The organism is Acinetobacter sp. GW821-FHT01E09 (genome assembly GCF_059422385.1).
Genome location: NZ_JBWKWU010000001.1, coordinates 461,371 through 519,041 on the forward strand (window position 1 = coordinate 461,371; position 57,671 = coordinate 519,041).

The window sequence follows — 57,671 nt, forward strand, 5'->3', positions numbered from 1 at the left end:
TATTCAGAACACATGCCTCAAAAAATCTGAATCGCTTGGGTATAACGATGACTTTTATCCAATGGAGTTAAATTTTTTTAATGATTATTTATGTAATTATTTTTTAATAAAAAATTCTTTTGAACGATAAATTACTTTTTTTAACCCTAGATCAATGATCTGCTTTTCATCCATCGTTTTTATTCAATTCAAGTGGTACTCAAGCTGATGTATAGGTCGATATTGAATATCGAACAAACTAGAGGCCTGAGATAATTTTTTCCTTAATTTGTTCGTGATTATTCTGGCCTCTATATTTTCAACATATTAGATGGTCTTTATTTGAAATTTTAAGGTGATTTCGCAAATGATTTTGATCTCTTTGCGATGGAGTAACTACGCTATTCAGTCCTTTTTAGCCTTACTTTAAAAAAACTAAAGGCTTGATACTGAATATAAAAATTTAAGCCGATCCTAACATTGGTTATAACTTTTTTATTTATGGAATGGATTCCTTATGTCTATCACAACTATGGAAAGTAGTACGATTCAGGCAATTCCTGAAAATCAACGTCACGGTAACGCACGCGATCTATTTACGATCTGGTTTGGCTCAAACATTATGTTGTTGACTATGTTTACGGGCTCATTGGCAGTTACAGTTTTTAATCTGAGTTTCTTTTCTGCCTTAATGGCATTGGTTTTAGGCAATCTTGTTGGTGCGATTTTTGTCGCACTGCATTCTGCGCAAGGTCCACAACTTGCAGTGCCGCAAATGATTCAGACACGCGGGCAATTTGGTTTCTATGGGGCTTTGCTTGTTGTTGGCGTTGTGGTGATTATGTATTTGGGCTTTTATGCATCCAATCTGGTGGTTGGTGGCGAAGCACTACATACAATTTATCAGCCGATTTCCAAGGTACAAGGCATTACGATTATTGCGATTGGGAGTCTGATTGCAGTTATTTTTGGTTATAAACTCATTCATAAATACACCCAAATCCTTGCGGTACTTTCAGGTTTAATGCTGCTTGCTGCTTTTATTCGTGTATTTAGTTCGCAATACTTCCCCCAAGATTTCTTTCAGCTGGGAACGTTTTCAAGCATTGGCTTTATGGGAACCTTATCCATTGCTGCATTATGGCAGTTGGCTTATGCCCCGTATGTATCAGATTATTCACGCTATTTACCTAAAGCGACTGGGGCAAAAACTGCATTTTGGGCAAGCTATTGGGGCTGTTCACTCGGCTCACTGATTTCAATGATTTTGGGCTTAACCGTTGCTCGTGCCTATAGTGGTGACTTTATTCAAGGCTTAATTCATTTAACTGGTTCAGGTCTATTCAGTACCGCTTTGATTATCGTCTTTTCTCTCGGGATTGCTGCCACAAACTCGATGAATTTGTACTGTGGTACTTTATCGAGCATCACTATTCTACAAACGATTTTTCACCGGTGGTCACCGCGAGTACTTGCCAGAACCATAGTGGCATTAAGCTTATTTAGTGTGGCGATGTTCTTATCTGTTTCAAGTTCGGAAAGCTTTGTCGAGAGTTATGTCAATTTTATTCTCTTGCTCATGTGTGTACTGATTCCATGGACAGCCATCAACCTCATCGATTATTACTTTATCCATCATACTGAATATGATGTGCCATCTTTCTTTAAACCTGATGGTGGGATTTATGGTTACTTCAATTGGCCTGCATTAATCTGTTATGTGATTGGGATTTTGATTCAGATTCCATTTTTATCTACGCCGCTGTATGTTGGTCCGCTTGCCAAATTACTGGGCGAGGTGGATATCTCATGGGCAGTTGGTTTACTGGTGGTTAGCCCATTGTATTATGTTGTGGCGATGTTATATAAACGCACATTACCTGAAATAGACAATCAACAATTACAGCAACATAGCTATGATTATGTCATTGTTGGCGCGGGTTCGGCGGGGAGTGTGATTGCCAATCGACTAAGTGAAGACCCAAATACCCGTGTCTGTTTGATTGAAGCAGGCGCTGCTGATAATTCGCCACGCATTCAGATTCCAGCAGGAACGATCACGTTATATAAGAGTAAAAAATACAGCTGGAATTTCTTTTCTACCCCACAGAAACGTTTGAATAATCGTCAAATCCATGCCCCACGTGGCAAAATGGTCGGTGGTTCAAGTTCAATGAACAGTATGATTTATATTCGCGGAAATGCCTCTGATTATGACAATTGGGAGGCGAAAGGTTGTGTTGGATGGGGCTGGAAAGAGGTTTTACCCTTCTTTAAACGCTCTGAAAAAAATGTCATTCAGCAAGACTTAGCTTTTCATGGTGTTGATGGCGAGTTGTTTGTTGATCATCCGAAAGATCCTAACCCATTATCTAAACTCTTTATCCAAGCTGCTACTTTGCTCAATCTAAAAGAGAATCAAGATTTTAATGGTGCATCAAGCGAAGGTGTGGGGATATATGATGTGACTCAACGTGATGGTCAGCGTCTATCCAGCTTTAAAGCATTCGTTCAGCCAATATTGACACGTTCAAACCTTACAGTGGTGACTGAATGCGAGGTTGAGCGTATTCATCATAGTGAGGGGCAAGTACACTCGATTCATGTGCAACGACAAGGACAAAATTTTGATATCAGGATCAATAAAGAGTTAATCCTCTCAGCTGGTGCTTTTGTTTCGCCATTATTATTGATGAAATCTGGTATTGGTCCGAAATCCGAGTTGGAACAGGCGGGAATAGAATGTAAAGTTGATTTACCTGGGGTAGGTAAAAACTTGCAAGAGCATATTGATGGCTTGGTAACCGTCAGAACAAATAGTTCAAAAACACTGGGTTTTTCTGTTGGAGCTTTAGCATCTATATTGCCCGCACCATTCCAGTATGCGCTCAAAAGAAAAGGCTGGTTGACCACCAACTATGTAGAAGCAGGGGGCTTTGCAAAAACACCACTGGCAACAGATTTACCAGATGTGCAATTCCACTTTGTTCCGGGGTATCGTAGTCATCGTGGTCGTCTGTTTGAATGGGGACATGGCTATGCAATCCACACCTGTGTTTTAAGACCAAAGAGCATTGGTGAAATACGTATTAATGCTCAAAAGCAGATCGAGATTGATTATAACTTCCTTGAAAAAGAACAAGATATGCAAGTGCTGATCGAAGGAATTAAACTGGCACAGCGTATTTTAAAACAAGATGTATTTAAAGCGTTCAATGGTCAAGAAATCTTACCCGGACCTGATGTTAAAACCGATGCAGATTATCAAGCTTATGTTCGTGAATATGCTGCAACCGTATTTCATCCTGTGGGGACATGTAAGATGGGGATTGATGCAATGAGCGTAGTCGATCCAAAGCTTAAAGTCGTCGGTTTTAATAATTTGCGCATCGCTGATGCATCAATTATGCCTGATCTTGTGTCAGGCAATACCAATGCACCATGTATTATGATTGGTGAACGTGCTGCAGATTTTATCCTTCAACAGCAATAAGCCACTGGTTAAATTTCTGTGGATTGTTTTAATCGAGTGGTCATACGCATAATTAAACCGTGCTCAAACTTGGTTATTGGGCGCGGTTTTTTGTTGTTTGGGAGGGGGAATCTATGACTCGTCAAGCAGGGGAGTATTATCTTGCTAGCGATGATTTGATATTTGCTCGTTCAATAAGAAGAAGAAAAGCTTTTTTAGCTATTCGGTTTGGTCGTGTCATCTGATTGTGATTGTTGGCTTGGTTGTTTTAAGCTAAAACCGTTGACTAAGATCTCAGTCGATATTTGAGTATTGATGCTTCGTCATCATTGAAGGATAAAACAATCCGTTTGATTAGAATGTGCAGCTATCAGAAAAATAATTCAACTGAACTTATTTAAAGGGGGGAAATGACTTAAAAATCTGGTGGGTTGTGTGGGGTTCGAACCCACGACCAATAGATTAAGAGTCTACTGCTCTACCAACTGAGCTAACAACCCTGAACTTGTTTAAAACATGATTAAACCAGAACAAAAGATGAAGCAAAATTTTGAGAATGGCGAAGCATCTAATAAAGATGTTTGGTCTTGGTCGGAACGTTTGCAGGTTTCGTTTCTATTGTAGTACTTTAACTGTACAGAAAGAAGCCCTAAGAAAGAATGGTGGGTCGTCCGCGATTCGAACGCGGGACCAACGGATTAAAAGTCCGCTGCTCTACCAGCTGAGCTAACGACCCTGAGCGAGATGTGTAAAGCGCGTTGCTTTACCCGATATCAGTGAAAATCGAGAATTTTCTATCGGTATCTATTTACAGGTTGAAACATGAAGATGGTGGGTCGTCCGCGATTCGAACGCGGGACCAACGGATTAAAAGTCCGCTGCTCTACCAGCTGAGCTAACGACCCTGAGCAAGGATGTGTAAAGCGCTGCTTTACTCGATATTTGTGAAAATTGAGAATTTTCTATCGCTATCCATTTACAGGTCAAAACAATTAAGTGGTGGGTCGTCCGCGATTCGAACGCGGGACCAACGGATTAAAAGTCCGCTGCTCTACCAGCTGAGCTAACGACCCTGAACCTTCATCCAAGCTAGGCTTGAATGTGTAGTGCAAGAAAACTAAAAAGTTTTTAAACACCACTTTGTTTTGATGGAGCGTATTTTAGCAAGATATTGATAGAGCGCAAGTAAAAATTAAGAAAGTTTGCAACGTTCGGTTATAAATAACACAAAATGGACTAAAAAAGCCCTGAAATCAGGGCTTTTAGCTTTAGAAGCGGTATTTATAAGCTTCAATATTGGCAAAAACTTCCGCAGTGACATCACAATAGGCATTGGCACTTGGCAGTAAAACCAATAAACGATCAGAGGTTTTTTCAGGATTAAAGGCTTGTTCCTTTAATTTATTTTTCTGATATTTAAATGTACCCGTCGTTTCTACAATTTGTTGGATACGTAAAAATACCGGAACAGCATAGGCTGGCAAGTTCTTTTTAAACTCGGCTGCAAGCTGGCTTAGATCTTGTTCAGTCAGTTCTTCCCCATCATGTAAAGTAATGGCAGCCATACCTGCTCGACCATTGGTATTTGGAATTTCAACGCCGTAAACCACAGCTTCTGTGATTTTAGGGTATTCACTACAAATATTTTCAACTTCGGTGGTTGAAACATTTTCACCTTTCCAGCGGAAAGTATCGCCAAGGCGATCGACAAATTGCGCGTGTCGGAAACCAATATCACGAACCAAGTCACCAGTAATAAAGTAAGAATCGCCCTTTTTAAAGACATCTTTCATGATCACTGACTTGTTCTTTTCCGGGTCTGTATAGCCATCAAAAGGGGAGCGCTTGGTGATTTTACCAATCAATAAGCCCACTTCACCTTTTTTGACCTTTTGACATGCACCATGACTGTCACGGATTGCTTCATTTTTTTCTTTATCGAACTGGACGATGGCATAAGGTGTAGGTGAGAAGCCAACAGTATTGTTAAAATTAAAAACATTACTGAAACCTACATTTCCTTCACTCGAGGCGTAAAGTTCTAAAATTTCTTCGATACCAAAGCGTTCTTTAAACTTGCCCCAAATATTTGGGCGCATACCATTACCGATCATTTTGGTGACACGGTGCGTATGATCAAGTTCTGAAGCAGGTGCATCCATAAGGTAGCGGCAAAGTTCACCGACATAACCAATGGCTGATGCATTAAACTTTTTGACATCAGACCAGAATGCAGAGGTAGAGAATTTACGACGGATTGCCAAGGCTGAACCACCTGCAATAGCACCACACCAGCACACCACCATACCTGTTGCATGGTAAAGCGGTAAAGTGCAGTACATCACATCATCTTCACCTAAGTTTAAGACATGACCATATGTTCCATATGCCAAGGTCCAACGACTGTTGGTAAAGACCACAGCTTTAGGTAAACCGGTTGTGCCAGAGGTATAGATATAAAACAAGCCATCTTTCCCTTTGACACTTTGTGTGGTCGAAGGATTGAATTTTGGAAATTGTTGAATTTTTTCAGCAAGATTGATAAAGCCTTGAGGTGCTGTACCCGGGTCTTGCGTTGTATTTTGATCTGCAAACCAATGGATGCGGTCTTGAGCAATGTTTAAGTCTTGACGAATCTCATCTACCGCAGCACGGCATTCTTCACCGACGATTACCGCAACAGGATTGACCAAATTGATACTATGCGTCAGGACTTTACCTGTCTGTGAGGTATTGACTAAAGCTGTTGTTACGCCAATTTTTGCCAGTGCAATCACGGTCGCAATCAACTCAGGACGATTTTCGATCATCACGGTGATCGCATCGCCTTTTTTTATGCCAATAGAAAGATAAAAGTGTGTAATTTGATTGGCCCAGTTATTCAGTTCTTTATAACTATAGCGTTGATCTTCAAATAATAACGCATCACCATAAGGATTGCGTTTTACAGCACGTTCAAAAGCAAGACCTAGCCCAGCAGGCGTATTGGGTGTTCTGATATAAGCTTGTTTAAGTCCAGTCAGGATATTGGGAAGCTTATTGATGAGCTGTGGTAAGCGCTCTGCGACATCAGTAAATCCGATGAGATCGGCCTGTGTTGTTTGACTCATATCAATCCTATTTATTTTTCGTAATCCAATACAATTTTTAGAGTGTCATTGACTCACATTACATTTGTCTTTTTAATCGTATAAGACTAGTGCAATCAACCTAATCTGACAAATGTCCTGATAATCTCTTCAAAATAGCAAAAAAACCTAGCCATCGAAATGACTAGGTTCTCTTTAATCGCTACATTTTAAGCAAATTTTTAAAAATTACTCATCCGCTGGCGGTGTTGCTTTTTTTGGCGGGCGGCCACGAGGGCGACGAGGGCGGGCAGGTTTTTCATCTGTTGCCACATTGTCTGCCTTTTGTGCATCTTCATCTACGCCAGCTTCAGCAGTCGTATCTAAAGCAAGCGATTGTTGTGGCTTTTTCGCCTTTTCAGTTGCAACAACTGCTTTTTCAACTGGCTTAGCAGGGGCTGCTTTAACCACTTGAGCTTCCGCAGGCGCTGTTTCAACTGTCGTTTCTACAGGCGTTTCAGCTTGCACTTCTTCTGCTTGAGTAACCACAGGTGCTGCTTCAACTGGACTTGCTTGGGTCTCAGTTTTCACTTCTTCTGGTTGTTGCTCAAGTTCAGCTTGATGCTCTTGCTTTGCTTGTACAGCCGCTTGTTTTGCTAAACGACGACGTTCACGAGGATCATTCGCTACACGGCGATCATTCTCAGGCTTCGGTGGCGTTAAGTCTAAAACATCAGCAGGTTGTGCTTCTGGTGCTGCTTTAGAGATAGCTACATCGCGTGTTACAGGCTGCTTGCTTTGTACATCGGTCTTTTCTATCACAGTTAAGGTCGCTGAATATTCTTCAGTAAACTTAACCAAAGCACGATTGAATGTTGGAATTAATCCAAACTGTTCAATCAATACTGCACAGTCATCACCATAGACATGACGAATCAAAGTTCCCACTGTGTACTGATTTAATGTCGGTACCTGAGATGGTGTGATTTTAGGTGTTGCCGCTTTTGCTTGAGCAGCATCACGTTGTTGACGGCGTTTTTGGCGCGGGTCATTGCTGGCACGTTGCACAGGCTGTTCTGCTTGAACCTCTGCTGCTGCAGGTGCTTTTGCTTCAGTCGTTACAGCCTGACTTTCTACAGCTGGTGCAGTAGCTGGTTGAGCATCTACAGTGCGAGGTGCTTTAGCAACAGTTTCAGCTTTTTCATTGCGATCATGACGCTTCGGCTTGTTGCTTGCTGGCGCAGCAACTTGTTGCGGGTTTAATGCGACAATTTCACTTTGAGCTTGATCAAGGTTAACCACTAAAGCTGTTTCAAGTGCTGCATGCTTCGGGGTGTCAATGAGTTCAACCTTAGGTTGTTTCTCTTGAGGTTGATTATGCTCTACAGGCGCATTGTTGTTTGGCGCTTGTTGTTGCTCATCATTAAACACGCTGCTATCGCGATGACGATTTGGGCGGTTTGGACGTTGCTGATGGTTACGATCACGACGTGGAACAGCTTGTTCAGCATGGTTCGTGTCAGCATTTTGATCATGCTGTTGACGTGGCTGCTTTTGCTGACGACGTTGATCACGTTGTTCCTGACGCTGTTCTTGGCGTTGCTCTTGACGAGGCACCTGAACCACTTCTTCAATCACCTGATGTTGATCAGTGTTTTGTTCACGTGACTCTTTGTGCTTGTTGCGATTTTTATTTTTATTGTTGTTGTTACGCGGAGCTCGTTCTTCTTTCTCGCCCTGTTTTTCATATTCACGCGGTTCTTGTTTTTGAACAGGTGCATGTGAAAGATAAGCATTGGTTTCAGCAACAACTTGAGCTTCAATTGCAGCTGGCGCGCTATTGCTATTCACTTGGCCAAATTGACCACGGCTTACAGCACCACCGTTAATCATTTGTTCAATGGCCGCAGCTGCATTGTTTGCAGTACGTGATTGGTCAACAGTTGCTGCTTGTTTTTGTACAAACAGATTTTCTAACCAAGCACATGGGCTAGAAGCTGGTTGAGCAACTTGTGCTTGAACCGCTTGCTGAGCTTTTTGAGCTTGAGCAGGTTGTTGTTGCTTTCTGTTTTGCTTATTGTTTTGTGCTTGAGCTGGCGCAGCATTGTGTTGCGTTTGCTCTTCTTCTAAATGCCACTCAGATGACTCATAGCCCAATTCTTTTTCGCTTGAACGGGTAGCTTCAGTACGTTCATAGCTAGTTGGCGCAAAACCTTCTGGGTTATATGAGATTTCGTAATGTGGTGTTTCTAAATGTGGATGTGGCAGTACAGTAACACGCACATTTGACGTTTGTTCTAAGTAAACCAAACTGTGACGCTTTTCATTCAATAAGAATGCTGCAATTTCAACAGGCACTTCAACTTGAACTTCACCTTGACGTTCACGTAATGCAATCTCTTCAACTTTACGCATAATTGAAAGAGAAAGAGAACGTAGATCACGTACCATACCTGTGCCATGACAGCGAGGGCATACATAACCTGTAGCTTCTTCAAGAGATGGGCGTAAGCGTTGACGGCTCATTTCCATTAAACCAAAACGTGACAATTGACCAAACTGGATACGGGCACGATCACTTTGCGTCGCTTCACGAAGTTTAGCTTCAACCATACGTTGGTTGCGTTCTTTGGTCATATCAATAAAGTCGATCACCACCAAACCACCAATATCACGTAAACGTAATTGGCGAGCAATTTCTTCAGCTGCTTCTAAGTTGGTGCTAAGCGCAGTTTCTTCTACATCATGTCCGCGCGTTGACTTCGCTGAGTTGATGTCGATTGAAACCAGCGCTTCAGTTTGGTCGATTACAATTGAACCGCCTGAAGGAAGTTTAACTTCACGTTCATAAGCTGTTTGAATTTGACTTTCAATACCAAAATGCGCGAATAACGGCTCATTTAACGTATAGGTTTTTAGCTTATCCAATTGATTTGGCATTACCGCTTTAACAAAGTTATAGGCTTCGTTATAGGCTTGCTCTGAGTCAATTAAAATTTCTGCAACATCATCACGTAAATAGTCACGGATAGCACGCGTCACCACACCAGCTTCTTGATGAACAAGCATTGGTGATGGACCAGAGTTTGCTGTACCTTGGATTTGTGCCCATAGGTCTAACAAATGTTGAAGATCAAGTTGCAGTTCTTCTTGTGAACGGCCAATCCCTGCTGTACGAACGATTACGCTCATACCACGAGGGGTATTTAATGACGCCAACATTTCTTTGAGTTCTTCACGAACTGAACCTGAAATTTGACGGCTAATACCACCACCTTTTGGGTTGTTCGGCATCAAGACTAAATAGCGACCAGCAAGGGAAATATAAGTTGAAAGTGCAGCGCCTTTGTTGCCACGCTCTTCTTTTTCAACTTGAACCAAAAGTTCAGTGCCTTCAGTGATGAGTTCACGAATATTTGATGTTTGGCGAGGGTCTGCCTTGTAGTAAGTATTGGCAATTTCGCGCATCGACAAGAAACCTTGACGACCCGCACCATACTCTACAAATACAGCTTCTAAAGAAGGCTCTACGCGAGTGACATGGCCTTTATAGATATTGGCTTTCTTTTGTTCACGTGTACGGTTTTCTAAATCGAAATCGTAAAGACGGTGACCAGTGATGAGTGCAACGCGAACTTCTTCAGCATGTGTTGCATTAATCAACATACGTTTCATGGGTGTAACACCTAATAGTGATTCACACCAACAACTCGCTATCTTTTTTAAGTGAAGCGAACATCTAAAATATTGGATCAATGCTCAAATCACGGATACATCCAATATGATCTGAGTAATTTACCCACTTGTTTTGAGCAAGGTTGGGTTTGATGCCTGTATTGATGCTGCAATACTTCTTTAATCTTTGCACGATTAAAGTTTTGAGCTCTTCACTGGCACTTAAGTGGTGCATTGGATGACTGATTTGATTCGTCTTTCACTATCACATTGCTCGAAGAGCATCTCAACTTTTGTGAGAGCGTCTTGATACGGAATTATCATCGTACCTTTACAAATTGTGCAGTTCCAATGCCTCAAACACTTATGTCCTGAATAACACTCTACAGCGACTTGCCTGATGTGTATCAGTTTATGTTTAAAAACCAACGTCTGGGTTGGCGACATATATTTTTAAACAAACTGATTTCTGTACTTTAAGTACAATTAAACGCAACAGTTTGTCTTTTTGCCGATATAATAAAGCCTTCGGCGTCGGCATATTCTTTTGGGACCTTTCCGCATCTGTCGTGAATTTTATCGTTTGTGTCACGCTTTCATTTTTAAAAAAGGGTGGCACTAAATTTCACTTACGGTGGTATCCGTGCGCTGACTATAGCAAACCTTGAATCATCTGCCTATGGGCTATATGCTTATTTTGTATGAAAAGCATAGTCTAAATGATCAGTTTTTAATCAAATTTTAGTTTTTTATTGGATCACCTAACTGTATGAATTCTACGCAACAATGGCAAAATGTAACTTGGTTTGAAGTAGACGAGCATCAAGAAGGCCAGCGCATCGATAATTTCTTATTTACTCGCCTGAAAGGTGTGCCGAAAAGTCGTATTTATCGTTTAATTCGTGAAGGTCAAGTGCGCGTCAATAAAAAGCGTATAAAAGCAGAAACTAAGCTAGCGATTGGCGATCAAATCCGTGTTGCACCTATTCGCTTTGAGCAAAAAGACGAAACTGATGCACCTGTATCCGATAAGGTTGCACAAAGCTTACTCAGCCGTGTGGTGTATGAGGACGAAGGTTTATTGGTGGTCAACAAGCCGTCTGGAATTGCCGTACATGGTGGAAGCGGTGTGGCATATGGCTTAATTGAAGGTTTACGCGCGGCAACAGGTAAAAAATATTTGGAATTGATTCATCGTATTGACCGCGATACTTCGGGTCTAGTGATGGTGAGTAAAAAACGCAGCACATTGAAGACGCTACAAGATATGTTGCGTGAGCATAAAATTAAAAAAACCTATGCTGCGATTGTTAAAGGTCAAGTGAGTTTAGATCAACAGTTGATTAATCAACCTTTATTGCGCTATGAACTGTCCAATGGTGAACGTCGTGTACGTGTCTCAGAAGAAGGTAAAGAATCTAAGACACAATGGAAAGTTGCCGAGCGCTTTATGCATGCGACACTGGTCTATGCTTCTCCACTGTCAGGCCGTACCCATCAAATTCGTGTGCATGGTTTAAGTATTGGTCATCCTTTAGTGGGTGACGATAAGTATGGTCATGAAACAGAGTATCGTGGACCAAAAGCTCGTCGATTGAGCCTACATGCAATGCGCCTTGAAATTCCTGGTTATCCTGTGATCGAAGCGCCTTTACCTGAAGATATGCAAAGCTTGGTTGCGCAGTTAAGAGCACAAAAGAAAGATTGATTCGATCTCGCTGCTCACTTTATCTTTTACACACAGGGAACTTGTTTTATGAAAAGTTCCCTTTGTGTTTAAAAATGCGTTAGCTTGTCATGTAAAGGGCATAAGATCTAAACATTAGTCATGCGTAAATTGAGCAAATATTGGAAATAATTCATGCAAAAACCTGTAGAACTTATCATTTTTGATTGGGATGGCACTTTATTTGATTCAGTTGGGCAAATTGTGGCGAGTTTATTGGTTGCTGCAAAAACCTTTGACCAACCGTTAACAGCTGATGCTGCGAAAAGTATTATTGGTTTGGGTTTACCTGAAGTTGCTCAAGTGTTATTTCCACAAGTTCCCGAGTTACACACTGAAATTTTGAAATGCTATGGCGATCATTATGTTGAGCATTCCAAAGATGATTTGTGGTTCGCTGGTGTCTCTGAAATGTTGCATGATTTAAAAAATCACAATATCAAATTGGCAGTCGCAACAGGGAAAAGCCGTCGTGGTTTAGATCGTGTTTTGGCTCAAACCCAGAGTCAGGATTTATTTGAGATCACCCGTGCAGCGAGCGAAACCAAATCCAAGCCAGATCCATTGATGTTGGCTGAAATTTTAGATTACACTGGAATTTCGGCGGAGCAAGCCATTATGGTGGGCGATACATCTTATGACTTAGAAATGGCACAGAACATTGCCATGCCACGTGTTGGGGTGAGTTATGGGGTGCATGCGATTGATGTATTACAGCGTTTTAATCCGCTGACGATCGCGGATAACGTCGATCATTTACATCAGTTTTTAACTCAACAGCTTGAGGCTAGTGAAGTTGCTTAGATGCTGTTTTTACGCTGTTTGCAGATTGCCCTCAGCGTAAACTTAGATAAAACCAAAGAGATATAATAAGAAAATTGACCATGAGCCGTTCTATTCGATTACTCACTTTATTACAACTTTTACGTGAACAGCGTTATCCCATTACCGCGCAATGCTTAGCAGAACATTTGGAGATTAGTGTCCGAAGTGTTTATCGGGATATTGAAAGTTTACGTGACCAAGGTGTCAATATTGAGGGCAGTGCGGGCTTAGGATTTCAGCTGAAAGAAAACTTTTTACTGCCTCCGATGAGTTTGGATGAAACGGAAGTCGAAGCGGTGTTCTTGGCATTGCATTGGTTAAGGTCAGTGCCAGATCCAGCATTGAAAAATGCTGCACATTCAGTTTTGGCCAAACTCAATGCGGTATTGCCCAAGAATAAACAAGAACTGATTGATGAAACCATGCTTCGGTCTATCAACCATTGGCTTGTGGTTGACGAAAAAATTGTAGAACAAGTACGTCTGGCAATTCGTTATCAGGTCAAGATTGAAGTGCATTATTTCGATGAGAAAAATAATATCTCTAGCCGGATGCTTTGGCCTTTTGTATTAGGATATTTCAATGACAAAATGTTGTTGGCTGCATGGTGTGAATTACGTGAAGATTTTCGAAATTTTCGTTTAGATCGGATTCAAAAATTAAATGTGACTGAAACCATTTACCCAGAGTTTAAGCGCCATCTTTTTCAGGCATGGTGGCAAAAAGAGCTACAAAAAAAATCAATGATGAAAGCTCCTGACAAAAACTGACACAGCCGCCCTTTATATTCAATACACCACTATAAAGGAATGGAAAAATGGGCTTAAAACTATATACCAATGCGCAATCTAGAGGTTTGGTTGTTGAATGGCTACTGATTGAACTAGGTGCTGAATTTGAAAAAATTGAGTTGGCTTATCACACTGAAATGAAGTCAGAATCTTATCTAAAGATTAACCCATTTGGCAAAGTGCCCACCTTAGTCGATGGCGATGTGGTGATTTACGAAATGCCAGCAATTTGCGCATATTTGGCGGATAAATTTTTTGATCAAGGGCTTGCACCAGCGTTGGATGATCCAAAGCGTGGCTTGTATTTTCGTTGGTTATTCTTTGCTGCTGGCCCGTGGGATGCAGCCAACACAGATCGTGCATTAAAGGTTGAGATTACCAACGAGCAAAAAATGCATATTGGCTATGGAAACTTTCAGGACACCTATACCGCTTTAATTCAGGGCTTGGAGCAGGCTCAACCTTATCTATGTGGTGAGCAATTTACGGTAGCCGATGTGTTTGTTGGTTCCATGCTATTTTGGCAATTAAAGATGGCAGAGATTGAAAGCCATCCTGCAATTGAAAAATATCTTAATTCAATCAAAAGTCGAAAAAACTTAAGAAATAATCAAGCACTTTTTAGAGACTAAAGCATCAACACAAGGCAAACTTAGCATGATCTCGTGCTAGGTTTGCATTGCAATTTTTTAGTCGCATTCAAGCGCAGAAAAATTATAAAACTTTGGATATTGGCTTTTTTTGGACATTGGCTTTTAATGTTAAGCTTCTATTTTTACTTCAGTTAAATAAAACCTGCGGCAACATTAATACAGATCGCCAAAATTGTGGTGTTAAATCCATACGCCAAAAGGATATGTAGAATATTTAAAACCCGCATCGAGCGAGAAGTAATCGATACATCTGCTGTTTGCGCAGAAGTACCAATGACATAACTAAAATACAAAAACTCAGGATAAGTTGGTTTCGGCGTTTTTGGAAAGTCCAATCCACCATCCTGATGATTCTCTACTGCCAAATAAAAGTCATGTGCATAGTGAATAGCAAAAATGGTATGCATAAATAACCATGCAAAAATGATGGTAAAAATTGCTAAGGCGATATGTCCTGCTTTAACCCCAGTCACATCGGGCAAATGTGCCAATTCAATAATAATGGCAATAAAACACATGATGAGTGAGAACACTACCAACAGCAAAATGATCCATTTGCTGGCATACTGTTGCTGAGCACGCTTTAAAATATGCGCTTGATTGGTTGCCCAGAGCATTTTCATGGTCAGGATCAGATAAATCAGGATGGCAATATTCCAACTAAATAGCAAATTGGTTGACCATTGCCAATCTGTACCCAGAGACATCCCCGTATATACAATTGCAGTGAGTAGAAAACTAATAAAGAAGTATGGGCGAGACTGAATACCTGATCGAAATTGGTGAAATGCACGTCCTAGCATGATGGACACCGCCTGAGTTAAATATTGAGATGTATTTGTACAAAGAAAATGGAGATCAGTTTTATCGGTTTAAGCTGTCATATTTAAAAAAATAATGCTGCGGTCAATTTTTTGGTGCAGTGACCTTATTCTTGCTCTAAACGATTGATATCCAGATAAAACACCTTAGTTAATAATTCAATAAATTTTTGTATTGCAATAGAGTCAGCACTTTTCCGATAGCTTACATACAAGTCTAGATAGGGAAGCTCAATCTCTAAAGGTCGAATGACGGTGTTATTGTTGATCAATGGCGCAATATAACTTGGCAAAATTGTACAGCCTAAGCCCGCTCCAACTGAGTTAATATTCAATGAAATATTGTCAGCTTTTTGGACGATATTCAATTCAATATGATTGTGTTTGGCAAACTCTAAAATGGTGTTGTGCAAAGTCGTGGATTGTTCTTCAGCAGGAATAATAAAATCGATCCCATTGAGCGCTTTAACAGGGATACGTTCATACTTGGCTAAAGGGTGATCTTTGGGTAAAACAAAAATTAACGGTTCACGGAGCACAAATTTACTTTCGATTTCATCATTATGAAAATTGTGCCTGCTAAAGCTGATATCTAGCTCACCCTTTTTTAATGCGCGCATTTGTTCAAGGTTATTTAAGCTCAATAATTCAATTTTTAGCTCAGGATTTTGTACCCTTAAATTCGGTAAGATATAAGGGAAAATCTTTATTTCAGCCACGGGTACAAACCCAATCCTTAACAATAGCTGTCTGGCTTTGGAGACCTGTCTTGCCATAGCAACAGCCTTATCGGCTTGTGCTAAAGTTAAGCGTGCTTGCTCCAGAAAAACAGCACCTTCTTCAGTAAGTTCAACTTTACGCTTGGTCCGATTTAACAGCCGAACACCGACATCTTCTTCAAGATCTTTGATCTGCTGGCTGAGTGAGGGTTGTGCTGTATAAAGTCTCAATGCTGCTTTGCTAAAGTTGAGTTCTTCAGCCACAGTAATGAAGTATCTCAGATGTCGTAATTCCATATAACGCGTCCAAAGAATAATCCAAAAAATGTCTTACTAATATTTTCAAAGAGTATAATCTATAAACAACTGTCAGGTGAAGATGATTATAGTATTTAGAAAATAAATGAACTTTTCAAAAGCATTGTTATTTTAATATAGAAAATAACATGGCGAATAATTGATAAAATATCTTAATTAAAACAAAAAATATTTCTCTAAACCCCAGCCAAAAGTAATGATCTGTACAAAGTTAAATCAATTTATCTATGCCCCTTACTTGTCATAAGCGTGCTTGCAGGAATGAAAGAATTGATATCAAGGCTTGGATTAATCTACATAGAGGATGTATCTCGTCATCAATCTATAGTGATCCAAATTTATATGAAGGAACACTTGAAAAGTGTTTGATTGCACTGGTTTAAGTTGTTGCAATCTGTCTGATAGACATGATCATGCTGATGATTGCTAAAACCGACTTGGAAATAGGGGGGAGTCGGTTTTATATGCATGGATTCTAAAGTTGATGAGGGTGTTTATGATATCACTTTATCTCAAAATGCTTAGACGGATGGCTGCTTTAGTTTCAAATGCAAAATTGGGAATGGATTACCTTCAGCATCAAGTTCCGAACGCGCAATTTGCTGGAAGTTATGTTTTTTATAAAACTCCAGAGCACGAATATTTTGTTCGTTGACATCTACCTCATGGGCACCTAATGCCAAAGCTTTTTGAATGAGCATGGAACCGATGCCTTGATCAAAGAATTTAGGGTCAATAAATAACATTTCAATCTTTTGATAAGCCAGTCCCATAAACCCAGCGATTTGACCTTCACGTTCCACATGAAACAATCGTACATGATCAAAATAATGATGCTGAATGATGAGCGTTTTAATTTGTAAGATATGTTGTTCGTTTAAAAAGTCATGAGTCGCACGTACAGAAGCTTCCCAAATTTTTAATAATTGTGGATGAGACTGCGACGGAGTATCTAGAATATTGGTTAAATTGGGTTCCATAAAAGATTCACTCAATTGTGAAAAGCAACAAAAAATAAAGAAAAATCACAGATAGTTTCGCTAATATGAAGCAGGACAGATATAAAAATCAAATAGATGTATTTGATGATAAAAAGCAGGACAATAAATGTCAGATTCCAACAAAATTGTTGTATATGCAGCACTTTTGGGCAATTTAGCCATTGCTCTAGTTAAGTTTGTTGCCGCTTATATTACAAATAGTTCGGCAATGCTCAGTGAGGCGGTCCATTCAGTTGTAGACACTTTAAATGAAATCTTATTGTTGTATGGTTTAAAAAAATCACAGCAGCCTGCAAATTATCATCATCCCTTTGGTTATGGGCGAGAGTTATACTTTTGGGCCTTTATTGTCGCATTGTTGGTTTTTGCTTTAGGTGCTGTGGTTTCAATTTATCAGGGTATTCAACATATTCGTCATCCAGAAGTTATACAATCTCCATTGGTCAACTATGTGGTACTCGGATTTGCACTGCTTTGTGAGGGAACTTCATGGTTTATTGCGTTGAAAACATTTAAAAAGACCAAAGGTCAAATGGGCTATTTTGAAGCATTTCGTCGCAGTAAAGATCCGACAACCTTTACTGTTTTATTTGAAGACTCAGCAGCTTTAATTGGCTTAATCATTGCATTGCTGGGAATATTTTGTGCTCAGCAGTTTAATTTACCCGTTTTAGATGGTGTGGCTTCGGTACTGATTGGTGTTGTCTTAGCCATCTCAGCCCTGCTTTTGGCAAGGGAAACCAAAGGCTTGTTGATGGGGGAAACAGCAGATCCAAAACTGCGTCATAATGTATTGAAAATTGCTCAGGAAGATCCCGCCGTGTATTCAGCAAATGGCGTACTGACTGAACAAATGGGTGCACATCAGGTGATTGCTTCTTTAAGCTTAGAATTTAAAGATAGTTTAACTTCAGATGATATCGAAGCCTGTGTGAACAGAATTGAAGCAAAGATTAAAAGTATTCATCCCGAAATCGTGGCATTATTCGTGAAGCCACAAACACAGCAAGTATGGCTTGAAAGAATGAAAGGGCGTTTAGAGTAATCATGTCGAAACAAGAGCCAATGGTCCGTCTTGAAGATACAACGGTACAAGACAACACAATGCAAAATAAGACTGTTCCATCTCAGCAAGTTCAACAATTGCATTATCGAATTGATACTGAAAATTGTCTGTCACACACATGGTATAAACCTGTATTTAGTGTGATTGGTTCAAATCAACACAATGGTGAACGGTTCTTTAATGAAGTACGTAGACCACAAGGTCGTAGCCGTTGGGATTTGATGAAATGGCTGGGCACCCGAAAATCATATACTTGGAATGTGGATACTCAAAAAGAATCATCAGAATTTTATGCAGCAAAACGCGTATTACCTCAGAATCGACCAGATGCTGATGAGCATGATTGGCAAATCTGGTTTGTGAGCCATGCGACTGTACTGGTTCAAATTGGTCCCTATAACTTTTTAACTGATCCTGTTTGGGCCGACTATGTCAGTCCAAAACATGGGCGTGGACCAAAACGTGTGATTCCTGCTGGAATTGCTTTAGAGCAATTGCCAGAGATTCATGCAGTTTTACTCAGTCATAATCACTATGACCATATGGATTTAGCCTCTTTAAGATGGTTACACAATAAGTTTGCCATGCCAATCTATACAGGTTTGGGCAATGCCTGTTACTTACCTAAAGAGTTCCATGTGATTGAGATGGACTGGTGGCAATCTGCATTATTTAAAAACTTAAAAATTATTTATACCCCAGCACAGCATGGTTCGGGTCGTGGTTTACGTGATCAGAATATTGCATTGTGGGGTGGTTTTTCTGTGGTATCGCAACATGGTCATTTCTTCTTTGCTGGTGATACGGGATATTCACCGCATTTTAAAGAAATTCAAAAACGGTTAGGTTCACCGCGAATTGCGTTATTGCCAATCGGTGCGTATGAACCAAGAGCGTTAATGAAATATATGCATATGAATCCACAAGATGCTTTTCAGGCGCATTTAGATTTACAAGCCAAGCGTTCTTTGGCAATTCATTACCGTACTTTCCAATTGACGGATGAAGCACGGGAACAGCCTGAGCAGGATTTACAAAAGGCCATGAAGAATTCATCAAAAATGGTTAATCCATTCTACTGTATTCGTGAAGGCCGTAAATTGGTGGTGTAGTAGGCCCTTATTGAGCCATAAAAATTGAGAGAACTAAAAATGATAAAAATATTATCCAGTACTTTGTTGTTTTGTTTGGTGATGAGCTCAGTCGCTGCAAAATCTATAGACCTAACTCAAGCGGCTAAGGCGGATTGTGTTTCAGACGAGCCATGTGTTGTTGTAGATCAATATGCAACAGCCAAAGATTTTGAACATGAGGATTATACGAAAAGTATTAAGCCTTTAAATGAAAAATATGATTTGGAAACGGGTGATGAATGGAAATTAATTTATCAAAATTCAAATACTCAATTTTTTGAAAGTATCACCACAATATCTGATGGTAATCAACTTATTCAAGCTTGGGTTAAAAGTGCTAACCCAAAAAAACAGTTCATGATTAATTATTATCAAGTATTGTGTAAGGATCAGACATTTACACGGCTAGAACAGTTTAAAAGTCAGGACGATAAAAACTATAAACTGGTTAAAAAGGTCGAGCATTATCGTCAAACACAACCTTTTAGTCAGGCAGGTGAAATACTTCCAGTTTTGCAAAAGCTGTGTCAGGATTAGGAGGTATTTACCAAACTAAAAAATAGTGTTGATTCCTGATTGAAAAATCAAGGGAGATGAATAATGAAAATAATCCAAACTTTATTGATGCTACTGGCATTATCCAGTACAGCTTTTGCTGAGACTCAAAATATACAAATTAATCAGAGCAAGTTTGAGTTGAAAACAGTGATGAATCAAGATGATGTTGATTTATTACGTAAAGATATTGAATTATATCGAAATAATAAAAAGTTGCTCACGCATACAATATATTCAACCAGTGGTGACTGTAGTATTACCCAAATAGAATTGGGCGATTATGAGGTCAAAGATAACAATATTATTTTTTATAGCTATTGGGCTTCGGGTGATCGGCAGGGACTTTGGACCTATCCTTATGGTGTGCGCAAACAAACCTATACTGTGGATGCAAAGGGTAAAGTGAAATTAGTCAGTGCTGTAGTGTATGTTGAAGATATTTTGGGTGATCCGCTTAGCACAAACCCAGATGAGGAATACCTTCAATTTTTGCATACCGCTCCCAAAACCAAACAACAACAACGTGCACTGTATGAATATATTCAAACCATGCAAAGTGATTATAAAGGTCGATTTGTGCATGGGCAGGAACGGGCGCGCTTAATTCAAGAAGTGAAAAGCAAACTCGCTAAGCAAATTGCCACTGAAACCAAAGGATGGAAAGAGGAGTTTGGTACAAATGTGCGAATGTAAGTTTATTCGGCTTTTTGAGCATTGAAAAGTTGAATTGCGACAATAGACAGTGCAGCCATTGCAGTATTCATGATGAACGGGTTAAAACCCTGCGCAAAATAGTGGGGATAAACGATCGCTACAACCAGTAAAAAAAACAGCATCGCGATGATATTTAAATAATGCAGAAGCTTTGATTGTCTAAAAATAAGAAATAATCCACCAAATATGATTTCTCCAAATCCTGAGAGCTCAATAAGTCTAGGAATGGGCAGCAATTGAATCCCTGTAAACTGCCAAAATTGTTGCTCTTCGACAACTTTATATATGATTTTAGGGATGAGGCCCTGATAGAACCATAATACAGCCAGTGAAATATGAATGGTCAAAAGGGCATTCTGAAGTGCTTTAGAGTTTTGCATCAATGCTATGTTCCAAAAAATGTTTTTTATTTTCAGATGAAGGCAGTAAACACTGCGCAGTAGTACCAAATAAACGATAGCGATTTAAAGCGACTCGGCGGTATAGAAAATCTCGGATAAATTTGGGTATCCCATAACCCATTTTTAAATATGAAAAGGGTTGTCCTAAGCTTTCAATCACTTTTAAAAATGCAGTGGATTCACTATAGGCTTGCCCATTTTTAATCACCAACATGCTCTCAAATTGCTCAGTGGGCATTTGGTAATGTCTTAAGATGTCTTGCCCTAAAGGTGATTGCACCGAAGTTAATTTAAATTGTGCCTGTGTATCATATTTGATTAAAAACTTTGCCCAGCCATTACATAACACACAGATTTCATCAAATAAAATGATGTCATGTTGTTGAATTATCGCTTCAATTTTCTGTTGCATGGCTTTACTCACGATTGGGAGTTTCTTCAATATAGTGCATTTATACAAAATAAAAAACCGCCCGAAGGCGGTTTCTATTGAATGACTTTTATTGAGCTAGGCTTATTGAAAACCAGGATGACCTTTGCCAGGATCGCTATCACGTGCAGCTTGTGCATCTGCAACAGTTAAGCCCAAGGCTTTTGCCACGCCTTCACCATAGGCTGGGTCACATGCATAACAGTTACGGATATGACGATACTTAATAAAATCAAGTGCATCACCCATCGCACCCGCCGTATTATCAAACAGTGCTTGTTTTTGCGTATCATTCATTAAATTGAATAAAGCACGTGGTTGGCTGAAATAATCCGAATCATCTTGGCGGAAATCCCAATAATCTGCATCACCACTGATTTTTAATGGTGGTTCTTTAAACTGAGCTTGTTCCTGCCATTGGCTAAAACTATTCGGTTCGTAGTGAGGTAAACCGCCATAATTTGTATCGACACGGCCTTGACCATCACGGTGATTAGAATGAACAGGGCAACGTGCAGCATTGACAGGAATTTGTTGATAATTCACACCCAAACGGTAGCGTTGAGCATCGGCATAGTTAAATAATCGCGCTTGCAACATACGGTCAGGTGAAACACTGATACCTGGAACTAAGTTACTTGGTGCGAAAGCCGATTGCTCTACATCAAGGAAGAAGTTTTCAGGATTTTTATTCAGCTCAAACTCACCCACATCAATCAGTGGATAATCTGCATGAGGCCAAACTTTGGTCAGGTCAAATGGATGATAAGGAACTTTCTCTGCATCTGTTTCAGGCATCACTTGAATTTGAAGCTTCCATTTTGGGAAGTTACCATTTTCAATCGAATCAAATAAATCACGTTGGTTACTTTCACGGTCTTTAGCAACAACCGCTTCCGCTTCAGCATCGGTTAAATTTTCAATGCCTTGTTGGGTGCGGAAATGAAATTTGACCCAAAAACGTTCATTGTTTGCATTGATAAAGCTGTACGTATGACTACCAAAACCATGCATATGGCGGAAGCTTTTTGGAATACCACGATCAGACATCACAATTGTCACCTGATGCAAAGCTTCAGGTAATAACGTCCAAAAATCCCAGTTGTTGGTTGCACTACGTAGATTGGTTTTAGGGTCGCGTTTTACGGCTTTATTTAAATCTGGGAATTTACGTGGATCACGCATGAAAAAGACGGGAGTGTTGTTCCCAACGAGATCCCAGTTACCTTCTTCGGTATAGAACTTAAGTGCAAAACCACGGATATCTCGTTCTGCATCTGCTGCACCACGTTCACCAGCGACAGTGGTGAAGCGTGCAAACATTTCTGTTTGTTTGCCAATCTGTGAGAAGATTTTAGCGCGTGTGTACTGGGTAATATCGTGAGTTACGGTAAATGTACCAAAAGCACCCGAACCTTTTGCATGCATTCTGCGCTCAGGAATCACCTCACGTACAAAGTTGGCCAGTTTCTCGTTTAACCATAAATCTTGTGCCAGTAGAGGACCACGTGCGCCTGCCGTTAAACTATTTTGGTTGTCTACAACAGGTGCACCAAAAGCCGTTGTCAGGTGGGTTACAGGACATTTTTTTGAGTCTTGGCTCATTCTATTTCTCCATTTTTAATTAATCATGTATTCATTTTTGAATAGATGGAATAGATAAAGAATATTCGCTATTACATGACATTAACCGTAATTGAAAAACCAATATAGTGAACAATTGTTAAATCTAATTGATCTAAAAATAAATGATTTGTCATTTATTTTTAGAAACAATCCACTGGTCTATATCTGCTTTAAAATACTGTTGTTTAAGGAAGAGCAATCAACGTTTTAAAGCGATAACTTTACTTTAGAGTGATTTTTTATATTTGTGAAATTGATAAAAATATTATTATTGATTTGTTTTGGCGATTAATGGGGCAAAACTTTGTGTGGTGTGAAGTAAGTGATTTTATATAAAACTGTTTGAGCGCATTTTTTACGACACTGAAAGCCTATATAGAAAGTTTTGAGTAGATAGATCTAGTTTTTTATTAAATTTCGTATAAACTTATACTGTGTTTATTTACTACAATGTATATTAAATTTTATTTAACTATTTTTACTGATATAAACAAACATATGTATCTAAAAATTAAATGCCTCCCTCTCTAAGTTGCAAGGGTTAGAGGTTTTTACTAAAACAAGAATTTATTTGCCAAATATTCTCAATTTTATCATTCGAAATATGGCTCAACTATTTTCTTTTTATAAAACAAACAACAAGATAATTATGGAGTATAACCATGAATCATAAGCTTTTTTTATCTCAACTTTCTCAAGATGAGATATTGAAATTTTCTACTGACGAAATTCAACAGCGTATATTGGCTGAACAAGAATTTATAAATAAACAACCTCATAAGAATTTTTTAGCAGCAACACATGGCTCCAAAACTAAAAATGGTGGGTTAGTTAAAGCAAGTATTCATCAACGAGTGAAAGCAGAAGACCACCTTATTGCCGCAGTAGGGGATGAAGCCATTTATCAAGATGGTTCACGCTCTAAAATCATTTCAGGCGCTGGTGAGGAAGGGAAAATCGAAGGTTTTGAGGTAGCGCTTGTTGGAAGCCGTTTGGAAAATGGTGATGAAATTATCGAAAGTCTACAATCAAGTTTTGTATTCCGTTTATATGCGGATCGAGCAATTCCTAAAGACTTATTGAATCATGATTAATTTTTAAAGGGGGGAAATCATGGCTAAAGGTTTTGCGATAGATCACTCTATGACTGATCATGGTGGAATTATTAGGGCAACTCAAATGAACGCTTCTCAAATGGGGAGCTTGTTTTTAGTTGCAGGTGATGGACATTTTTGTCCTAAATGTAAGTGTTGGTCGAAAATTATTAAAAGTCACGATCATATTATTTTTGACGGTAAAGCGGTTGCTTATGTTGGTGATCAACTCACTTGTGGGGCAAAAATTTTACCAAAGCAAGATCATGTTGTGGGGGATAGTGGTAGCCGCTCAGGAGTTTTGGATAACTTGAGTAATATTGTTACCAAATTGAAATTTGATGAACGTATACAACTTATAGATAAAGATGACGATTCTATTTTAGCCTTTATTCCATACTATTTAAAAAATTCAAAAACAGGAATAGTCGTAGCAAAAGGTACAACTGATCATAATGGCTATACTGAAAGATTTTTTACAGAAAAAGCTGAGGATATAGACATATATATAGGAGAGATAGAATGAGCCAAGGAACATGTACCACTAATCAAAAAAATAATTCCATACATGAACAAAAAGTTGGTTTAAAAGAATATTTAATTTCTATTTATTATCAAAGTCCTAAAAAAGATGATGATAAAGCATTTAAACGAGCTTCAAACCATTGTTTATCTAAACTTAAATTGAATAATTGTGGTGAAAATTTTATTTTTAAAGAATACCAAATTACTACAGGGCCAGATTTTAAAAAAATTTGGACTGAAATATTTTCTGAATTAAACAAAAGTGTAGCGAAAGTAAAGGAGATGCATATTTTTAGTCATTCTAGTAAAACAGATGGTGGGAATGATGGTTTAGAATTCATAAGTGTTGTTGATTCTGATAAAAACGTTATAGAAGATGCTACTATCTCTTTTGGAGAAATTTCACAATTAGAAAAATTACGTTGGTCTCCCAATGCTGATCTTATTCTGCATGGATGTAATACTGGTGTAAGAGGTGTACATCCTCAAGCTATTGCAGATGTATTTGCTATAAGACAAGAAAAATGTAGAGTTCATGGTCAAACAGGATGGGGGGTATTTTTCTAAAACTGAGGGCTTTTATACAAAAGCTACTCCTAATGATAAAGAGCTTTATTTATGGGCATACAGTCGAGGTAGAAATAACTATCTTGGAAATTTAGAAACAGCTAATAAAATGCCTGCATTAATAGTGGAAAAACGGAAATAGTTATATGAATTCAATAAAAAAATATTCTGATTTAATATCATATCTAAATTTAGTTGCTATATCTTTAATTTATATTAACTCTTACTTGTCTAAAAATAATCATCATGCTTTTTCAGTAGACACTATTTTTTTAGTATTTTCTTCATTCTTATTAGTTATATCTTTAATATTGAAAAGAAAGAAATCTATATTTACTAATATTTTATCAATAATTCTTAGCGTAATGATGAATTATTATAATATCAGTATAAGCTATCAAGATTGGATTGATAGAGAGCAACCGTCTGCTTTTACTAAATAGAATATCATATCCAAAAATCTATAATTTAATTTTGCTTAAGTGGGTTTTATATATGCAAAATATTGGTTTATCTGTCTAATTTTATTATATTTTTTTATTCTGGTGGATGTTCAAGGATAACGCTTTTTATAAATTTCATTATTAAAGTGGAGTCGTAGAATTTTATTTTTATGGAGTTACTAAGAAAGGTTTAGTTTATGAAAAGAATATATCTCATAGTTTTTGCATTGACTATATGTAACATAGCTAAAGCTTCACCAGAAAAGCCTTTAAATGCAGTACTTAAGGAGAATAGTGTTTGTATATACACCAATGATAAAAGAAGTTCTCCATATAAGGGGAGAATATATGTATATATGGGGAAAGCATACCCAGATAAAAATTACAAAACTTCTTATAGTAAATTATATACAAATATCAGCTCACCAATAGAACAATTAGATTGCATTGGTATTGATGTATCTCATTTTAAAAGTAATGTGCCATATGATATTTCACTAGATATGCGACCCCCTTACGCAACTCGAATATGCCTTGATAAGGCTATAAAACCTTTTGTAATAAAAAATGTAGTGAATGGTTTTGAATGCGAAAATTAATTTTTCTATGTATAGCATGCTATCTTACGGCACTTCATGTCTATGCAGAAGAATTACAATACATTAGTGATGGAAGAATCCATTATTATTGCAATGATAAAAAATCAAATTTCTATTTTTCTGCTGAACAACAAGGATCATTTTTAAAAGATTTTAAAGAATATAATATTGATGTGGATTCATTATTGATTAGTAAAGAAGATTCCGAGGGAAACATTACACGATTAGGAAGCAAAAAATCTATACACCAATGTGGGGCTATAAAATTAGTTGTTGAAAGTGGCTTCTATAATGCCAATACTCAGGGAATGTTAGGCTTACTAGATTATCCTCTTATGTCTATTTCTATCAATGGCAAAAGAGTATTTGATAAAAATCCTTTAAATTTATGTGCTTCCAGTGGTTCACGCGCGATATGTCCAACTGATTTTTCTGTGCAATCTATAGAGATAATCAAAGTTTCTCGTGATTTATATCAAGTAACATTCACAAAAGCCTTGCCTGTAAATAATGGTGATAGTTTTAAGTTAAAAAAAGAAATTATGATGTTAAAAGCCAAATAAGATCTTCACTCAATTATCTTATATTCCAAAATCCATGCCTTAATTTTGCTTAAGTTGGGGTTTTATATATGCAAAATAACAGTTTATCCAACTGGTTTATTTAAATAATTTCCACTGAAAAATAGCTCAACCAATAAGGTCTATGTAAGTAACATTATCGCAATAAATACAATATAAAGCATTGATAAAAATAAAATATTACGATTCCATGCCATTCCTAAATTACGGTAATGTAGATCTGCATTTTCCTCAGTATTTGAACTAAGGTATGCGAGAGAAAGCCCGATTAAACTAATACAGGTACAGAGAAAAGCAGCACTTACAAACAAAAGTTCATATAGTGGTCTTTCACAAATATGAGTAAATTTACAAGACTGACTTGCTATATAAATAGAATAAAAAATGCTTGCCGCAATAATAAAAATATTAAGTATTGCGCAATAGTAAGATGAACGACTAAGTTTTGATGATTCTCTGTTAATTTGTTCTGGCTCTTTCATTTTTTTCAAGAAGTTTAAACGAGACTAGACTGGCTTATTTTATTACTTTTTTAGAGAAAGCGTTCTTTTATAGGCAAGATATTATTTAAAAACCAACATACTAGGCGTTATGTAAAATTAAAGTAACTTGATGAGCAGCTGAACCATATCCGCCTCCAAAACTTTCCAATCCTTAAACTCAGGCTCGATCAACAATGTCTGCGAGACAAAACCATAGCAAATTCGTTGTACATTTAGACTCATCTGTTTGAGTTGTTCATCATCCTGAATAAAAGGTTTCAGCATGTTTTGCCACATCTCTACCATCATGGCATAACTTTTTTGATATGTTTCAATACTAGAAACCTGTCGTTCTAACAAGAAAGACTGGGCCCATAAAAATTGTTGTGCTTGAATTTGCTCAAGTTGAAAATGAATGATTTGCTGTAAATAGCTTTGAAAATCTGATTTTGTGGATAAGTCATACACGCTTTGTGCATAACTTTTTAAGACTTCTGCATTGCTTTTTACATGTTGGTGAATAGTTAAAGCAATCAAATCTTCCTTTTTAGAAAAATACTCATAGAACGTCCCTAAACCCACACCAGCAAGATCGGTAATTTCACGAATGGTAATTTTATTGGCAGGATGTTCATGTAAAAGCCGAACAAAACTTTCCATCAACGCTTCTTGCGTGATACGTGCCCTTGATTGGCGTGGTTTACGACGCACATTGATTGCAGGTAAAGCCATAAAAATAATCCGAACATCCTTGAAGGTATTTTCTTCTATACTGAATGCAATTGGTTAAAACAACAAGACAGGAATTCAGGATGAACACAGCAGAGAATTGGCAAACACATGAAATCAGCAATCAGTTTGACGAACTGCAAAATTATAATTTATTGACTACAGATCAAGTCTTACAAGAAATTTTGCAACGTTATGGCAGTCAGGATCAGCAACGCCTAACTGAATTCTCACAGATTGCGGGTTCTACTGAATATTATGAATATGCCGATTTGGCCAATCGACATACTCCTGAATTACATAGTTTTGATGCTCGTGGTCGCCGTAAAGATTTTCTAGAATTTCATCCTGCATGGCATAAATGGATGCGGCTAAATCGACAATTTGACACACACGCACATCCATTTAATCATCCACAATCAAGTTCAAAATGGGTCGATTGGGCGGCTCGATTTTTCCTGAGTGGACAAGTCGAGTGTGGCAATCTATGCCCTAATTCTATGACGTTAGGCAGTATTCCCTTAATTCAAAATGAACCTGAATTGTGGGCAAAAGTCGGTGAAAAGCTCTTATCGACTGAATACGATGAACGTGACATTCCGATTTCTCAGAAAAAATCAATTTGGCTGGGAATGGGGATGACAGAAAAGCAGGGTGGGTCAGATGTACGTGCCAATGAAACACGGGCTGTTCCTGTGGCTGATTCGGGGCGTGGGCAAGCATATTTACTGACAGGACATAAATGGTTCTTTTCCGCACCGATGTGTGATGCACATTTAGTCGTGGCAAAAACTGAACAAGATGGATTGGCCTGCTTTTTTGTACCGCGTTGGCTGGAAGATGGGACAAAAAATCCGGTTCAAGTACAACGACTCAAAGATAAAGTGGGTAATCGCAGTAATTCAAGCTCAGAAGTTGAATTCAAACATGCTTGGGGCATTATGATCGGTGAAGCTGGGCGCGGGATTCCCACGATTATTGAAATGGCAAACTATACACGTTTGACCTGTTCAGTCGGTTCAAGTGCGATGTTACGTCAGGCTTTGGTGCAATGTATTGCCTATACCCGTCAGCGTAAGGCCTTTGGTAAACATTTGGCGGAACAACCGTTGATGCAAGCGGTATTGGCGGATTTAGCCTTGGAAACAGAAGCAGCCATGCAATTGAGTTTTCATCTTGCGCATTGCTATGAGAGTGATGATGAATTATCTCTGGCATGGAGACGAATCATGACACCAGCAGCAAAGTTCTGGGTGTGTAAGCGTGCTGTGGAGTTGACGGGTGAGATGATGGAAGTCTTCGGTGGCAATGGTTATGTCGATACAGGAATCATGGCGCGTATTTTTAAAGAAGCCCCTGTAAATACTATTTGGGAAGGCTCTGGTAATGTGATGTGTTTGGATGTATTGCGTGCAATTCAACGTGACCGTGAATCAATTGAAGTCTTATTTAAATCATTTGCACAAGTTGCAGCTCAAGATTCAATTTTACAAGATGAATTACAAGCTTTATTTAAATTATTTAGTGGCTTACAAGCAGATGAATTGCAATTTATGGCACGTAGCTTAGTCAGTCGTTTGGTCATCTTGGCACAAGCTATTTTGCTGAAACAACATGCACCAGATTTTGTTGCGGATGCTTTTATTGCAACACGTTATAGTGCGTTTTATGGACGCGTGGTCGGAATGTTAGATGCACAAGCTGTGGATGTAAAACGTTTGTTAGATAGAGCTTTAGCTTAATCCCTTCGAAAACGCAAAAAGCGGCATTATGTAAATAATGCCGCTTTTTTTTAAGCTACTTTTATCAAAGTTCAAGCTTGGGATGTGTAATCGAAATTACTTTTGTTTTTTAAGCTTTTTTTTGAGCTTTTTCAATTTACCTTCGTGTTTGGATATTTTTTCCAAACGTGCTTTGATTTTCTGTTTTAAAGATTTAACTTGCTTAGACATCATGTTACTCCTTAGTTTGAGTATCCGTTGGCTGATGTTTTTTGATAAAACTACGGATAAATTTTCTTAACTCACGTGCTGCACTGGTATCTATCGTTTCACAGAGTTGTAAAAACTGGTCACGCTCAGCACTGTTAATGCGAATTAAGAGTTGCCCATCTTTTTTATTCACCTTTGTCTTTTTGGGTAATTCAGCCATGACGTATTTATCCCCAAAGGTGATAATTCAAAAAATGTATATACAATATATATGCATTTTTTGAGTTTGGCAAATTTATATTGTTGAAAATATTTAATATTTTTGTTTTTTATTGAAAGTTGTTGTAATTAAGTTTTTATTTCAGTAAATAAGTTGTTGTTATCGCGGTTGTTATCTTTTAATAAAAACTTGTTTGTGAAAGAGAAATCAACAGTAGCTTGCAAGTGTTTATTTCAAATTTATAGTCAACCTGTCAAAAGGCTCATACTAAAGAAGCTAATTTCTCTTAATTAAGATTTTTAATTAAATCAATTGTATGGAAAAATGTCTGAATATAAAAAAGCTTGTAATGCCATACTTTACATTCAAAGTTTAAATACCTTTGCGTAGGCGATGCCTCCCTTTTTAGAGATAAAAAGGGACAAAAATCTTTCGTTGAGCGAGGGGTACATCCTATACCCCCGCTCAACGGCGACATCCATATCGCCATGCGATAGCTACAGCTTGTATGATTCAAAAAGGCAAAAAACCAATTGATAACGAATAGTTTTTTAAAAATTTATACAAAAATATAAGCTTTATTTCTGATCAATGACTGAATGCAAATCATTTGTATGAATAATTAGGTGGTTTGACTATATTTGAAATTTACAGGCTCTCAGTTGTTCGAAACTCAGAATTCAGTTAATGCTTTTAGAATAAACAGTAAAGAGTAGTTTTTCGAGATTTCGAGTCATTTGATTTAGCTTGACATTAGGGAGTTGTGCTTTGTACTTATGTTTTTATATACTTGTATTCTACACAAAAAAGCGTAATATCAGATTCCCACTGATCAAGTGGTATACAACAAAATAGGTAAAGAAAATGGCAAAGAAAAAAGCAATGCCAGAGGTTGTGATTCACAACTTTGTGGCCAAACACATGCATGAAGTCAACAAAAGCCAAGTGTTTGTAGATCGTAAAAAGAATGCAAAACGTGGTTATGATAAACACAAAAAAGGTCGATATTCTGATGATTATCGGCCTTTTTTGTGGACTGCAATTTTTGCTTAAATAATTATAAAAATCTAATAAAAATAAATAATTAAATATTGACTAGACGATTCGATTTCACCATATCAGCCAAACCATGATGTTTAAAGTAATACTCCATCCAGCTCTTGACCATGAGTGGGTTATTCATCGCAATCACTTCTTCTAATAGCTTTTGTGCATCTGTCATCGATACATGACAAATCGCTTTACGCACACGCAGAATATTACTTGAACTCATCGACAGGGTATTGAATCCCATTGCCATAAGTAAGATAGCTGAGAGTGGGTCGCCTGCCATTTCTCCACAAATACTGATCGGTTTTTCATACTTATGACATTCTTGAACCAAACGCGTTAAAGCGCGGAGTACAGAAGGGTGGAAGTGTGAATAAACACTGGATACACGTGGATTATTACGATCAACTGCCAATAAATATTGAATCAAGTCATTTGAGCCGACTGAGAAGAAATCGACCAATTCAGCAAATTCACCAATTTGTAAAAGTACACTCGGTACTTCAACCATAATCCCGATTTTCGGTTTGGCGAAGTTAACTTGCTCTTCTTCTTGAACCGCAATCCAGTCACGTTCCAGTAAGTAAAGTGCTTCTTCTACTTCACTGACACTGGTGACCATTGGCAATAAAATATGCAGATTGTTTAAGCCGATACTGGCTTTTAACATTGCTCGGATTTGTGAGGAAAAGATTTCAGGGTGATCGAGGGTAAAACGAATGCCACGCCATCCTAAAGCTGAGTTTTCTTCTTCAATTTGGAAATATGGTAGGTCTTTATCCGCACCAATATCAAGTGTACGCATCACCACAGGTTTGTTGGCAAAGTGACTCAGCTGTTGACGATAAATCGCACGCTGTTCTTCTTCGCCAGGGAAGCGTTCACGCAGCATAAATGGAATTTCAGAACGATAAAGCCCTACGCCTTTTGCACCACGTTGAACCCCACGTACCACATCAATCATCAGACCAGTATTTACATACAGCTTTACAGCGACACCATCAGGGGTAATGGCATCTTTGGTTTCGTATTGCTTTAAATCTTTGGCAATTTGTTCTTCTTCTTTTTGGATCTCTTTATAACGTGTACGTAAACGACGTGGTGGATTGACAAAAACCCGGCCTTGATAAGCATCGACAATCATTTCAACATCATCAAGCGTATTTACCGGCAGCTCAGTAACACCCACCACAGTTGGAATACCGAGAGCACGGGCGACAATCACCATGTGTGAGTTGGCAGCCCCTTCAGAGGTTACAATCGCGGCGATTTTATCTACAGGAAGCTCAACCAAAGCAGCAGTGCTGATCTCATCTCCAATTAAAATACTTTCAGAGGTGATCTCTTTATGGCTGGTATCACCTTCTTGTAATGCTGCGAGGATTCGGCGTCCCAAGTCTTTTAAATCAGATACACGTTCACGTAAATAGTCATCTTCCATTTGTGCAAAAAGCGCAACATGGCGTTCAATCACATTTTTAACAGCACCTTGCGCCCAGCTTCCATCTCGAATAATTTCTTTAATTTCAGCAGGTAGGGCATTTTCATCCAACATACGTAAGAACACGCTAAATAAAGCACGTTCCTCCGCCATGAGTGAATCTTGCATTTTATCATCAAGCGATTGAATTTCATTGCGTACAGACGCAATAGCTTGGTCTAAAAGCTTAAGTTCTTCACTGATATCATCCGCATCACGGTCTGGAACTGAAGCTAAATCTGCCGGAGGGTAAAGGATGATGGCACGCCCAAGTGCAATGCCGCCTGCACCAGATGAACCTTGGAAGGTCTTGTAGTTAGATGAATTGCTGGGTTTACGGAAAACATCAATATTACCCACTGCATGTGCATGAGCAATTACCCCAGAGAGTTGCGCACATAAGGTCACCAGAAATGATTCTGCTGCCTCGCTAAAATCTTGAGGTTCGGTGTTCTGAACCACCATCACGCCCATCACTTTGCGGCGATACATGACTGGAACACCAAGGAACGAGTTATAGATCTCTTCCCCTGTCTCGGGGAAGTAGGCAAACCGTTCATGTTTAAACGCATTGTCTAGGTTGACAATCTCTTCACGTTGCCCCACTAAACCAACCAAACCCTCGCCAAGTTGTAAGGAAACTGTCCCCACAGATTCTTGGTTTAAGCCTTTGGTTGCCATAAGTACATAACGTTGGTTACGTTCATCTAAAAGGTAAATAGAGCAAACATCAACATGCATGGCTTCGGAAACTTGATTGACCATGATTTCCAAAGAATCATGCAAACTGACTGACGCATTGATCTCTTGTACAATACGTCTTAATGTGTCCAGTTGCATGTTCGACATGGATGTATGCTCCTAATTTAAGCTATGTTTTAAAGCGACTTCATCAGTATTATTTATAACAGTACTACCTTGAAAAATCATTCATATTTTGAAGAAATTTCAGCTGTATATTGCGGCATTCGCATACATAACTCCATCATCGCTTTACGATAAACATCTCGTTTAAAATTCACCACTTGTCCAAGCGGATACCAGTAACTAACCCATTGCCATTGATCAAACTCCGGCGGGTCAGAGAGATTCAACTGAATATGTTTCGTTGAAGCTGTGAGTTTCAGTAAAAACCATTTTTGCTTTTGTCCAATACAAATCGGATCGGAATCCGAGCGAATGTATCGAAGCGGCAAACGATAATGCAACCAGTCATCTGTCTGGGCAATAATTTGGACATGTTCGGGTAGGAGCCCAACTTCTTCTCGTAGTTCTCTAAATAGAGCTTGCTCAGGAGTCTCTCCAAACTGGATGCCTCCTTGAGGAAATTGCCAAGCATTGTGTCCAATGCGTTTTGCCCATAAAACTTGTCCAATATCGTTTGCCAAAATGATCCCGACGTTGGGTCGGAAACCTTCTGAGTCGATCATTTGGCTACCTAAAATTTGTTAATTTCATTTGACTTTATATATGGGGACATACACTCTTTTGTCCAACTCGATAAAGTCAAAGTAATAATGTTTTAAAATTGCTATGATCTTAACGAATTTCTATCGACTAGCGGTGATAGATTTACAATTTTTTTCTTAAATTTCAGTTTAAACGAGTATTTTCATGGAATTGGCGCTGTTTGACTTAGATCACACCTTATTAAATACAGATTCTGACCATTCTTGGGGAGAGTTCTTAGTCAATGAAGGCTTGGTCGATCCAGTCCGACATCGTGCGATGAATGATCAGTTTTATGAAGACTATAAAGCAGGCAAGCTTGATCCAATTGCTTATAATGAATTTGTCTTTGAGTTTCTTACTCAACACGATAATGATTATTTAACTGAATTACATCAGTTGTTTATGCAAAAAGTGATTCGTCCACAAATGCGTCCAGCTGGTTTTGCCGCGATTCAAAAACATAAAGATTTAGGCCATGCGTTGGTTGGTATTACGGCAACCTCAGATTTTATTACAGCACCTATTTTCCGTGAATTTGGTATCAGCGAAATTATTGCGACCAATGCTGAAATAAAAGATGGCAAGTACACGGGGAAAGTGATCAATATTCCATGTTACCAAAAAGGTAAATTGGCACGTTTGGATCAATGGCTCGATGGTCGTACTGTCACTGAATCATGGGCTTATTCAGATTCGATTAATGATCGTTTTTTATTGGAATATGCTGACCATGCGATTGCAGTAAATCCTGATGATCGTCTTGAGCATCTGGCAAAAGAACAGGGTTGGGATATCCAAGATTGGTCGATTTGAGCTGGGCTGATTATTGTGATTTAAAGCAGTGTCGATCACTGCTTTTTTATGGCTTGATTGTTTTGTCAAGAATGAGAAGTTTTGTAAATATTTTTATAAATGAAGATTTTGTACTTCATTTATAGTGTAAAAATGCTATGTTGATTTGAGCACTTTTAAAACTGACGGAGATTATATAATGAGCCAGACACGTCCAAGAATGACCAATTTATTTGAACAACTCGGCTTGGATTCTAGCGAAGAAGCAATTCAAAGTTTTATTGAAAATCACCAGTTGGATGCAGATACTCTAATTACAGACGCATCTTATTGGAGTGAGGGACAACGTCAGTTTCTTGCTGAAAAAATTAAATCTGATGGTGAATGGGCATTAGTGGTTGATCAGTTAAATGAGTCTCTACATGAAGACTCAGTAAAGTAAAAAATTGTGCAATGAAGACTTTATAAGGGAATGAAGGGAAAGATAAGTACGACTATCCCTGTGTAATATGTAAATCCCTTATCTTGAGTAACAAGATAAGGGATTTTTATTGAAGGGATTATTTCATCATCTCAATCAATTCCTGTACAGCTCTAGACTGGGTACGTCCAGGATGCCAAACCATACCCAATTGGCGGTTCATTTCAAAACGAATATCAAGTTGTTGTAAGTCTTGATTTAACAAGGTTTTAGGTAGAACAGACCAGCCTAAACCAATGGAAACCAACATCCGAATAGATTCAAGCGGATTATTGCTCATGGTAATTTTTGGCTTTAAACCTTTCTTTTCAAATTCTGCCAAGGTGATTTGACTGGTATAAGTCTGTGCTGCTGGCAATAAGCTCGGGTATTCAATCAGATCTTCAAGCTTAAGGTTCTTTTTTTGTGCCAAAGGATGAAAAGGTGCAACCACGAATACCAAAGGATCATTCCAAATCGTGATATAACGCAAACGCTCATCACCTTGTGGCGGAAGGGTTAAAAATGCCAGTTCTAAATCCCCAGCAAGCACTTGTTCATGCGCTTGTTCAGAGTCCACAAAATGTACATCTAGTTTGACTTCAGGAAAGTGCTGTACATATTTTTTTAAATGCTGCGGTAAATGGTGTAAGCCAATATGGTGACTGGTGCCAATCTTGAGTTTTCCTCGAACTTCACCTTGCTCATGACTCAGGGTATGGTGAATATCTCCCAATTCATTTAACCAGTTTTTTACTTTAGGTAATAATGAATGCGCTGCATGTGTGGCTTGAACACCACGACCTGCAGACTCAAAAAGTTTGACGCCGAAATATTCTTCTAAGCTATGTATGCGTTTGGTGACAGCTGGCTGAGTAATAAACAGATGTTCTGCTGCCATAGAAATCGAACCAGTTTCCATAACTTTGACAAAGGCTTCAAAAGCAGCGAGATTCATAATATTTCCATCCATAAAGAATTTTTATGCGTAATTCATTATTTAGAAAATTTAAGAATTAATCAAAGTAATTTTCAAATTTTTTTATTTTTAGCAAAGTGATTGGTTCTATTCGTGCTTTGGAAAAATTTTAATACAACTTTTTACTATACAATTTAAGCAAAGCTCATTTATAGTCAGCGCATAAAAACAACAAAAGGAAAGTTATTTGAATCAACCAACAAACACCACCATTCACTATTTTCAACAACATACTAGAAATACCTTCTCTAAAACTTGGCTTCGATTTTTTACCACGATACTGATATTTTCTGCTCTAGGCTTAATCTTTGTATATTTTTTCAATATCTATTTCCCCATCATTATCATCGCTATTCTCAGCATAATTTGGTTGAAGCTTCGGTTAAATCGCCTAAGAAAAATGCAAGAGTTGGAGAATTTTAAATTTCCAAATCGTATTTGGCTTGCTTTTAAACAAAGACATCCAAACATTCGACAATCTTCTTATCCATTGATTGAAGAGGGTTTTAAAGACTATTTAGCAATTCATTTGTGGCGTAGGGGAGCTTATGCAATGCCTTCACACTCAGTGGATGCGTTATGGCATATATTGATTGAAGAATTTGATGACTTTTATCAGTCCATGAGCCAACGTTTTTTAGGTTATGAACTGATTCATAAACCGCATGATTTACAAGTAACAGAATCACAGCGAGCTGCTCAAAGACAGCAATTGTTCAATACTTGGCATGGGGCTTGTGCTTTACATGGATTGAATCCACAAAACACACAGGTCTTACCTCGAATTTTTCAGGTTGATGCCCATGTTCGATGGGAGCGGGGTTTAATTTTTAGCTTACCGTTTATGATGACAATGTATAGCCAAATGATGAGTTCAACTTCAGATTTTCCACAGGCTTCTGCAACATCGTCATGTTCTTCTAGCTCATGTTCAGGATCAAGTTCATCCAGTGATTCGAGCCATTCACATAGTACAAGTTCTGATTCATCTTCCTCTTGTAGTAGTTGTAGCAGCTGTGGAGGAGGCGGTGGTGATTAGCAGCTCCAACCACAGAAAATATATCTGATTTAGACTTTAATTTCAGTGCTTTGTGCTGCCTTTTGGTCTCGTTTATTCCAAGCCTTTTCATGGAAAAAGAATGCAAATGCTTGTACAGTCGGTTCAAGTAAACTTAATGTCACAGCCATCCAAAAATTACCAGTCACCGCATAAGCAACCAGCATTGCTACTGTGATATGCATGATGTAATAGCTTAAGGTTTTTTTGAAAACACGTTGATTGCTTTGTAGGAAATTTTGGATACTCGCCATGAGAATCACCACTTATTAATTCAATAGCTAAATAATAATCATTATCAATTGTAATGTAAAAAGGTTTTTTTGATTAATGTTGATTGGATAAAGCGATATTTTATTCTTTATACATTGCATCGTGATTGTTGATATAGGACGTATTGAGTTCTTTTTAAATAATGGATTTGCTTAATTTATGGTTTAGGACGTACATTTATTGGTCTAAGCTCTATTTTTTTCTTGATGATTAAGCCAAGTGCTTTTAAAGTCATTGAAAATATATCATTGATTTAAATACTTTATAAAGGTGATTTTAGGAGCATTTATTTGAATAAAATTAATTCCAAAAAGTTTTTAAATTAATAAAAATGATAAATTAGATTTATGTAAAAACGTGGTTATAATTGAGTGAATGAAAGAATTACCCAGTCCAGTGGAGCATTTCGACATGGCAGGCGAAAACCAAAAAGCAAAAACAGAATCAGTAAAAACTTTGTATGACAAATTGTGGGATGACCATCTTGTAACACAACGTGATGATGGCTCAGCATTACTTTATATCGACCGTCATTTATTGCATGAAGTGACTTCTCCACAAGCATTCGAAGGCTTACAACTTGCTGGGCGTAAACCTTGGCGTTTAAGTGCTAACGTTGCAACACCTGACCATAATGTTCCGACATCAACCAAAGAGCGTTCAGAAGGGATTGCAGGGATTGAAGATGATACTTCTCGTATCCAAGTTCAGACCTTAGACGATAACTGTAAAACCTTTAATGTAGTGCAGTTTGACATTAACGATGTGCGTCAAGGTATTGCACATGTTGTTGGGCCAGAACAAGGTTTAACTTTACCGGGTATGACGGTGGTATGTGGTGACTCGCATACAGCAACACATGGCGCATTTGGGTGTTTGGCGCACGGGATTGGAACGTCAGAAGTTGAACATGTATTGGCAACACAATGCTTAGTACAGAAGAAAATGAAAAACATGTTGGTGCGTGTTGACGGAACATTAGGTCAAGGCGTTACACCAAAAGACGTGGTTTTGGCAATTATTGGTAAAATCGGAACCGCTGGGGGTACCGGGCATGCGATTGAATTTGGTGGTCAGGTATTCCGTGATATGTCGATTGAAGGGCGTATGACCGTGTGCAATATGGCAATCGAAGGCGGTGCGCGTGTTGGTATGGTTGCGGTCGATGATAAAACGATTGAATATGTTAAAGATCGTCCTTATGCACCAACAGGCCAACAGTGGGATGCGGCAGTCGCGTATTGGAATACTTTACATTCTGATGAAGATGCACATTTTGATACGATCGTGGTTTTAAATGGTGAAGAAATTGAACCACAAGTGTCTTGGGGCACTTCTCCTGAGATGGTGATTCCTGTTTCTCAAGCAGTTCCAACTTTGGAACAGGCCAAAGATGATGTGCAGCGTAATGACTGGACCCGTGCGTATCAATATATGGGTTTAAATGCAGGTCAGGCATTGGCTGATATTCAATTAGACCGCGTATTCATTGGTTCTTGCACCAACTCACGTATTGAAGATATTCGTGCTGCTGCAGAAGTGGCAAAAGGTAAAAAAGTAGCGTCTAGTATTAAACAGGCCATGGTTGTTCCAGGCTCTGGTTTGGTGAAACAACAAGCAGAAGCGGAAGGTTTAGATAAAATCTTGATCGAAGCAGGTTTTGAGTGGCGTGAGCCAGGTTGTTCAATGTGTTTGGCGATGAATGCTGATAAGTTACAACCGGGTGAACATTGTGCATCGACTTCAAATCGTAACTTTGAAGGCCGTCAGGGCAATGGTGGACGTACTCACCTTGTCAGTCCAGCAATGGCAGCTGCGGCAGCAATTGCAGGTCACTTTGTTGATGTACGTTCATTCTAATCAGGCTTAAGGAGCAAAGACATGAAAGCTTATACCGTTGAACAGGGTATTGTTGCACCCTTAGACCGTGCCAATGTAGATACCGACTTAATCATTCCAAAACAGTTTTTAAAATCAATTAAACGCACCGGTTTTGGGGATAACTTATTTGATGAATTACGTTATTTAGATGAGGGTTATCCGGGGCAAGACAATTCTAAACGTCCGAAGAATCCTGATTTTATTTTGAATCAGCCACGTTACCAAGCGGCATCTGTATTAATTTCTCGTGCCAATTTTGGTTGCGGTTCGAGTCGTGAACATGCGCCTTGGGCATTGGAAGAGTATGGTTTTCGTACTGTGATTGCACCAAGCTATGCTGACATCTTTTTCAATAACAGTTTTAAAAATGGCATGTTGCCAGTGATTTTGCCTGAATCTGTTGTGGATCAATTATTTAAAGAATGTGCTGCTCAGGAAGGCTATCAATTAACCATTGATTTAGAAGCTCAAGAAGTCCGTACACCAAGTGGTGAAGCTTTTAAATTTGAAGTAGATCCATTTCGTAAACACTGTTTATTGAATGGCTTGGATGATATTGGTTTGACTTTACAAGCTGCGGATGAAATTCGTGCTTATGAAGAAAAAACCAAACAATCACGCCCTTGGGTATTTGCTGAAATTCAAGGTTAATTTTCAGCGAACATTTTACACATAGCGTGAATGCCTAACTCTTGCTAACATGCGAGTATAACAAAATGAATGTTGACTCAGTGAAGTGAGGGTTGGGGTTGAGCAATGACTAAGTTTTTGAGTTGCAGTGTTTTAATCGGTTTAACAAGCTTTATGCTTAGTGCATGTCAATCCACTCAAATGGTTGATTTAATGCGTATTAAGCAAGCTGAAAATAAACATGTCAGCCAAAATTCGGTTTCTGTCTATTGTTCAGGTGCAGAGCATTGTGAATTTGCGCGCTTAAATGATGTGATTATCATGGATGAACGTGCACAACGTGCCAATCGTAGCGCCATTCAAAAGGGTTATCTCAAATTAACGGGTGAGCCTTTAGATCAAAATGGTGTTTATTTAACGATTCCACCTCAGCAATATGAGATGGTGATTCGATTCTATCCAATCACTAAACAGCATGCTGAAGTTTTCCATGTTATTCATGATTTTAAAGCAAATCAAAAATACACATTTAAGATGTATCGCTTAAGGTCACAGGGTTCAGGAAGTTTACTGAATGTTTCTTCACCGACACCGCTATGTGTCGATATGATTCAAGAAAAACGGACAATTCGCCGTTTTTGTCGCCCGCATAATGCGGTGACTGGCGTGAGCGAATTTGTTGAACAGAAGATTTAATCTCACATCAGTATAGATACTGAAAAATAAATGGAACTACAAATGTCTAAACAAATTTTGATTTTGGCAGGTGATGGTATCGGTCCTGAGATCGTTGCTGCTGCTGAAAAAGTACTGACACGTGTCAATGATAAATTTAATTTAGGTTTAACATGGGAACAGGGTTTGTTAGGGGGCGCAGCAATTGATGAACATGGCGAACCTTACCCAGCTGTAACAGCGGAGCAAGCGAAAAAAGCAGATGCAATTTTACTGGGTGCTGTAGGCGGTCCAAAATGGGATAATATTGAACGTTCAATTCGCCCAGAACGTGGCTTATTGAAAATTCGTAGTGAATTAAATCTATTTGCTAACTTGCGCCCTGCAATTCTCTATCCACAATTGGCGGATGCGTCTAGTCTTAAACCAGAGATTGTTTCTGGGTTAGATATCCTTATTGTTCGTGAACTGACGGGTGGCATCTACTTTGGTCAACCACGCGGTATTCGTGAACTCGAAAATGGTGAGAAGCAAGGTTATAACACCGACGTTTATTCAGAGTCTGAAATTAAACGTATCGCAAAAGTTGCTTTTGAAATGGCAAACTTACGCGGCGGTAAAGTTTGTTCAGTGGATAAAGCCAACGTGCTTGAAGTGACTGAGCTTTGGAAGCAGACAGTGACTGCACTTAAAGAACAACAATACCCAAATATTCAACTTTCACATATGTACGTCGATAATGCAGCAATGCAATTGGTTCGTGCGCCAAAACAGTTTGATGTGATTGTGACAGGGAACTTGTTTGGTGACATTCTTTCCGATGAAGCAGCAATGCTAACCGGCTCTATTGGTATGCTTCCATCTGCTTCTTTAGATGAGAATGGCAAAGGTATGTATGAACCTTGTCATGGTTCTGCTCCTGACATTGCTGGGCAAAACGTTGCCAATCCACTTGCTACCATTCTTTCTGTGGCAATGATGCTACGCTACACCTTCCGTGAAGAAGTGGCTGCAAAAGCCATTGAGGATGCTGTAGGGCAAGTTTTAGACCAAGGCTTGCGTACTGGCGATATTATGTCTGATGGCATGCGTAAAGTTGGTACGGCTGAAATGGGTGAAGCTGTCGTTGCAGCGATTGCTTAAATACCTGTTTTAAATGCTTGGTAATAAAAAACACAGCTTAAGCTGTGTTTTTTATTGTTAAATTTTAGCTTTTGATAAGTTTTGATAAAAGTCTATCCATTTTCTCGCCATTATAGCGATGGGTATTAGATTCGCTTTAAAATAGCTAACAGGCTCGACCTAAATACTCTACAGATTCAGCAACACCATCTTTTAATTGGAAAGTGACTTTACAATTAAAATTTATGTCATAGCTTGGTGTGCCCATCGTATCATAACGAATCACTGGCATACCCATTGCATTAGAGCCTACAGTCGCATTGCCTCCTGCCATGGGGATATTGATTGGTCTAAGGATGGTATAGCTTAAGGTGCTATTACTGGTTTGGATTTTATCGCTTACCTGATACCCCATTGCCTTAAAATTTAAATTGCTTTGAATTTCAGCACTGGTTTTACCAATGAATTGCTGTAAATATTGATCTAAATTTGCAGGTCGGGTGTTTAAGCTTTTACATCCAACAAGTGCAATAGATGCGTATAAAAACATGCATACATGTATTTTCATAAGCTTCACCTGATCCATAGTTAACTTAATTTAGAAATGATTTCTATTCAGTATAATAAATATACAGTCATATGTATGTAGCTTGGTTGCAGAGCAAACCAAGTGGTATAGATTTTATTAAAAAAGCGTCAAACAGACAGAACTGGTGAAGCTGTGAAAAGATCAGTCGTATTAAAATTTAGAACAAATTAGTGCTATCAACTTTGAAGTAAATGGATTACAAGTGATAAATAGGTATAGGAAACAGATTTTAATGTGTCAGATGTATAGTTGCCAGACGATAAAAGATCGTAAGCAGGAGGGTAAATCTTGTGGATAATGAAAAAGCCACCTAAAAGTGGCTTTTGCTTACACTAAAACTTAGCGTGCACGATATGTAATACGACCTTTTGTTAAGTCATATGGTGTCATTTCAACTTTTACATTATCGCCTGTTAAAATACGAATATAGTGTTTACGCATTTTACCAGAAATGTGAGCAATCACTTCGTGACCGTTTTCTAAACGCACACGGAACATAGTATTAGGAAGCGTTTCGGTGACAACGCCTTCGAACTCGATAAGTTCCTCTTTATTGGCCATAGCCTACCTGATGATCAAATTGGAAAGGCGCAAATTATAGGCAATTTTTTGCAGAAAGACAAGAATATTCGGCATTACAAGGCGGTAGATGACTTGAAAATAAGCGAACATATTGTTAAACAATTTCTACAAAAAAAAGCGGATAAATATTGTCAGTTTGGTCAATCGACTGTAATCTAAATTAAATGTTTTAAGTATAAATGAATAACATACAAGGAAGGGCACTGCGTGAGTCAGCTAACTGATGCTTCGGTTGTTTTACGATTAGGCTATCAAGCGATCCGTCGTGCAGGATTGCCGACAGAAGAAATATTATCAAAGGCTGGGGTAGCATTGGGTCAGGTTGACCAAAATGCTCGAACACCGTTGAATGCACAATTTGCATTTTGGGTCGCTGCGGAGGAAGTCAGTAATGATCCAGATATTGGTTTACACCTCGGAGAGCACTTGCCACTGTATCGTGGGCAAGTAATCGAACACCTGTTTATTTCAAGTGAAAACTTTGGCGAAGGCTTAAAGCGTGCTTTGGCTTATCAACGTTTAATTAGTGATGCATTTCATGCCAAATTGATCATTGATGACGATGGCCGTTGTTATTTAACCAATGGTGAGCAGCCTTGGGGTGAGAACATCGTCAATCGTCATTTTTCAGAATGTGCTATTTCAGGGATTTTACGCTTCTTTAAATTTATCACTGAAGGACGTTTTGAACCGATTTACATCGATTTTAATTTCACCAATGGTGCTTCTGATGGTGAGTATTATCGTGTTTATGGTTGTCCTGTCAGTTTAGGGCAAAAGGAGACACGTCTTTATTTTGATCCTTCAATTTTAGAATATCCATTGTGGCAAGCGGAGCCTGAGTTATTGCAATTGCATGAACAACTTGCAATTGAAAAACTACAAGAGCTTGCACGTTATGATTTGGTGGGTGAAGTACGCCGTGCGATAGGCTCAACCTTGGAAAGTGGTGAAACAACCCTTGAAACTGTTGCTGCACAACTCAGCATTACCCCACGTCGTTTACGTACACAGCTTTCGGAAGCCAACACCAGCTTTCAGCAAATTCTTTCAGATTATCGTTGTCGCTTAGCCAAGAAATTATTGGCCAATACCACCGAAAGTGTTGAGCGTATTGTTTATTTGACTGGATTCTCTGAGCCAAGTACTTTTTACCGCGCATTTAAGCGTTGGACCAATGAAACGCCTGTGGAATATAGAAAGCGTAAACAGCGTTAAATAGTACGCTTGCAGGAAACGAACTGAGCAGTTTTAATATAAAAAATCCTTCTATTGAGAAGGATTTTTTATATGTAGCCGCAAAAATTATTCAGGCATATTTAACCAATGTGGCCCTAACGGTGGTTGAGGCAATTCAAATTGTTCTGGGTAATCTGCATGAATAAAATAAAGTCCATCTGGTGGTGCGGTGATTCCTGCCGCTTTACGATCTTGTGCCGCAAAAATTTCATCAATATGATCTACTTCATATAGACCTTGGCCAATCTCAAGTAAGCAGCCCATGATATTACGTACCATGTGGTGTAAGAAGCCATCTGCCTGAATATCGAGAACTAGATAGTTGCCATGGCGAATTAAGCGGCAATGTTTGACATGACGTACAGGTTGATTGGACTGACATGCCGCAGCACGAAAGCTTTCAAAATTATGCGTACCTTGAAATTTTTGCGCCGCTTCAATCATTTTATCCACATCGAGTGGATAATAGGCATGTGTTACTTGTTTATGTAACAGGGCTGGGCGGTTTGCCGATTGATAGACCACATAACGATAACGACGAGCCTTTGCCTTAAAGCGTGCATGGAAATCATTATCCATTTCTTTAATCCATTGGATTGAAATGTCTTTGGGCAATTGACTATTTGAACCCATTAACCAACCTCGTATAGGGCGAATCGCATTGGTGTCGAAGTGGGCCACCATATTGGTCGCATGGACACCCGCGTCAGTACGACCCGCACCATGTAAAATAATAGGCTCGTCGGCAATTTTACTGAGCACCTTTTCCATGGTTTCCTGAATACTACGTACGCCAGGCTGTTGAGTTTGCCAACCTTTATATCGCATGCCACAAAACTCAATACCAATTGCAAAACGTTGCATAAATACCTCTATTCAGGATGATCATACCAATGGTCATGCCATTGTTCCGAAGAGGGGTATTGTAAATAAATTTTAACAATTTTGGCATAAAGATCTGCTTGGCTCAGTGCATCACTGACTAAAATTTTTGAATCTTTGATCCATTGGCTAATCGCATAGCGTTGATCCATGCCGCCTAGAGGCACTTGAGTCGATAAAATGATTTGGCAGCCATTTTCCTGCAAGCTTTTAATTTTTTGCATAATGCCCGCATTTACGGCTAAATTACCTACCCCATAAGCTTGAATGATCAAGAAATGCGGAGCATGTTTGGAGAAAATTTCCAGATTATGTTCAAACTGTAATATTTCAGTCGGCACCATCATCCAATTGACGATATTGAGCGATTTGGCTTTTTCGATATGTGAAAGTTGTACCTGAATGACAGAATGATCTACCGCTATTTGCTGTTCGGCTTTGAGTCCTTTAAACGCATCTAAAGCAGTGCTATGGGCTTTTAATGTGGTTCTTGCATGAATCACTTGATGGTAGAAAGCCAAATACACGCCTACAGGAAGTCGAGTGACGGCATCCAGTGCAGTATTTAAATTATCCAGCGCATCGGTGAATTCTCGAGTATTGTCCCCTTGAATATTGAGCAGTGGATATTGGCTTCCAGTAAGGACGACATGACAGGACTCAGCTAAAAAGCGAGATAAGGTCGCAGCAGCATAACTGAGCGTATCTGTACCATGAATAATGACAAAGTGCTGGAAATTTTGGAGTTGTAGGCTTTGTATTTGTTGAATCAGCATAAGCCAGTCAATGGCTGTGCATGCACTACTGTCTTTGATACTGGGCGCCTTAAAGCACTCAATTTTAAACTGAGGTGCTAAGACCTTTTTGAGTTGTGGAATAAACTCAGCATCAGGCATCGGTGCTAAAGGCTCGCCAATACAGCCAAAAGTTCCACCCATGTAAATTAAAGCAATTTTTTTGTTCATAATAAAAAAGCAGCCATTCATGACTGCTTTATCTTAAGACGAATAGATTTAAGAAGCTATTTGATTGAGTAAATTTTGTGATTGTTGGCGTTGTTCAGCGGTATACGCTGCTTCATTTTGTGAGAGTAGCTCACGAACTGAAGCATATGCACCCAAATTTAGATATTGTTGAGCAAGGTCTAAATTTAATTGAACTTCATTCACTTGAGCCAGCTCAGGGAATGAATGGAGTAATGGGTCGTTTGCATTTATGGCCAGACTGGTTTCAGCTTCACTAGGCGTTTCAAGGCTAAGTGTTGCTGTACTATGCACTTGCTCAACTGTTTCAGGTTTTGGATCTAAATCAAAACTAAAAGTGGGCTGTGCCTCTGGTTCAGTAGGCGTTAGTTTAAATTCAAAATCACGTACTGGTGTGCTTTCTTCAGTAGCTACTGGCGTAATCGGTTCAGCAAAATCAAGTTTGAATTCTGGTGCGATTTCAACTTCTGCCGCTTTTTCAACTGGAACTGTTGTAGGTTCATTTGCTGTAAACGTAAACTCTAACGGTTTGACAGTTTCAGTTTTAATTTCTGGGGCAGGAGGAACTACTTCAAAAGAAAGCTCAGGTGTTGTTGTTGGCGCTTTTTCAGGTGCAGGATCTAAATTAAATTCTAAAGGCTGAACAGGTTGTTGCGGTGTCTCAACTTTCTGCTCAACAAGCGTTGAATGATCGAATTCTAGCGCATCGACTTGTGCCAGATTTTGCGTTTCGGTTTTAGATACAGCGGGTTGTGAAATTGTTTCTGTATTTCCAATCAAGGCATCAAAGGCAGCTGTATTTTTGCTTTCTGGCACGACAGGGCTTGATGGTTCAAAAGCAATCGATTCAACTGGGTGATCAGCTTGATTGGCTTTTCGTCGTTCTTCGGCTTGAATGACGATTTCGTCTAAGCCCAATGAACGAATATGATTAATCAACTGATTCACTGCAAATTCATCTTTTTGTGCCAGATGCACATCTAAAAGATAAAGATAAAGTTCATGTTGAGCATTATCTTGGTTTAAAACTTGATTGATTTTTGCTTCAGCAGAAAAATAGTTTTTCTCAGTAATTAGCTTTTCAATATTAGTTTTTAATTCAGGGCTTAATGGTTTTGTTGCTTGTTTAACAATAACTTCATCTTCAACAACAGTGGTCTGTTGTTTTTTTGAGGTACGCGCAGTGCGTGCAACATTTTTCTTTGACGTCTTTTTATTGTTACTTTTTTTGTTATTGGTACTGGCGCTCTCTTTATTGGCATCCTCTCGTTTTTTGAGCACGATCGCCACGACCAAGAGTAGAACAAATGGAATCACATACAACAACATTTTATTTCCCCTTCATTGAGCACAATGAATCAATATTTTGAATATCCTAACTATTTGGTTTTTTTGCATTCTGCTGTTGTAATTGCTGTTGCAATTGAGCGAGCTGAGCATTTAATAATTGAATTCGCTGATTCTTTTGTTGTAAACCTGCTGCAAGTTGGTTCACATTCTTCTGTAATTTAACCGTTTTTTCACGAGAAGTCATAACTTTTGTAGATAATTCAGTAGTGGTCTGATTCAACTGTGTATTTTGCTTTCCTTGACTCTGAGCAGCGGGTTGTTCATTGTCTGCGACTAAACTCATTTCTGCTTGGTCTAAACGATATTTGGCAGAACCCGATTGCTTTTTGGCAATTTCAGGTGCAGCCGTTGCAACTTTATTTTTGCTTTGTGGTATTTGACGATAGCTGGCTGCAAGATTGAGTGCAGCACCACGACGAATACGGTTTACATCACCTTGAATAAACGCATTGGCATTATTTGCTTTAATTTGTCGCATCACTTCTGGAACGCTTTGATTAGTTTCTGCTGCAATCCGAGAAGCAATTTTCCACAGTGACTCATTGGCCTGAACAATATGCTTAGGTTGTTTATCTAATGCTTTATTGGTTTTTTCCTGTTTAAGCGCTTTTTGTGACTCCGCTTTCGATTTCGCTACGCGAGGCTCATTCGATTTTGCTTGCTTGGTCTCAGCTTTGGAATCTTTTGGCTTTTGTGATTCTGCTTTTTGCTCGTCTAATTTAGCGGGTGGGGTCTGAGCTTTTGCAGATTGCACTGGTGCTTTTTCGGCTGGTGGCTGAGGCACTTGTTGTACAGTTACCGTCGGTGTTTGTGGCGTATTCTGAGCACTGCTTTGATGATTGCTTTGAAGAGGGTTCGGAGTATTGGTTGTAGCCGCAGGCGGTGTGTTTGTCGCAACTGTGGTTGGTTTTTGTTCTGTTTTGAGTGCTGGTGGTGCAATTACATTAATCGCTAAAGTACCAGCTGAATCCGTTGTCGTCGTTGCTTTGGTTGCCATAGCTGGTGGAGTTACGACTTCTGGCGTTGTCACGTGGTATTGCGTGCTGGTTGGTAAATTTAATGCAATATCTTTTTCACTGACGATGATTTGAGGTGTCAGAGGCTTTTCTTTGACTAAAGCATTGCTCATTGGAGCAGGGACGTTGCTACGCCCACGGGTCAATGGGGCTTTGACCTGCTGAATATGGGTCGCACTCCCTTCTTTGACTTTTAATAATATATTTAATTCAGATTCAACAATCGGACGAGAAGAGGTAATCACAATCACCCCAGTGCCATCTCCTGAACGACGAGTATAGAAATTTAAATGTCCAGGTGCTTGCGTGGAAATGCCAATATTTTGAATATCATCTGCATCGGCTAATCCGACTTCTATTTTTTCATTTGGATTTGCATTACTAAACTTCATTTCAGCATAAAGCAGATCACCAGACCCTGATTGAACTTGAATCGGGTCTATTGTAATCGCACTCACCGCTTGCGACGTCATGATGGCTAAAATGGCAATTTTTAATTTGTTATATACAGTCATCTCTATCCATTGCTCTGACAAAGTTCAAGGCATCCCCATAATACAATATTTAGCTGTAGTCTATATGTAAAATATTAACATTAGAGTTACATAAATATAGTTACATAAAAAAGCCGATCAAGATAGATCGGCTTTTTCATTGTTTATGAGTTTTTTGTGACTTTAAGCATTTTTATAGTCGATTAAGATACGTAACATACGACGTAAAGGCTCAGCAGCACCCCAAAGTAATTGGTCACCTACAGTGAATGCGCCTAAATACTCTTTACCCATATTTAATTTACGTAAACGACCTACTGGCACAGATAGAGTTCCTGTTACAGCGACTGGAGTAAGATCCGTCATTGATGCATCACGTGTATTTGGAACCACTTTTGCCCATTGGTTAGACTGACGAATCATGTCCTCAATCTCATCAAGCGGAACATCTTTTTTCAATTTCAATGTTAAGGCTTGAGAGTGACAACGCATTGCACCAATACGTACACAGTGACCATCAATTGGAACAATCTGAGCATTACCTAGGATCTTGTTGGTTTCAACTTGACCTTTCCACTCTTCTTTAGATTGACCGCTTTCAAGTTGCTTATCAATATAAGGGATCAACGAACCCGCTAAAGGCACACCGAAGTTTGCTTTCGGAAAACCTTCGCCACGTTGTAATTCGGCAATTCGGCTGTCGATGTCTAAAATCGCAGAACGTGGATCATCTAACAAGTCTTGAGTATTGTTATATAAATACCCCATACCTGTGATCAGCTCACGCATGTTTTGCGCGCCAGCACCTGAAGCGGCTTGATACGTCATTGCCGTCATCCATTCCACCAAATTGTGTTGGAACAGTGAACCCATGCCCATCAACATCAAAGAAACCGTACAGTTACCGCCAACAAATGTTTTAATACCATTGACCAAACCGTCTTTGATAACATTTAAGTTGACTGGGTCGAGTACGATGATTGCTTCATCATCCATACGTAATGTAGAAGCTGCATCGATCCAATAGCCTTTCCAACCTTCAGCTTTTAGCTGAGGAAAGACTTCTGATGTATAGTCGCCACCTTGACAGGTAATAATGACATCCATTTGCTTCAGACTGGTAATGTCCGTCGCTTCCATAAGTGCTGGAGCAGTTTTACCACCAAAAGCAGGCGATTCACCACCTGCGTTACTGGTAGAGAAATAGAATGGCTCAAAATGAGCAAAATCATTCTCTTCAACCATACGTTGCATAAGGACAGAACCAACCATCCCGCGCCAACCGACCAGACCTACTTTCATGTCACTTTGCCTCGGTGCGTTAAAAAATAAAAGGGGGTTTGAGTGTATCAAAAGAGTGTGTAACTGCAATAGCATACACAATGAAAACACAACTATATTGTGCAATATATCTTGTTTATGATACATGCAAAATTGATATTAATTTATGAATCATTCAAAAATTAAGAATATAAGAGTGACAAAATATGATCTGGATAGAAGTACTTGCGTTGATCGTGATTTGGCTAAGTTTCTGGTCACTGATTCCCCGTGATGAATGGTGGTTTAGAGGTGCTGATTTTCCACGCTTGCAGATATTATTTGTTGGTTTGATTGCCTTGGTCTTGATGTTGTTTTGGACAGCGCCGTGGGACTTGGCTCGTGAAGTGATTTTATTTTTATTGATAGCTGCCTTAGCTTTTCAATTAAAGATGGTTTTGCCTTATACCTTCATTTGGAAGAAACAAGTCAAACAGGTGAGCAAAGATCAGCTTAATCCTGATCAGCAAATTTCAGTGATTGTGTCGAATGTGCTGACACCGAATGATGAATATCACTTATTGCTTGAGCAAATTGAACAGCACCAGCCAGATATTGTTTTGACACTTGAAACTGATCAAACTTGGCAAAATGAATTGGCTCAAATTGAAAAAGACTATCCTTATCGTGTGGCTATACCTTTAGACAATCTCTATGGGATGCATTTGTATAGCAAACTCAAGTTGGTTGATACAGAGGTTAAATTTATTCTCAGTGATGAAATTCCGTCTATTCATACCACGGTGATTTTACCATCTGGGCAAGCGGTGCAACTGTATTGTTTACATCCCAAACCACCAAGCCCAACAGAAGCCAAAGACTCGACTTTACGTGATGCTGAATTGCTTATTGTGGGGGATCAGATCAAAGACTTGGATGAGAGCTGTATTGTTATGGGGGATTTAAACGATGTTGCTTGGTCACGCACAACACGTTTATTTCAGCGTATTAGTGGTTTGCTTGATCCACGTGTGGGGCGCAGATATATCAACACCTTCCATGCTGACTATAAATTTTTAAGATGGTCTTTGGATCATTTATTTCATAGTACAGATTTCGCTTTAGTACATATGCAGCGGCTACCTCATGTGGGTTCAGATCATTTTCCGATTTATGTGGTATTACAAACAGGGCGTATTTTTGAGCAAACTCAAGAAGAGTTAGAGCAAACCGATGCAGATGAAAGGGAAGCGCAAGAGGCAATTCAGGAAGGGATTGAAAAAGCAGAGAAAGAGGAGAAGTTGGTCACTGATGAAATTGCGCAAAGTTATAAAGCTGGAACCTGATTGTCTGACAATAAAATTAAAAAATGGCTGATTTTTGTAAGCAATTACTTACATGGATTTAGGCCCTAAGCGGATAGCATGCAAAGCATATTCGTTTTAATCTTTACTTATCGACACAGGGAATGAGAACGGAAAATCTCACTAAGGAAGACGAAGTCGATGGAGCAATCATCAAGGATTTGATGTTGGAATGGATAACCAAGAAAATAAGAATAAGATGTGAAAGCACAACCTCATGAACCCGAGTTTTGCAGGATGCAGAACTCGGGTTATGCTTTATTTATGGTATATAATTTAGAATAGACAAAATTGAAAATAAAAAAGAGTGGCTATGTTTCTCGCAAAAGTTCAAGAATTCGCTTCAAGTCTTAAACATTTTACTGGTTTAAGTAGTGATGCTTTATTTATCTATGCAGGTTTAATCATCTATTTTATTGTTGCTGCAATTCATAAAAGACAACTTAAATCAAATTTTGCGATTATCGCCACAGTGGTGTTTGCCTTTGTAATTGAAATCTTTAATGCACGCGCAGATATTTTTGGTAGAGGCTATTGGCGTATTTGGGAAAGTATCCATAGCATAGTCAATATGATTTTTTGGCCTTATGTGATTTGGGCGATGGCGCGTTTTCGGGTATGGAAAGGTTAGTTTTTCTACTTAACCCACTTATGATCCAAATTATTTTTATTTTCCATAATGTTGATTTAAGGCGTCCATTTCAGCAGAAATTTTTTGTTGAAGCGCCATTGAACGTTTACCAAGTTGCTTAAATTCATCACTGGGTGCATTTGCATTAAAATCTGAGGCTGTTGAAAGCGTATACATTTTCTGACTGGTGATTAAATTATCAATCATTTGTGCGCGTAGACTTTGTACTTCACTACTGTTTAAATTTAATGCCATGATTTGTTGTTGAGTTTTCGCTTGTATATCATTGGCTTTGAGTAAAATCTGTTGGCGCTTTTCAGGTTGGGGAGTAGTTGATCGAAGCTCCGCTCTTAATTGAAGTGCTTGGGTATTTGCATGATTGACGATCTGATTAAGTTGAGCCAAGTCTGTTGTAATCTCTGTTGCATTGGCTGTACTCAGTTCAGTCGCTTTGCTTTTCCAATTGCCTTGAGTTGTTGCACTAGACGTAGTTTCTGAGGTTTTGTTTTGGGCGATATCTGCTTTTTGCTCTGAACATGCAGTAAACATCAAACTGGAACTGATCAAACATGAAAAAAGAACTTTATTGGTGATGTTCATTGTTTTATTTTCCTTAAATTTGAATGTATTCCACTTAGGGTCTGTTGACATTTCATAAATGGCTTGCGTTGTAGGCTAAAATTGAGCAGGCAAGGCATGAAACGAAGAGAATAGCGAGACTATTTTCGAGTTTCATAACACAGACTGAGATAATTTTAGCTACAACCCTTCGGGACTAGAGTGTTTTTTGCTGCTACATCGTTACGAACTATTTATTTAGAATGACTAAATTTCATATCTCGTGCCTTGTATCATCTAAAAAACACTCGTAGTCGCAAACGTAGACGAATTGTTAACAGACCCTATTATTGATAAATCTTAATTCGCTTTGTTTGATCAAAAAAGTGGGCATGTGTAACTAGACACAGTTCGCCATGAACGATGCTATTTAGACGCGAGATGACCAAAATAAAAAAGGAGATATTTTTATATCTCCTGATCGTTAAAACAAAAACACTTAAAATTAATAGATTTTCTGGTAGCCTTTTGGACGTGTTTTAAAGCGACGATGAAACCACATATATTGTGTCGGTGCGATCCTCAGTTGATTTTCAATGATTTTATTGACACGAATCGCATCATCCATTTCATCTTCACTGGGTAATGGATCAACAGCAGGTTCAATAAGTACATGATATTTTGGATCTTTGATATCACCGTCACGATAAAAATACAGAGGAATTGCGACAGCTTTTGATATTTTCAATAAACGTCGATGCGCCGTTACTGTTGCAGCGGGCGTACCAAAAAAGGGTGCCATCACCCCTTGTTTTAATCCAAAATCCTGATCTGGACTATACCAAATCGCATCACCTTCTTTCAGATGGCGAATCAATCCACGCATATCATCATGATCAATCTGCGCTTTATAAATCGTTGCACGACAACGATAAATCAACATATCGAGTAAGGGATTATTCTGTGGGCGATATACGACATCGGGTTCAAAAAATTGTGCACATAAATAACCACCAGCATCAAGCATGGTGCTATGAGTGCCAAGTAGTAGTATGCCTTGACCATTTTGTTTGGCCTGTTGGATATGCTCTAGCCCTTGAATGCTGACACGGTTTTTAAACCATTGTGGTGAATACCATGCATTTAAGGTTTCAAAGACCCCGACCATTTGATCAACAAAGACTTGTCTTGAGTTGTCGATGACTTGTTCAGGCGACCATTCTGGAAAGCAGACTTCTAAATTACGCGTTGTTGTTTCACGACGTGATTTAAGTCGGTCAAAGGCAATATTGCCTAACAGTGTTGCTAAGCGGTACTGAATTGCCCAAGGCAAAATTGCGAGCATCATCAAAAATACAATCGCAATCCAGATTCCCCAATATTTCGGATGTAAAAATGCCCAATAAAATTTTCCAGGCTCGTATTGATGCTTTTTACTCATAGCAGTTTTGTAAATTTTGGGGAAGTTAAAACTGAAAGGAGTGTAGCATGAAGCGGTTTAAAGAAGAAAATTCAAGATGTCATTCACTCTCATTGAGGATACGCAAGGAAGCATGACGTGAAAATAATTCGGTTAATTCAAGGTGATATTACAGTTCAAAAGGTGGATGCAATTGTGAATGCTGCCAATACCTCGTTACTTGGCGGTGGTGGTGTGGATGGTGCAATTCATCGAAAAGGTGGTTCTGCTATTTTGGAGGATTGTCAAAAGATCCGAGCTAGACAGGGTGGTTGTGCAGTTGGTGAAGCAGTGATTACCACAGCGGGGTTGTTGCCCTGTAATTATGTGATTCATACCGTGGGCCCCACTTGGCAAGATGGACAGCATGCTGAAAATGAACTGCTTGAGAAAGCCTATCTCAATAGCTTAAGACTCGCTGAGCAACATCAGCTAAAAACACTGGCATTTCCGAATATTTCAACAGGGATTTATCGTTTTCCTAAATCAGAGGCAGCATTTATCGCTATAAACAGCGTGACTAAGTTTTTAACCCAGACGACCAACTTAGAGGAAGTCAGTTTCGTGTGTTTTGATTTGGAAAATTTTAAAATCTATCGCCAGCATCTTGCTGAGATTGATCAAAAGCAAGTGCATGTTTTAGGTATATAATCGCAGTTATTCACTGACTATTTTAGACAACCTTGCGATGAGAGATACCTACTTAGACAGTTGTAAGGCAACGCTGATATTTCTTGTGGTGCTCGGGCATTTTCTAGAACGCATGATCGGTTGGAAAGATCCCATTGATCATGTCTTATTAGGTACGATTTATTTTGTACATATGCCTGCTTTTATCTTTATTTCGGGCATGTTGTTTAAAGACAGTAAATGGTTTAAGAATATTCTATTTTTTGTCTCGCTCTATTTACCCTTTCAAATTCTATTTCCTGCATTTGATGCCATCTGGTCAGGTAAATTTCAGCTCAATTGGAATGTGTTTGAACGACCTTATTGGATTTTATGGTATCTGCTGGGCATGATGGTATGGACAACGCTTACCCATTTTTTGATAAAAACAAAATTTGCACTGCTGATTGCACTGATTCTTGCTTTATGTGTCGGCTTAAGCCCATGGAACAATTACCAATACTCAATCGGAAGAATTTTTAGCTTCTTTCCATTTTTTATTGTGGGTGCACTTTATGGCAAAACCATTGTCGAGAAAATTCAGCAATTTAAATTCACTCAAATTTTAGCTGGATTCATCGTGATGGGTATTGCAAGCTTGGTGTATTTCACCCAAATCAACCCATTTTGGTTATATGGCAGTTTAAGTTATCAGCAACTTAAGGTAAGTATGTGGGATGGTACTTGGATCAGAATAGGCTGTCTATTGATGTCGAGTTTGGGCATTTTCGCGATGTTTGCATGGACAAAATTATTAAATATTGGCTGTGTGCAACTTGGAAAAAACACCTTGGCGGTGTATTTGCTACATGGTTTTGTGGTGATGTTGATTGCACGTTATTGGCAACTGGATTTTAATATTTTTGTGGAAATTGGGATTTGTATTGGTTTATCTGTATTGACCTGCTGGATGTTACAACAGCAATTTTTTGATATTTTATTAAGAAAATTGTCTTTATGGTTAATCAAACCTGTTGAAAAATTCGGTTTAAAGTAGCGAATGAATTTGAAGCGATCCAGAGCATTCGCTGAAAATTTAAAAGCTACACTGTTGGTGTAGCTTTTAAGCATGAGGATCATAATTTTATAAAGCGACAGTTTTAAAACAACGTTTTAAAGTGGATTATTTGGTTGCTGCTTTACCCTCTACTTTTTTTGCTGTTGCTGATTTTTGTGCAGCGGCATGGTGTTTTTGGCTATGACCAGCTTTATGTTGTTTTTGCATTTGATGGGTTTTAACCGCTTGAGTCGAATGCTGTGCTGGAGTTGCTGCCATTGCAGAACCTGCGAAAATTGCTGTGGTGAATGCTGCAACAAGTAATGATGTAACTTTTTTCATGATCATATTCTCACTAAATAATTCGAGATCTGAACTAGATTCGATAATCATATCTTGGTGGATTTGTATGGAAACATCATGAAGTGCTTGTAGCGAAATTCAGTATAAATGAAATGATCATGGGTAAGATGAGTGGGGAATGGTAAGTGCTTTGATTTTTTAAGTTTTATTTAATTTTAATCAGTAAAGTATTGCCGTCATTTTAACTTGAACTAAGCCATTTAAATAAGTGCGTTTATTTTTAAAAATGAAAGAGTCTGTTATATATCATTTCAAGTATTAGCTAGAGAACGAAATGCTGATTACAGACTTAAGTTTAGCATTTTGATCTTTTACTGCTACTCCACTATTGAAATGTGCCTCACATGAATAAAACAATCAGAAGAGCAACCACAAAGGACTTAATTGCAATTACCCAATTGATTGCGCCTTTTATTGATGAATTTGCAATTAATGATAGTGGGCGACAACTGTTTTGCGTAAGTATGATTGAAAAAATGCTTGAGAATCCTGAAATTCACTATTTTGTTTATAGCGATCATCAGCAGATGATCGGTGTTATTGCGTATAAGAATCCTGCCCATTTGGTTCATTTCTTTATATCGAAAGAGAAGCAAGCTCAGGGAATTGGCCGAACAATGTGGGACTTTATTTTGCAGGAGGTGAAAAAGTCTGGTGTTTCAGTATTTACGGTAAATTCAAGCTGTAATGTACAAGCTGTTTATGAACGATTTGGCTTTGTGGTGAAAGATGAAACCATTGAAAATCATGGGTTACGTTATGTTCCAATGTCTTTAAATCTGGTTAATACATAAAGCTGAAAATATGTGTTGTATATCTATAAGATGATTGATCAATGTTGTTGGTTTCAATGTCGGCAGGCTCAATAAAAACTCCGCATATTTGCGGAGTTTTTATTTAAAGATTTTAGAAGAATTAACCTTTGGTCATTTCTTCTAATGCATCCCAACGCTCCATTTTTTCAAGCATCAGTTCATCAATCTCACCAAGTCGTTGCGACGCTTTGGTGGCTGCATCTGCATCAGTCACAAACCAAGAACCATCAGCAAGTTTTGCAGTCAGTTCAGCTTGTTCTTTTTCCAAAGCTTCAATTTCTGCGGGTAACTGTTCTAAAGCGCGTTGATCTTTATAACTCAACTTCACTTTTTTAACGGCTGGTTCAGCAGGTGTCGCAGCAGCTTCCGCTTTCGCAATGGCTTTTTTTACATCACTTTTCTGATCGACAACACGTTGATCT

At 38.7% G+C, this 57,671-nt stretch carries 54 protein-coding genes and 4 tRNA genes (1 of these 58 running past the window's edge); 29 read left to right on the top strand and 29 right to left on the bottom strand.

The window, feature by feature from the left end:
* Positions 1-496: 496 nt before the first annotated feature.
* Entirely contained in the window at positions 497-3,472 is a 2,976-nt protein-coding gene (locus AC07U8_RS02185; protein ID WP_494737236.1) for a cytosine permease, read from the top strand.
* Positions 3,473-3,875: 403 nt separating this feature from the next.
* Here AC07U8_RS02185 and AC07U8_RS02190 read toward each other — a convergent pair.
* The 6 genes from AC07U8_RS02190 to AC07U8_RS02215 all read right to left on the bottom strand — a co-directional run bounded on the left by AC07U8_RS02190 (position 3,876) and on the right by AC07U8_RS02215 (position 10,194).
* Positions 3,876-3,951 (bottom strand) — tRNA-Lys (locus AC07U8_RS02190).
* Positions 3,952-4,111: 160 nt separating this feature from the next.
* A tRNA-Lys gene (locus AC07U8_RS02195) sits at positions 4,112-4,187 on the bottom strand.
* Between the two features lie 93 nt (positions 4,188-4,280).
* A tRNA-Lys gene (locus tag AC07U8_RS02200) sits at positions 4,281-4,356 on the bottom strand.
* 92 nt (positions 4,357-4,448) lie between these two features.
* A tRNA-Lys gene (locus tag AC07U8_RS02205) sits at positions 4,449-4,524 on the bottom strand.
* 195 nt (positions 4,525-4,719) lie between these two features.
* The gene (locus AC07U8_RS02210) at positions 4,720-6,561 is read right to left on the bottom strand and encodes a long-chain-acyl-CoA synthetase (protein WP_494737237.1); all 1,842 of its coding nucleotides are present in this window, start codon (positions 6,559-6,561) and stop codon (positions 4,720-4,722) included.
* A 207-nt stretch (positions 6,562-6,768) separates the two neighbouring features.
* A complete protein-coding gene (locus AC07U8_RS02215; protein WP_494737238.1) occupies positions 6,769-10,194 on the bottom strand; it encodes an Rne/Rng family ribonuclease in 3,426 nt (1,141 codons plus the stop codon).
* Between the two features lie 769 nt (positions 10,195-10,963).
* On the opposite strand from AC07U8_RS02215, the gene AC07U8_RS02220 reads away from it, so the two are divergent.
* The 4 genes from AC07U8_RS02220 (at position 10,964) to AC07U8_RS02235 (ending at position 14,168) form a co-directional block, all read left to right on the top strand.
* Positions 10,964-11,902, top strand: coding sequence for an RluA family pseudouridine synthase (locus AC07U8_RS02220; RefSeq protein WP_494737239.1), 939 nt, complete (start codon positions 10,964-10,966; stop codon positions 11,900-11,902).
* A gap of 153 nt (positions 11,903-12,055) precedes the next feature.
* Positions 12,056-12,724, top strand: coding sequence for an HAD-IA family hydrolase (locus AC07U8_RS02225; RefSeq protein WP_494737240.1), 669 nt, complete (start codon positions 12,056-12,058; stop codon positions 12,722-12,724).
* Between the two features lie 80 nt (positions 12,725-12,804).
* Positions 12,805-13,515, top strand: coding sequence for a helix-turn-helix transcriptional regulator (locus AC07U8_RS02230; RefSeq protein WP_494737241.1), 711 nt, complete (start codon positions 12,805-12,807; stop codon positions 13,513-13,515).
* 47 nt (positions 13,516-13,562) lie between these two features.
* Complete coding sequence (locus tag AC07U8_RS02235) at positions 13,563-14,168, top strand: glutathione S-transferase family protein (RefSeq protein ID WP_315080099.1); 606 nt, start codon at positions 13,563-13,565, stop codon at positions 14,166-14,168.
* A gap of 152 nt (positions 14,169-14,320) precedes the next feature.
* Here the strand turns inward: AC07U8_RS02235 and AC07U8_RS02240 are convergent, their stop codons facing one another.
* The 3 genes from AC07U8_RS02240 to AC07U8_RS02250 form a co-directional block, all read right to left on the bottom strand.
* Positions 14,321-14,992, bottom strand: coding sequence for a DUF1345 domain-containing protein (locus AC07U8_RS02240; RefSeq protein WP_494737242.1), 672 nt, complete (start codon positions 14,990-14,992; stop codon positions 14,321-14,323).
* A gap of 125 nt (positions 14,993-15,117) precedes the next feature.
* Positions 15,118-16,026, bottom strand: coding sequence for a DNA-binding transcriptional regulator HcaR (hcaR, locus tag AC07U8_RS02245; protein WP_315080101.1), 909 nt, complete (start codon positions 16,024-16,026; stop codon positions 15,118-15,120).
* 542 nt (positions 16,027-16,568) lie between these two features.
* Positions 16,569-17,027 carry a GNAT family N-acetyltransferase gene (locus AC07U8_RS02250; protein ID WP_494737243.1) on the bottom strand — a complete coding sequence of 153 codons (459 nt, stop codon included), beginning with the start codon at positions 17,025-17,027 and terminating at the stop codon, positions 16,569-16,571.
* Between the two features lie 127 nt (positions 17,028-17,154).
* On the opposite strand from AC07U8_RS02250, the gene AC07U8_RS02255 reads away from it, so the two are divergent.
* The 4 genes from AC07U8_RS02255 to AC07U8_RS02270 all read left to right on the top strand — a co-directional run bounded on the left by AC07U8_RS02255 (position 17,155) and on the right by AC07U8_RS02270 (position 20,498).
* A complete protein-coding gene (locus tag AC07U8_RS02255) occupies positions 17,155-18,093 on the top strand; it encodes a cation diffusion facilitator family transporter (RefSeq protein WP_004818752.1) in 939 nt (312 codons plus the stop codon).
* Positions 18,094-18,095: 2 nt separating this feature from the next.
* Positions 18,096-19,226: an MBL fold metallo-hydrolase gene (locus tag AC07U8_RS02260; RefSeq protein WP_224964663.1), complete on the top strand. Its 1,131-nt coding sequence runs from the start codon at positions 18,096-18,098 to the stop codon at positions 19,224-19,226.
* A 39-nt stretch (positions 19,227-19,265) separates the two neighbouring features.
* Entirely contained in the window at positions 19,266-19,784 is a 519-nt protein-coding gene (locus tag AC07U8_RS02265; protein WP_494737244.1) for a hypothetical protein, read from the top strand.
* Positions 19,785-19,847: 63 nt separating this feature from the next.
* Positions 19,848-20,498 (top strand): hypothetical protein, encoded by a 651-nt coding sequence (locus tag AC07U8_RS02270; protein WP_494737245.1) that lies wholly within the window; start codon positions 19,848-19,850, stop codon positions 20,496-20,498.
* Positions 20,499-20,500: 2 nt separating this feature from the next.
* Here the strand turns inward: AC07U8_RS02270 and AC07U8_RS02275 are convergent, their stop codons facing one another.
* The 3 genes from AC07U8_RS02275 to AC07U8_RS02285 all read right to left on the bottom strand — a co-directional run bounded on the left by AC07U8_RS02275 (position 20,501) and on the right by AC07U8_RS02285 (position 22,955).
* Positions 20,501-20,899, bottom strand: a complete 399-nt coding sequence (locus AC07U8_RS02275; protein ID WP_209828124.1) for a DoxX-like family protein — start codon at positions 20,897-20,899, stop codon at positions 20,501-20,503.
* Entirely contained in the window at positions 20,886-21,332 is a 447-nt protein-coding gene (locus AC07U8_RS02280; protein ID WP_494737246.1) for a thiol-disulfide oxidoreductase DCC family protein, read from the bottom strand. Before AC07U8_RS02280 ends, AC07U8_RS02275 begins: the two co-directional genes overlap by 14 nt.
* 102 nt (positions 21,333-21,434) lie before the next feature.
* Complete coding sequence (locus tag AC07U8_RS02285) at positions 21,435-22,955, bottom strand: catalase (protein ID WP_494737247.1); 1,521 nt, start codon at positions 22,953-22,955, stop codon at positions 21,435-21,437.
* Positions 22,956-23,638: 683 nt separating this feature from the next.
* Here AC07U8_RS02285 and AC07U8_RS02290 point away from each other — a divergent pair.
* The 5 genes from AC07U8_RS02290 (at position 23,639) to AC07U8_RS02310 (ending at position 26,767) form a co-directional block, all read left to right on the top strand.
* Entirely contained in the window at positions 23,639-24,070 is a 432-nt protein-coding gene (locus AC07U8_RS02290; protein ID WP_494737248.1) for a PAAR domain-containing protein, read from the top strand.
* Positions 24,071-24,089: 19 nt separating this feature from the next.
* On the top strand, positions 24,090-24,596 hold the full coding sequence (locus AC07U8_RS02295; RefSeq protein ID WP_494737249.1) for a PAAR domain-containing protein: 507 nt from the start codon (positions 24,090-24,092) through the stop codon (positions 24,594-24,596).
* Entirely contained in the window at positions 24,593-25,162 is a 570-nt protein-coding gene (locus tag AC07U8_RS02300; protein WP_494737250.1) for a hypothetical protein, read from the top strand. The genes AC07U8_RS02295 and AC07U8_RS02300 overlap by 4 nt, the downstream gene beginning before the upstream one ends.
* A 640-nt stretch (positions 25,163-25,802) precedes the next feature.
* Positions 25,803-26,204 (top strand): NF045616 family extracytoplasmic (lipo)protein, encoded by a 402-nt coding sequence (locus AC07U8_RS02305; protein WP_494737251.1) that lies wholly within the window; start codon positions 25,803-25,805, stop codon positions 26,202-26,204.
* On the top strand, positions 26,192-26,767 hold the full coding sequence (locus tag AC07U8_RS02310; protein ID WP_494737252.1) for a hypothetical protein: 576 nt from the start codon (positions 26,192-26,194) through the stop codon (positions 26,765-26,767). Before AC07U8_RS02305 ends, AC07U8_RS02310 begins: the two co-directional genes overlap by 13 nt.
* A 617-nt stretch (positions 26,768-27,384) precedes the next feature.
* On the opposite strand, the gene AC07U8_RS02315 is transcribed toward AC07U8_RS02310, so the two are convergent.
* Positions 27,385-27,999 (bottom strand): TetR/AcrR family transcriptional regulator, encoded by a 615-nt coding sequence (locus tag AC07U8_RS02315; RefSeq protein ID WP_494737253.1) that lies wholly within the window; start codon positions 27,997-27,999, stop codon positions 27,385-27,387.
* 80 nt (positions 28,000-28,079) lie between these two features.
* On the opposite strand from AC07U8_RS02315, the gene AC07U8_RS02320 reads away from it, so the two are divergent.
* Positions 28,080-29,738 carry an acyl-CoA dehydrogenase family protein gene (locus tag AC07U8_RS02320; RefSeq protein ID WP_494737254.1) on the top strand — a complete coding sequence of 553 codons (1,659 nt, stop codon included), beginning with the start codon at positions 28,080-28,082 and terminating at the stop codon, positions 29,736-29,738.
* Between the two features lie 214 nt (positions 29,739-29,952).
* Here the strand turns inward: AC07U8_RS02320 and AC07U8_RS02325 are convergent, their stop codons facing one another.
* Complete coding sequence (locus AC07U8_RS02325; protein WP_315078044.1) at positions 29,953-30,147, bottom strand: hypothetical protein; 195 nt, start codon at positions 30,145-30,147, stop codon at positions 29,953-29,955.
* A gap of 864 nt (positions 30,148-31,011) precedes the next feature.
* On the opposite strand from AC07U8_RS02325, the gene AC07U8_RS02330 reads away from it, so the two are divergent.
* On the top strand, positions 31,012-31,200 hold the full coding sequence (locus AC07U8_RS02330; RefSeq protein ID WP_004718115.1) for a DUF7230 family protein: 189 nt from the start codon (positions 31,012-31,014) through the stop codon (positions 31,198-31,200).
* Between the two features lie 31 nt (positions 31,201-31,231).
* On the opposite strand, the gene ptsP is transcribed toward AC07U8_RS02330, so the two are convergent.
* Both ptsP and AC07U8_RS02340 read right to left on the bottom strand, forming a co-directional pair.
* The gene (gene ptsP / locus AC07U8_RS02335; protein ID WP_004718112.1) at positions 31,232-33,526 is read right to left on the bottom strand and encodes a phosphoenolpyruvate--protein phosphotransferase; all 2,295 of its coding nucleotides are present in this window, start codon (positions 33,524-33,526) and stop codon (positions 31,232-31,234) included.
* A gap of 77 nt (positions 33,527-33,603) precedes the next feature.
* The gene (locus tag AC07U8_RS02340) at positions 33,604-34,107 is read right to left on the bottom strand and encodes an RNA pyrophosphohydrolase (protein ID WP_004718109.1); all 504 of its coding nucleotides are present in this window, start codon (positions 34,105-34,107) and stop codon (positions 33,604-33,606) included.
* A gap of 184 nt (positions 34,108-34,291) precedes the next feature.
* Between AC07U8_RS02340 and AC07U8_RS02345 the strand changes: the two genes are divergently transcribed.
* Together AC07U8_RS02345 and AC07U8_RS02350 are read left to right on the top strand one after the other, a co-directional pair.
* Positions 34,292-34,942, top strand: a complete 651-nt coding sequence (locus AC07U8_RS02345; RefSeq protein WP_004718108.1) for an HAD family hydrolase — start codon at positions 34,292-34,294, stop codon at positions 34,940-34,942.
* A 178-nt stretch (positions 34,943-35,120) separates the two neighbouring features.
* Positions 35,121-35,363: a DUF2789 domain-containing protein gene (locus tag AC07U8_RS02350; protein WP_004718105.1), complete on the top strand. Its 243-nt coding sequence runs from the start codon at positions 35,121-35,123 to the stop codon at positions 35,361-35,363.
* Between the two features lie 118 nt (positions 35,364-35,481).
* On the opposite strand, the gene AC07U8_RS02355 is transcribed toward AC07U8_RS02350, so the two are convergent.
* A complete protein-coding gene (locus tag AC07U8_RS02355) occupies positions 35,482-36,339 on the bottom strand; it encodes a LysR family transcriptional regulator (protein WP_004718104.1) in 858 nt (285 codons plus the stop codon).
* 421 nt (positions 36,340-36,760) lie between these two features.
* Here AC07U8_RS02355 and AC07U8_RS02360 point away from each other — a divergent pair, with 421 nt between their 5' ends.
* Positions 36,761-37,399, top strand: a complete 639-nt coding sequence (locus tag AC07U8_RS02360; protein WP_494738572.1) for a UCP032817 domain-containing protein — start codon at positions 36,761-36,763, stop codon at positions 37,397-37,399.
* A 29-nt stretch (positions 37,400-37,428) separates the two neighbouring features.
* Here the strand turns inward: AC07U8_RS02360 and AC07U8_RS02365 are convergent, their stop codons facing one another.
* Positions 37,429-37,677, bottom strand: coding sequence for a DUF2061 domain-containing protein (locus AC07U8_RS02365; protein WP_171252552.1), 249 nt, complete (start codon positions 37,675-37,677; stop codon positions 37,429-37,431).
* A 424-nt stretch (positions 37,678-38,101) separates the two neighbouring features.
* On the opposite strand from AC07U8_RS02365, the gene leuC reads away from it, so the two are divergent.
* The 4 genes from leuC to leuB all read left to right on the top strand — a co-directional run bounded on the left by leuC (position 38,102) and on the right by leuB (position 42,019).
* Positions 38,102-39,550, top strand: a complete 1,449-nt coding sequence (leuC, locus tag AC07U8_RS02370; protein ID WP_004818782.1) for a 3-isopropylmalate dehydratase large subunit — start codon at positions 38,102-38,104, stop codon at positions 39,548-39,550.
* A 21-nt stretch (positions 39,551-39,571) separates the two neighbouring features.
* The gene (gene leuD / locus AC07U8_RS02375; RefSeq protein WP_004718096.1) at positions 39,572-40,222 is read left to right on the top strand and encodes a 3-isopropylmalate dehydratase small subunit; all 651 of its coding nucleotides are present in this window, start codon (positions 39,572-39,574) and stop codon (positions 40,220-40,222) included.
* 105 nt (positions 40,223-40,327) lie between these two features.
* Entirely contained in the window at positions 40,328-40,897 is a 570-nt protein-coding gene (locus tag AC07U8_RS02380) for a hypothetical protein (RefSeq protein ID WP_004718093.1), read from the top strand.
* Positions 40,898-40,939: 42 nt separating this feature from the next.
* Positions 40,940-42,019, top strand: a complete 1,080-nt coding sequence (gene leuB, locus AC07U8_RS02385; protein WP_419262288.1) for a 3-isopropylmalate dehydrogenase — start codon at positions 40,940-40,942, stop codon at positions 42,017-42,019.
* A gap of 145 nt (positions 42,020-42,164) precedes the next feature.
* Here the strand turns inward: leuB and AC07U8_RS02390 are convergent, their stop codons facing one another.
* Both AC07U8_RS02390 and infA read right to left on the bottom strand, forming a co-directional pair.
* Entirely contained in the window at positions 42,165-42,566 is a 402-nt protein-coding gene (locus tag AC07U8_RS02390) for a hypothetical protein (protein ID WP_151801785.1), read from the bottom strand.
* A gap of 360 nt (positions 42,567-42,926) precedes the next feature.
* On the bottom strand, positions 42,927-43,148 hold the full coding sequence (gene infA, locus AC07U8_RS02395) for a translation initiation factor IF-1 (RefSeq protein ID WP_004718087.1): 222 nt from the start codon (positions 43,146-43,148) through the stop codon (positions 42,927-42,929).
* A 228-nt stretch (positions 43,149-43,376) separates the two neighbouring features.
* Here infA and AC07U8_RS02400 point away from each other — a divergent pair, with 228 nt between their 5' ends.
* Complete coding sequence (locus tag AC07U8_RS02400; RefSeq protein ID WP_004818793.1) at positions 43,377-44,387, top strand: AraC family transcriptional regulator; 1,011 nt, start codon at positions 43,377-43,379, stop codon at positions 44,385-44,387.
* A gap of 87 nt (positions 44,388-44,474) precedes the next feature.
* Here AC07U8_RS02400 and truA read toward each other — a convergent pair whose 3' ends face one another.
* From truA to asd, 5 genes are all read right to left on the bottom strand, one after another.
* Complete coding sequence (gene truA, locus AC07U8_RS02405; RefSeq protein ID WP_004718082.1) at positions 44,475-45,272, bottom strand: tRNA pseudouridine(38-40) synthase TruA; 798 nt, start codon at positions 45,270-45,272, stop codon at positions 44,475-44,477.
* A gap of 8 nt (positions 45,273-45,280) precedes the next feature.
* A complete protein-coding gene (locus tag AC07U8_RS02410) occupies positions 45,281-46,255 on the bottom strand; it encodes an asparaginase domain-containing protein (protein WP_315078069.1) in 975 nt (324 codons plus the stop codon).
* A 48-nt stretch (positions 46,256-46,303) separates the two neighbouring features.
* Entirely contained in the window at positions 46,304-47,602 is a 1,299-nt protein-coding gene (fimV, locus tag AC07U8_RS02415) for a T4P machinery localization factor FimV (RefSeq protein WP_494737255.1), read from the bottom strand.
* 46 nt (positions 47,603-47,648) lie between these two features.
* On the bottom strand, positions 47,649-49,154 hold the full coding sequence (locus tag AC07U8_RS02420; RefSeq protein ID WP_096732900.1) for a FimV/HubP-related protein: 1,506 nt from the start codon (positions 49,152-49,154) through the stop codon (positions 47,649-47,651).
* Positions 49,155-49,316: 162 nt separating this feature from the next.
* Positions 49,317-50,435 (bottom strand): aspartate-semialdehyde dehydrogenase, encoded by a 1,119-nt coding sequence (gene asd, locus AC07U8_RS02425; RefSeq protein ID WP_004718072.1) that lies wholly within the window; start codon positions 50,433-50,435, stop codon positions 49,317-49,319.
* A 185-nt stretch (positions 50,436-50,620) separates the two neighbouring features.
* Between asd and AC07U8_RS02430 the strand changes: the two genes are divergently transcribed.
* Both AC07U8_RS02430 and AC07U8_RS02435 read left to right on the top strand, forming a co-directional pair.
* Positions 50,621-51,739, top strand: a complete 1,119-nt coding sequence (locus AC07U8_RS02430) for an endonuclease/exonuclease/phosphatase family protein (RefSeq protein ID WP_494737256.1) — start codon at positions 50,621-50,623, stop codon at positions 51,737-51,739.
* A 331-nt stretch (positions 51,740-52,070) separates the two neighbouring features.
* Positions 52,071-52,388, top strand: a complete 318-nt coding sequence (locus tag AC07U8_RS02435; protein WP_151801781.1) for a hypothetical protein — start codon at positions 52,071-52,073, stop codon at positions 52,386-52,388.
* Between the two features lie 36 nt (positions 52,389-52,424).
* Here the strand turns inward: AC07U8_RS02435 and AC07U8_RS02440 are convergent, their stop codons facing one another.
* Positions 52,425-52,988, bottom strand: coding sequence for a PM1805 family lipoprotein (locus tag AC07U8_RS02440; protein ID WP_494737257.1), 564 nt, complete (start codon positions 52,986-52,988; stop codon positions 52,425-52,427).
* Positions 52,989-53,451: 463 nt separating this feature from the next.
* Positions 53,452-54,387, bottom strand: a complete 936-nt coding sequence (locus AC07U8_RS02445) for an LpxL/LpxP family acyltransferase (protein WP_004718060.1) — start codon at positions 54,385-54,387, stop codon at positions 53,452-53,454.
* A 117-nt stretch (positions 54,388-54,504) separates the two neighbouring features.
* Here AC07U8_RS02445 and AC07U8_RS02450 point away from each other — a divergent pair, with 117 nt between their 5' ends.
* Together AC07U8_RS02450 and AC07U8_RS02455 are read left to right on the top strand one after the other, a co-directional pair.
* Positions 54,505-55,056, top strand: a complete 552-nt coding sequence (locus AC07U8_RS02450) for an O-acetyl-ADP-ribose deacetylase (RefSeq protein ID WP_151801778.1) — start codon at positions 54,505-54,507, stop codon at positions 55,054-55,056.
* Positions 55,057-55,093: 37 nt separating this feature from the next.
* A complete protein-coding gene (locus AC07U8_RS02455) occupies positions 55,094-56,071 on the top strand; it encodes an acyltransferase family protein (RefSeq protein WP_494737258.1) in 978 nt (325 codons plus the stop codon).
* Positions 56,072-56,197: 126 nt separating this feature from the next.
* Here AC07U8_RS02455 and AC07U8_RS02460 read toward each other — a convergent pair whose 3' ends face one another.
* Positions 56,198-56,413 (bottom strand): hypothetical protein, encoded by a 216-nt coding sequence (locus AC07U8_RS02460; protein ID WP_224964682.1) that lies wholly within the window; start codon positions 56,411-56,413, stop codon positions 56,198-56,200.
* Between the two features lie 365 nt (positions 56,414-56,778).
* Here AC07U8_RS02460 and AC07U8_RS02465 point away from each other — a divergent pair, with 365 nt between their 5' ends.
* Positions 56,779-57,228, top strand: coding sequence for a GNAT family N-acetyltransferase (locus AC07U8_RS02465; protein WP_494737259.1), 450 nt, complete (start codon positions 56,779-56,781; stop codon positions 57,226-57,228).
* A gap of 121 nt (positions 57,229-57,349) precedes the next feature.
* Here the strand turns inward: AC07U8_RS02465 and AC07U8_RS02470 are convergent, their stop codons facing one another.
* A protein-coding gene (locus AC07U8_RS02470) for an ATP-binding cassette domain-containing protein (protein WP_004818809.1) crosses the window boundary here: on the bottom strand, positions 57,350-57,671 show its 3' portion. It continues 1,589 nt past the right edge of the window; only the last 322 of its 1,911 coding nucleotides appear in the window; its start codon lies off the right edge, out of view — the gene reads right to left on this strand; its stop codon occupies positions 57,350-57,352.

What these genes read in the sequence shown, in the direction of transcription:
- truA (WP_004718082.1), bottom strand. Translation starts at nt 45,272, where the DNA reads ATGCAACGTTTTGCAATTGGTATTGAGTTTTGTGGCATGCGATATAAA.
- AC07U8_RS02215 (WP_494737238.1), bottom strand. Translation starts at nt 10,194, where the DNA reads ATGAAACGTATGTTGATTAATGCAACACATGCTGAAGAAGTTCGCGTT.
- leuD (WP_004718096.1), top strand. Translation starts at nt 39,572, where the DNA reads ATGAAAGCTTATACCGTTGAACAGGGTATTGTTGCACCCTTAGACCGT.
- AC07U8_RS02270 (WP_494737245.1), top strand. Translation starts at nt 19,848, where the DNA reads ATGAAAATAATCCAAACTTTATTGATGCTACTGGCATTATCCAGTACA.
- AC07U8_RS02255 (WP_004818752.1), top strand. Translation starts at nt 17,155, where the DNA reads ATGTCAGATTCCAACAAAATTGTTGTATATGCAGCACTTTTGGGCAAT.
- fimV (WP_494737255.1), bottom strand. Translation starts at nt 47,602, where the DNA reads ATGTTGTTGTATGTGATTCCATTTGTTCTACTCTTGGTCGTGGCGATC.
- AC07U8_RS02315 (WP_494737253.1), bottom strand. Translation starts at nt 27,999, where the DNA reads ATGGCTTTACCTGCAATCAATGTGCGTCGTAAACCACGCCAATCAAGG.
- hcaR (WP_315080101.1), bottom strand. Translation starts at nt 16,026, where the DNA reads ATGGAATTACGACATCTGAGATACTTCATTACTGTGGCTGAAGAACTC.
- AC07U8_RS02185 (WP_494737236.1), top strand. Translation starts at nt 497, where the DNA reads ATGTCTATCACAACTATGGAAAGTAGTACGATTCAGGCAATTCCTGAA.
- AC07U8_RS02240 (WP_494737242.1), bottom strand. Translation starts at nt 14,992, where the DNA reads ATGCTAGGACGTGCATTTCACCAATTTCGATCAGGTATTCAGTCTCGC.
- AC07U8_RS02300 (WP_494737250.1), top strand. Translation starts at nt 24,593, where the DNA reads ATGAGCCAAGGAACATGTACCACTAATCAAAAAAATAATTCCATACAT.
- AC07U8_RS02260 (WP_224964663.1), top strand. Translation starts at nt 18,096, where the DNA reads ATGTCGAAACAAGAGCCAATGGTCCGTCTTGAAGATACAACGGTACAA.
- AC07U8_RS02325 (WP_315078044.1), bottom strand. Translation starts at nt 30,147, where the DNA reads ATGGCTGAATTACCCAAAAAGACAAAGGTGAATAAAAAAGATGGGCAA.
- AC07U8_RS02460 (WP_224964682.1), bottom strand. Translation starts at nt 56,413, where the DNA reads ATGAAAAAAGTTACATCATTACTTGTTGCAGCATTCACCACAGCAATT.
- AC07U8_RS02265 (WP_494737244.1), top strand. Translation starts at nt 19,266, where the DNA reads ATGATAAAAATATTATCCAGTACTTTGTTGTTTTGTTTGGTGATGAGC.
- AC07U8_RS02220 (WP_494737239.1), top strand. Translation starts at nt 10,964, where the DNA reads ATGAATTCTACGCAACAATGGCAAAATGTAACTTGGTTTGAAGTAGAC.
- AC07U8_RS02420 (WP_096732900.1), bottom strand. Translation starts at nt 49,154, where the DNA reads ATGACTGTATATAACAAATTAAAAATTGCCATTTTAGCCATCATGACG.
- AC07U8_RS02435 (WP_151801781.1), top strand. Translation starts at nt 52,071, where the DNA reads ATGTTTCTCGCAAAAGTTCAAGAATTCGCTTCAAGTCTTAAACATTTT.
- AC07U8_RS02330 (WP_004718115.1), top strand. Translation starts at nt 31,012, where the DNA reads ATGGCAAAGAAAAAAGCAATGCCAGAGGTTGTGATTCACAACTTTGTG.
- AC07U8_RS02295 (WP_494737249.1), top strand. Translation starts at nt 24,090, where the DNA reads ATGGCTAAAGGTTTTGCGATAGATCACTCTATGACTGATCATGGTGGA.
- AC07U8_RS02250 (WP_494737243.1), bottom strand. Translation starts at nt 17,027, where the DNA reads ATGGAACCCAATTTAACCAATATTCTAGATACTCCGTCGCAGTCTCAT.
- AC07U8_RS02280 (WP_494737246.1), bottom strand. Translation starts at nt 21,332, where the DNA reads ATGCAACAGAAAATTGAAGCGATAATTCAACAACATGACATCATTTTA.
- AC07U8_RS02340 (WP_004718109.1), bottom strand. Translation starts at nt 34,107, where the DNA reads ATGATCGACTCAGAAGGTTTCCGACCCAACGTCGGGATCATTTTGGCA.
- ptsP (WP_004718112.1), bottom strand. Translation starts at nt 33,526, where the DNA reads ATGTCGAACATGCAACTGGACACATTAAGACGTATTGTACAAGAGATC.
- AC07U8_RS02380 (WP_004718093.1), top strand. Translation starts at nt 40,328, where the DNA reads ATGACTAAGTTTTTGAGTTGCAGTGTTTTAATCGGTTTAACAAGCTTT.
- AC07U8_RS02210 (WP_494737237.1), bottom strand. Translation starts at nt 6,561, where the DNA reads ATGAGTCAAACAACACAGGCCGATCTCATCGGATTTACTGATGTCGCA.
- AC07U8_RS02390 (WP_151801785.1), bottom strand. Translation starts at nt 42,566, where the DNA reads ATGAAAATACATGTATGCATGTTTTTATACGCATCTATTGCACTTGTT.
- AC07U8_RS02235 (WP_315080099.1), top strand. Translation starts at nt 13,563, where the DNA reads ATGGGCTTAAAACTATATACCAATGCGCAATCTAGAGGTTTGGTTGTT.
- AC07U8_RS02445 (WP_004718060.1), bottom strand. Translation starts at nt 54,387, where the DNA reads ATGAGTAAAAAGCATCAATACGAGCCTGGAAAATTTTATTGGGCATTT.
- AC07U8_RS02225 (WP_494737240.1), top strand. Translation starts at nt 12,056, where the DNA reads ATGCAAAAACCTGTAGAACTTATCATTTTTGATTGGGATGGCACTTTA.
- AC07U8_RS02285 (WP_494737247.1), bottom strand. Translation starts at nt 22,955, where the DNA reads ATGAGCCAAGACTCAAAAAAATGTCCTGTAACCCACCTGACAACGGCT.
- AC07U8_RS02355 (WP_004718104.1), bottom strand. Translation starts at nt 36,339, where the DNA reads ATGAATCTCGCTGCTTTTGAAGCCTTTGTCAAAGTTATGGAAACTGGT.
- leuC (WP_004818782.1), top strand. Translation starts at nt 38,102, where the DNA reads ATGGCAGGCGAAAACCAAAAAGCAAAAACAGAATCAGTAAAAACTTTG.
- AC07U8_RS02430 (WP_494737256.1), top strand. Translation starts at nt 50,621, where the DNA reads ATGATCTGGATAGAAGTACTTGCGTTGATCGTGATTTGGCTAAGTTTC.
- leuB (WP_419262288.1), top strand. Translation starts at nt 40,940, where the DNA reads ATGTCTAAACAAATTTTGATTTTGGCAGGTGATGGTATCGGTCCTGAG.
- AC07U8_RS02410 (WP_315078069.1), bottom strand. Translation starts at nt 46,255, where the DNA reads ATGAACAAAAAAATTGCTTTAATTTACATGGGTGGAACTTTTGGCTGT.
- AC07U8_RS02465 (WP_494737259.1), top strand. Translation starts at nt 56,779, where the DNA reads ATGAATAAAACAATCAGAAGAGCAACCACAAAGGACTTAATTGCAATT.
- asd (WP_004718072.1), bottom strand. Translation starts at nt 50,435, where the DNA reads ATGAAAGTAGGTCTGGTCGGTTGGCGCGGGATGGTTGGTTCTGTCCTT.
- AC07U8_RS02440 (WP_494737257.1), bottom strand. Translation starts at nt 52,988, where the DNA reads ATGAACATCACCAATAAAGTTCTTTTTTCATGTTTGATCAGTTCCAGT.
- AC07U8_RS02230 (WP_494737241.1), top strand. Translation starts at nt 12,805, where the DNA reads ATGAGCCGTTCTATTCGATTACTCACTTTATTACAACTTTTACGTGAA.
- AC07U8_RS02350 (WP_004718105.1), top strand. Translation starts at nt 35,121, where the DNA reads ATGAGCCAGACACGTCCAAGAATGACCAATTTATTTGAACAACTCGGC.
- AC07U8_RS02275 (WP_209828124.1), bottom strand. Translation starts at nt 20,899, where the DNA reads ATGCAAAACTCTAAAGCACTTCAGAATGCCCTTTTGACCATTCATATT.
- AC07U8_RS02310 (WP_494737252.1), top strand. Translation starts at nt 26,192, where the DNA reads ATGCGAAAATTAATTTTTCTATGTATAGCATGCTATCTTACGGCACTT.
- AC07U8_RS02455 (WP_494737258.1), top strand. Translation starts at nt 55,094, where the DNA reads ATGAGAGATACCTACTTAGACAGTTGTAAGGCAACGCTGATATTTCTT.
- infA (WP_004718087.1), bottom strand. Translation starts at nt 43,148, where the DNA reads ATGGCCAATAAAGAGGAACTTATCGAGTTCGAAGGCGTTGTCACCGAA.
- AC07U8_RS02290 (WP_494737248.1), top strand. Translation starts at nt 23,639, where the DNA reads ATGAATCATAAGCTTTTTTTATCTCAACTTTCTCAAGATGAGATATTG.
- AC07U8_RS02345 (WP_004718108.1), top strand. Translation starts at nt 34,292, where the DNA reads ATGGAATTGGCGCTGTTTGACTTAGATCACACCTTATTAAATACAGAT.
- AC07U8_RS02360 (WP_494738572.1), top strand. Translation starts at nt 36,761, where the DNA reads ATGCAAGAGTTGGAGAATTTTAAATTTCCAAATCGTATTTGGCTTGCT.
- AC07U8_RS02305 (WP_494737251.1), top strand. Translation starts at nt 25,803, where the DNA reads ATGAAAAGAATATATCTCATAGTTTTTGCATTGACTATATGTAACATA.
- AC07U8_RS02320 (WP_494737254.1), top strand. Translation starts at nt 28,080, where the DNA reads ATGAACACAGCAGAGAATTGGCAAACACATGAAATCAGCAATCAGTTT.